Consider the following 57,434-nt stretch of genomic DNA (forward strand, 5'->3'; position numbering starts at 1 on the left):
GGGCACCGAGCCGTGCACCGACAACATCACCTGGAACAGCGGGTGGTGCGCGGTCGAGCGCACGGGGTTGAGGACCTCGACCAGCCGCTCGAAGGGGAGGTCGGCGTGCGCGAAATCGTCGAGGTCGCCCTCGCGCACCGCGGCGAGAACGTCGGCGAACCGGCGGTCGCCGGCCACCTCGCTGCGCAGCACCAGGGTGTTCGCGAACATGCCGACGAGGTGGTCGAGCTGCTGTTCGGTGCGCCCGGCGATCGGCGTGCCGAGGCAGACGTCGTCGGTCGCGGCCATCCGCGCGATCAGCACCGCGAGCGCGGCGTGCAGCACCATGAACACGCTCGCGTCGCTGCGCCGGGCCAGCGCCACCAGCCCCGCGTGCAGGTCCGGATCGATCTGTGCGGCGACGGCGGCCCCGCGCTGCGAGGCCACCGTCGGCCGCGGCCGGTCGGTGGGCAGCTCGGTGCATTCGGGTAGGCCCGTCAGGCGCGACGTCCAGTAGTCGCGCTGCTGTGCGGCAAGGGATTCCGGGTCGGCCTCGTCGCCGAGCACCTCCCGCTGCCACAGCCCGAAATCGGCGTACTGCACCGGCAGCGGCTCCCACCCCGGCGTTGTGCCCGCGCAGCGCGCGCGGTAGGCGGCCGCGAGGTCGTCGGCCAGCGGCGTGAGCGACCAGCCGTCGGCCGCGATGTGGTGCAGCACCAGCAGCAGGACGTGGTCGTCGTCCGCCGCGCGGAGCAGGTCGACGCGCAGCGGAACCTCGGTGGTCACATCGAAACCGCGCCCGGAGATCTCGGCCAGCCGCGCGTCGATCTCCGCGGCGGGCACGTCGGCGACGACGGGCGAGATATCGGCCGCGTCCGGATCCAGGACGATCTGATGCGGCCCGTCCCCGTCGGCGGGGAATATCGTGCGCAGCGCCTCGTGCCGCGCGACGAGATCGGCGACGGCCGCCGACAGCGCGGCGGTGTCCAGCGCACCGCGCAGGCGCAGCGCGACGGAGATGTTGTACGCGCCCGAGGACGAATCGAACCGGTTGAGGAACCACAGCCGCTGCTGGGCCGCCGACAGCGGCAAACGCTCCGGCCGGTCCCACGGGCGCAGCAGCGGACGGGTGCGAGCGCCGGAATGGCGAGTCATCCACGCCGCCAGGCCTTCTACGGTCGGCGCCTCGAAGACCGCCCGCACCGCGACCGTGGTCTCCGTCGCCGCGCTCAGCCGCGCCACCACCCGCGTCGCGGCCAGCGAATTGCCGCCCAGCGCGAAGAAGTCGTCGTCCAGACCCGCGCGCTCGATCCCGAGGACTTCCGTGAAGGCGGCCGCGACTGTCTCTTCGAGATCCGTGCGCGCGCAACGGTATTCACCGACCTCGAAGGTGGGCGCCGGGAGCGCCCGGCGGTCGACCTTCCCGTTCACCGTCAACGGCAGGGCGTCGAGCACCACGTACGCGGCCGGAACCATGTAGGAAGGCAGCATCCGGGTCAGGCGCGCGCTGACCGCAGCGGTGTCCACCGTCGCGCCGGGGGCGGGCACGACGTAGGCGACCAGCCGGTCGCCGGTATTCGCGTCGGCGTGCACGACCGCCACCGCCGCGGTGATGGAGTCCGTGCGCAGCAGCGCGCTCTCGACCTCGCCGAGTTCGATCCGGAAGCCGCGGATCTTCACCTGGAAGTCGGTGCGGCCCAGGTAATCCAGCTCCCCCGCCGCATTCCAGGCGACCAGGTCGCCGGTGCGGTAGAGCCGCTCCCCCGGCCCCGCCGCGAACGGGTCGGCGACGAACCGCTCGGCGGTGAGCGCCGCGCGCCCGAGGTAGCCGTCGGCCAGCTGGGCGCCCGCGAGATACAGCTCGCCCGCGACCCCGGCGGGCACCGGGCGCAGCCGGGCATCGAGCACGAACGCCCGGGTGTTCCACTCCGGCACCCCGATCGGCACCGTGGCCGTATCGGCCTCGGTGACGCGGTGCGCGGTCACCGAGACGGCCGCCTCGGTGGGCCCGTAGAGGTTCCACAACGCGGCGGCCGGGCTGCCCTCGCGGACCCGCGCGGCGGTGCGGGCCGGTAGCGCCTCGCCGATCGCCAGGATCGCGCGCAGCGACGCCGGCAACACTCCCTCGGCGGCGGTCAGCAGCGCGTCCAGCATCGACGGGACCAGGTGCAGCACCGAGACACGATGCTCCGCAACGGCTTTCAGTACTTCTGCCGGATCGCGATGGGCGTCCGGCGCGAGCACCACCAGGCGGGCTCCGGAGACGAGGGCCGACCAGAACTCCCACACCGACAGATCGAAGGTCGCCGCGGTCTTGAGCAGCACCGCATCGTCACCGCCGAGCGCGAAGGCGTCCTGCTTCCAGCGCACTTGGTTGACGATCGCGCGGTGCGGCACCGCGACGCCCTTGGGACGCCCGGTGGATCCGGACGTGAAGATCACGTACGCGGTGTGGTGCGGGCGCAGCGGCGTGGTCCGCTCCGCGTCGGCCACCGGCCCGCCGGGCAGGTGGTCCAGGTCCAGCCGGTCGATGCGAACCTGCGGGACCGTCGCGGCGGGGAACAGATCCCGACCGGTGGTCAGCACGCACAGCGGCGCGGCGGTGCGGAGGATGTAGTCGAGGCGGTCCTCGGGCTGATCGGGATCCAGCGGCACGTAGGCGCCGCCCGCCGCCGTCACGGCGTACATCCCGGCGATCAGGTCGACCGACCGCCGCATACCCAGCGCGACCCGCGTCCCGGGCCCGACGCCCTGCGAGATCAGATGGCGCGCAAGACGATTCACCTCGGCGGCGAAGGAACCGTAGGTCAGGGTCGCCTCGTCCGCCACGAGCGCCACCGCGTCCGGCGTGGCCGCGGCCTGGGCATCGAACAGCGAGGCGAGGGTGTCGGCCGCGTCGAGGGCCCGCGCCGTCGTATTCGGCACGCGCAGCAGGGCATCGCGTTCGGCCGCGTCCAGGATCTCCAGATCCCCGACCGCGCTGCCGGGGGCCGTGACGATCTCGCCGAGGATCCGCTGGAAGCGGGCGGCGAATCGCTCCACGGTGGGGTGGTCGAACAGATCCGTGGCGTAGATCAGGTGGCCGCGGATCCCGGCCGGTGCGCCGTCGTCGGCGTAGGTGTCGGTGAGGACCAGCTGGAGGTCGAATTGCGCGACCTCCGTATCGATCTCGGTGCCGGTCACGGTCAGGCCGGGCAGCTCGAGTTCGGACTGCGTCAGGTTGTGGAAGGAGAACCCGATCTGCACCAGCGGATGCCGCGCGGTCGACCGGGTCGGGTTCAGCGCCTCGACCAGCCGCTCGAACGGTAACTCCGCGTTGGCGAATGCCGCCAGATCGACCTCGCGCTGCTGTGCGAGCAGTTCGTCGAACGAGGCGCCGGAGTCGACCGCCACCCGGAAGACCAGCGTATTGACGAACATGCCGATCAGATCGTCCAGTTCGCGCTCGCCGCGCCCGGCCACCGGCGTGCCCACGGCGATGTCGTGCATGCCCGACAGCCGGGCCAGCAGGACCGCGAACGCGGTGTGCGCCACCATGAACAGCGTGCACTGGGAGGTACGTCCCAGATCGACCAGCCGACGGTGGATCCCGGCGTCCACGGCCAGATCGACGCGCCCGCCGCGGAAGGACTGCACGGCCGGGCGGTGCCGGTCGTAGGGCAGCGACAATTCCTCGGGCAGATCGGCGAGCTGGCGGGTCCAGTAGGCCAACTGCGCGCCCGCCCGGCTGTCGGCCGCGGACTCGTCGCCGAGCATGTCACGCTGCCACAGCGTGTAGTCGGCGTACTGCACCGGCAACGGCGTCCACCGCGGGGCGGCCCCCTCGCGGCGGGCGCCGTAGGCGGTCATCAGATCGGTGAACAGCGGGCTGAGCGACCAGCCGTCCGCGGCGATGTGGTGCAGCACCACGGCGAGGACGTGCTCGTCGGGCCCGGTGCGCAGCAGCTCGACGCGCAGCGCGGTCTCGGTGGTCAGATCGAACCCGCGGCGCGCGACGGCCGCCAGCCGCTCCTCGACCTCGTCGCCGGACACCTCGAGCACGGGCAGCCGCGGCACGGCCTCCCACGCGGGCACGATCACCTGCGCCGCGCCGTCCACGCCGCCCGGGAACACCGTGCGCAGCGATTCGTGCCGCTCGACCACGTCGGCCACCGCGTAGCGCAGGGCGGCCGCGTCCAGATCACCGTGCAGGCGCAGCGCGAAGGGAATGTTGTATGTGCTTGCGGCGGTGTCGAACTGGTTGACGAACCACAGGCGCTGCTGGGCGAGCGACAGCGGGATACGCGCCGGGCGGCGTCGCCCCGCCAGCGCGCTGCGGGCGCCGCCGCCGGTCAGGCGCTGCACGGAGACCGCGAGTTCGGCGACCGTGGCCTCCTCGAGCAGCAGCCGCACGGGCACCTTGGTGTTCAGCACCTCGCCCAGCCGGGAGGCCACCCGCGTCGCGGCGAGCGAATTGCCGCCGAGCGCGAAGAAGCTGTCGTCCAACCCGATCCGGCCGGCGTCGAGCACCTCGGCGAGTACGTCGGCCACCACGCGCTCGGTGGCCGTGTGCGGCGGCCGGTAGGGCCGGACCTCGGCGGCGGGCTCGGGTAGCGCGCGCCGGTCGAGTTTGCCGTTGACCGTCAGCGGGATGGCGTCGAGCACGACGAACGCCGACGGCACCATGTAGTCGGGCAGCAGCTGCCGCAACGCATCCCGGACCGCGGCCGTATCCGGCGGGGTGCCGGGGTGCCCGACGACGTACGCGACGATCCGCTGCGCGCCGGACGCGTCGCCGCGCACGATCGCCACCGCGTGCCGGACGGTGTCCTGGGCCAGCAGCGCCGATTCGATCTCGCCGAGTTCGATGCGGAAGCCCCGGACCTTCACCTGGTCGTCGATGCGGCCCAGGTACTCCACCTCGTGGTCGGCGCTCCACTGCCCGAGGTCGCCGGACCGGTACAGCCGGGTTCCGGGCGGACCGAACGGATTCGCGACGAACCGGGCCGACGTCAGCTCCGCGCGGCCGAGGTAGCCCCGCGCCTGCTGCGAACCCTCGACGTAGATCTCGCCGGGGACGCCGACCGGTACCGGCCGCAACGTGTTGTCCAGCAGCAGGATTCGCAGCCCCGGGAGCGCCTGCCCGATGCCGCGCGGACGCGTCCCGCCGAACGCCGCGGCGTCCAGGGCGCGATAGGTGACGTGCACCGTGGTCTCGGTGATGCCGTACATGTTGATCAGCCGCGGCGCGGTCTCGCCGTGGCGGTCGAACCAGTCCGCCAGCCGGCGCGGTTCGAGGGCCTCGCCGCCGAAGACGACGTACCGCAGATCCGGCAGCGCGGCCGCGGGCCCGGCGGCCCGGTCCACGGCGTCGAGCTGATAGAAGGCCGACGGCGTCTGGTTGACGACCGTCACCCGCTCGCGGCGCAGCAGCTCGAAGAACTGCTCCGGGGACCGCGAGGTCACGTAGTCGACCACGACCAGCGTGCCGCCGTACAGCAGCGGGCCCCACAGCTCCCACACCGAGAAGTCGAACGCGTACGAGTGGAACATGGTCCACACGTCGTCCGGGCCGAAGGCGAAGTGCGCCTCGGCATTCGCGAACAGCGTCGTCACATTGTGGTGCGGGATCTGCACGCCCTTGGGGCGGCCGGTCGATCCGGACGTGTAGATCACGTAGGCGACATTGCCGGGCGACAGCGGCGCGCGGCGATCGGCGTCGGTCACGGGCCCGGCGTCGAATCCGGACAGATCGGCCCGGTCCACATCCACTGCGGGCAGGTCCGCCGGACGCGCCAGCTCTCGTTCCGAGGTGGTCACGAGGCAGACCGGTCCCGCATCAGCCAGCATGAACTCGATCCGGTCCGCCGGGTAGTCCGGGTCCACAGGCAGGTAGCCACCACCCGCCTTGACCACGGCGAGCAGCGCTACCACGAGATCCACCGACCTCGGCAGCGCCACCGCGACCAGCGTCTCCGGGCCGACCCCGATCTCGATCAGCTTGCGTGCCAGCCGGTTTGCGCGCGAGTCCAGCTCGCCGTAGGTAAGGGAGTCGTCGCCGAACCGGACCGCGCGGCGCTGTGCGTGCGCCGCCGCGACGGCGTCGAAACGGTCGGGCAGCGTCCCGGCGACGATGCCGACTCCCGCAGCCCCGCCGAGCAGGCGGGCCTGTTCGGCAGCGCTCATCAGCGGCAGCCGCGACACCGGCGTGCCCGGGTCGGCCGACAGGAAGACGGCCAGGTAGTCCAGGAAGCGGCGGTGGTGGCCCTCCAGCTCCTCGGGGTCGTAGCGGTCCGGATTCCCGACGAAGTCGATGTGCAGGCCGTCGCCGTCGCTGCCGTTGTAGATGTTGATCGACAGGTCGTCCACCGGTCCCGTCGACACCAGCTGCATCGTCCCGATCGCCGTGCCGAAGCGAATCTGGTTGTGGTACAGCATGATGTTGACGACCGGGCCGAAGAAGCGCCGGCGGTTGCCCGCCGAACCCCGGTGCCGCTGGATGTCCTCGTGGCGGTAGCGCTGGTGCGCCAGCCCCTCCCGGATGCGGTCCGCGGTCGCGCGCACGAGGTCCGGCGCGGTCACCTCGGCGTCGACGGGGATGCGCAGCGGGACGACATTCGACACGTAGCCCGCCGCGGCGCGCAGCACCGGCGTGGTCCGCGCGGTCACCGGCAGGCTCACGACCACGTCGTCGTTGCCGGTGACGGCGGCGAGATAGCCCGCGAGGGCGGCGATGAACAGGGCGGGACGCGACGCGCCGGACTGCTCGCGCGCGGCGTCCAGCAGTGCGGCGGTGCGGGAGTCGAGGTGGGCGCCCGCGGTCCGGCGCCGGGGTCCGGGCGGGGCGAACCGTCTGCTGAGGCCGAATTCCTCGGGCATCGACTCGATCTGGCCGAGCCAGTACCGGCGGTCGGCGTCGAAGTCCGCGGACTCGCGGTACTCCTGTTCGCAGCGATAGACCTCGTAGAGTTCCTCGGCCGCGAGCGGGCTCGCGTCGCGGTCGTCGACCTGCGCGTTGTACCACTCCACGATGCGGCTCACGACCAGCATCGCGCCGTAGCCGTCGATGGCGATGTGGTGCATCTTCGCGTACCAGAGGTAGTGCGCGTCGGCGATGCGCAGCAGCGCGCTCTCGAACAGCGGGCCTCGCAGCGCGTCCATGGGCGTGGCCGCGTCGCGCTCCATCCACGTCATGGCGGCCGCCCGGGGGTCGCGCTCGGCGCGCAGATCCACCCTCTCGGTCCGGATGCGGATATCGGTCGCCACGGACTGCGACGGCTCGCCGTCGTCCTCGACGATGCGCAGGTGAACGCTTTGCAGGTCCGCGGCGCAGCGATCGATGGCCTCGTCGAGGACGTCGATGTCCAGATCACCCGGAATATCCACATATTGGGCGACCGACAGCGGCACCTCGGGCGCGATGTGCTGCGCCCGCCACATGCCGAGCTGAGCCTCCGAGAGAGGGAACGACCGCGTTGACACCGGAACAGGCCGACCTGAGGACTGCGGGGCCAACGAGGTCATGCGGATCTCCCATCGACGGTCTTTCTGCGAACTAAGGCATCACACACACAGCAACCGCCGCGACGGTCCCATTCGGAAGTTCGTTGCGCGCAGCGATCCGGTTGGGTCGAATCTGCATCGAATTCCGAACCGATCCGTACGCGGCGTACAGATCTGGCTATCTACCTGGAAAAACTCGTACCGAGACGCATCGAATCGGACCCGATTCGACCGAATCGCAAGCTGATTCCGCCACCCCTGACCCGACGAACCACGAACTCTAGACGATTCGACCACGCCTCGCCGGGCTTCGGGCGGGTACCGTAGACCCTTGTAGCAGCCAGCCAGCAACACCCCTGCGCCGACCGGGAACGGTATCTATTCCCGGCCGTCTCCGCCACCCGCCCCGGTGCATCGGGCACAGCTCGCCGCCCTCGGTGCGGGTACGCGACTTGTGCCCCAGACGATCTCGCCGTTCCGGCGTGCGGTCAGTCCGATGCGGTGCGGCCGAGTTCGACCAGCGCGGTGATATCGGCGGTGTCCCAGCCGTCGGCGGCGACGCGGACGTAGGCGTCGTGGGCGGCCTGCGTGACCGGGAGCGGGGCGCCCGGGGCGAGCCCGAGGAAGTGCCCGAGATCCTTGGCGCCGAGCCCCGGCGTGAACCAGCCGGCATGCCGCGGATCGAACAGCCCGTCGATGCGATTGCGCAGCCCGGCAGGCACCATCGCCGACTCGCGCAGCAGTGCGGTCAGCGTCGCCTCGTCGAGGCCCGCGGCGCGGGCGACGCGCACGGTTTCGGCCACGGCGGCGAGTCCGGTCATCAGCAGCTGATTGTTGAGCAGCTTGACGACGGCGGCGCGCGCCGGATCGTCCCCGGCGTCGAAGGGTCCCGCGAACAGTTCCCAGACCGGTGCGAGCGCGGACCGCGCGAATTCCGCACCGGCGATGACGAATACCGCCTCTCCGCTGGTGACGGCCTGAGGCGCACCGAGAATGGGCGCCGCCACCAGCCGGTCGCCGTAGAGCCGGTGCAGTGCGGACAGAGTCTGCGGCGAGACCGTCGACATGACGGCCACCACCGGCTCCGACCAGCTCGCGCGGGCCGCGCCGCCGGGGGCCGCGATATCGAGCACGCTGCGATCGTCGGCCGAGCAGACGAAGACGGCCTCCGTGCCGGGCGCGAGATCGTCGGGTGCGGCGAGTTCGGTGGCGCCGGCCGCGACCAGTTCCCCGGCCCGCCCCGGCGTGCGATTCCATACCTCGAGCGCATGTCCCCCGCTCAGCAGGCGCCCGGCGAGCGCCCGCCCCATATTGCCCATGCCGACCACCGTCACGCGCATCCGCCGCACTCCTTCACGTCTCGGGTATTCCGCTTCGTGAACACTCCCGCGAGTGTGCCACCACCCCGCGTCAGGCGTCCCGGCCCGAGCCGGGCGGTGCGGCCGGCGGACGTGCCGGTTCGGTTCGGCTGCGCAGGTGATAGCGGCGTTCGGCGTAGATCAGGTCGTCGCGCCACAGGCGTTTCGCGGCGCGGACGATGAGGGGGCGGAGGACCGGCGTGGCGCGCTGGGCGACGCGGAATCCGGGACGATCCGAAGCGGCGATCACCGCTTCGACGACGGTGGTGCGGGGACGACCGTCGGGGCCGGATCCGGCTGGCGTGGCGTGGGTTTCGACGATACTGCCGACACCCTCGCCCGAGACGATGCGCATGACGATCGTGCGCGGGTCGGGACAGGTGAACTCCGCCTCGACGGGGACGCCGAGGCGCTTGGCGACGCGGAAGGTCACCGCCACCAGGAACCGGTGGCCGTTGTCCGGCGACGGGGTCTCGGTGACCTCGAGCCGGGCGAACGAATACGGATGGAACCAGGAGCCGTGCCAGGGGTCCAGTCGGTTGGCGATGATGTCCGCGGGTTCGCAGACGCCGGTCAGGGCGGCCACGGCGTGGACGTGGGTATCGGCCGGGCGGGTGGCGAGAATCGGTGTGTCGGTCGGTGTCTCGCCGCCGACGGCATCGAGCCGCACCCAGGCCAGCACGCCGTCGTCGTAGCTCGGGAACGCCGTCCACAGGGGCGAGCAGCCGCCCTCGATGCGCAGGCCGTGCCAGCGGCACACCAGCGCGTCGCCGCTGATCCGCGCGGTGGCCAGGTCCGCGCCCAGGTGCGGGCACGCGCCGGGACCGGCGTGCAGCGTCCCGCGGGTGTCGCGCCACGCGACGATCTCCACGCCCGCGACGGTCGTTCCGAAGGGGCGGGCGGCCGTGATGTCGCGGGCGGCGCCGATGACGTACCAGTTCCCGGACGGGCGGCTCAGCGCCTCCGACAGCGCCGACCGGATCAGCCCGGGCCGGGCCTGCGCGTACGTCGGCCGCTGCTCGGACCAGGTCTCGGGCGAGAAAGGTTGCAGCGGCGCGGATTTCCACCAGCGCGCGGGGTTCCGGCTGAGCGTCACGGCTGGGCCCTCCGGTTCGCGAACGTGCGCAGTATCCAGGAACGCCCCTGGGTCGGCACCGTCTGCAACGCGTGCCCCGCCGCGCCCCACCGGCTCAGCAGCGCGTTGGCCGCCGTCCATCCGGTGGTGGCGGCGCGTTCCATGAGGGCGACCGGAAGGTCGATGCGGATGCCGTCACCGGCGAGCACCAGGTGCGGGTCCGGCGTGCGGACGCCGGGCCGACCCGCGAAATCGCCCGGGGCGAAGCGCGGGCAGTCTTGCCGCCACACCGTCGTCTCGCCGACGATCGTCGCCCGCCGTGTCTCGGGATAGAGGCGGTGCAGCCGGGCCAGCAGCGCGCCCCGCAGATCGGCGGGCGGCGTATCCGTCTGGGCGGCAACGGCATACGCGTGCAGTTCGAGGACGCTGCCGCCGTGGCGGCGCGCCCAGTCCGCGGCCTGCCGCTCGTACCGGTCGAGGACGCTGACGTTGTCCAGCGGGCTCAGTCCACCGGTCGCGACGAATGCGGGCCGGTCGGCGCGCACCGGCCGGTCCAGCCACAGCCGGTGCACCAGAAACGGTGGCGCGGTGCGCAATCCGGCGATCCGCGCACGCCACTCGGGGTCGCCGAGGTCCGGGGACCGTGCCACGATCTCGCGCAGGCCCCCGATGTCGGTCGCCAGGACGACCGCGTCGGAATCGAAGGCGGCGCCGGTGGTGTCGCGCAGGCGGAACCCGCCGTCGTGGCGGTCGACGCCGGACACGGTGACGCCGGTATGGATCTTGACGGTGCCGGGTAGCTGCCCGGCGGTCAGGTACTCCCGCAACGGCTCCCAGAGGCCGACGTCGAAATTGTCCTCGGCCACATCGAAGATCAGGCCCTCGCTCGACCCGAGGAAGTAGATGTGGAACATCGCGGCGAGTTCGGCCGCGGACATGTGGCGCGGGTGCGCGAAGAAGCTGCGGGAGAACACGTCGAAGGCCAGGTGCCGCGCCGCGTCCGGGAAACGCACCCGGTGCAGAAAGGTCTCGGCGTCGCAGTCGTCCAGCAGCGTGTAGATCTCGGGGACCGAGACCGCGACCAGCGGCGCCGCGGCCCGCGGGTCGAGGCGGGTCAGATCGCGCAGCCGGAAGGTCGGGCTGCGCATCGCGAAGGCGAGCGCGTTCCACGGCGGGGTGCGCGGCAGGCCGCGGAAGGTGTCGCGGCGACCGTCGGCGTCGATCAGCGGGTAGTCCTCCACCGGGCGCAGGCGGCGCAGGCCGGGATCGCTGCGGGACAACAGCTTTCGCAGGTTGTAGTACTGGCGGAAGAAGGCGTGGAAGCCCCGGTTCATCCCCACGCCGGTGCCGTCGCCGAGCCGTTCGCTCCAGCCGCCGACCCGCCCGCCGAGGTAGTTCTCCCGCTCGACGAGATCGACCGTGACGCCACGCTCGGCCAGTCCGGTCGCCGCGGCCAGCCCCGCGATACCCGCACCGACGACGGTCACGCGCGGCGGGTCGCCCGCCTCGGACAGGTCGTGCCTGCCGGGCGCGGCGGGGTGGCGGACCCGGCGCGGATCGGTGCCGATCGTCGCGTCGTCGGGGACCGTGGTGGTCATCGCTCACCTCTTTCGCGTTGTCGCGGATGCGGGTCGCGGCGAGCGCCGGCGCGACCACAGGGCGTGCAGCAGGCCGCGGCCGCCGACCACCGCCCGGCGCGGCGTCCCCACGCGGGCCCGCTGCGCGAAGATGTCGAAGTCGAGCGTCTCTATGCGGTCGAGGATCTCCGAGTACAGGGTCAGCGCGACGGCGACGCAGGGCCGCGACCGCGGGGCCAGCATGGCGATCCCCGCCCGAGCGTACCCATAGAGTTCGCGGGTGTCGGCATGCTGCGCGACCAGGGCGCGCCGCACCCGCGGGTCGGTGCGGCGGTGCGCCTGGCACCACAGCAGCAGATCGCGGTCGACATCGTGCGCGGCCAGTTCGTCGGCGGGCAGATACACCCGGTCGCGCAGCAGGTCCTCGTTCACATCGCGCAGGAAGTTCGTGAGCTGGAACGCCTTTCCGAGCGCGGCCGCGTACGGGGCGGCCTCCTCCGGCGGCGCGACCGTGCCCAGGACCGGCAGCACCTGCAACCCGATGACCTCGGCCGAACCGTAGACGTAGCGGTCGAGGGCCGCCCGGTCCGGATAGTCGGTCACGGTGAGATCCATGCGCATCGAGGTCAGGAACGCGTCGAAAAGCTCACGGGAGATCCCGTAGGACCGCACGGTGTCCAGGACCGCGGGCAGCACCGGATCGGCCTCGGCGTCACCGGCGCGGAACCGGTCGGCCAGCACGTCCAGCCGCGCGGCGCGCTCGCCGGCCGGCCGCGCGGGGTCGACCTCGTCGAGGATGTCGTCGGCGCGGCGTGCGAAGCCGTAGAGCGCGTGGATCGCCGGGCGCTGATCGGGGGCCAGCAGGCGGGTGGCGAGGAAGAAGGTCTTGCCGTGGCGGGCGTTGAGGGTCCGGCAGGCCCGGTACGACCCGAGCAGCCGCGGATCGGTGCTGCGGTCGAGCGCGAACATGGTGCGCGGCATGGTGTTCCGATCAGAGAGCGGGTTGGGTGGACCTGCGTGCGGCGAGGCGTCGCGCCGGTGCGGGCACGGGACCGGTGACGCGGTCCGCGGCCAGCCGGCCGGAGATGAGTACGGGCGGGATGCCGACGCCGGGCACGGTGCAGCCACCGGCCAGGACCACGTTGTCCAAGCCACGAATCATGTTGGCGGGCCGGAACGGACCGGTCTGGGCGAAGGTGTGCGCGAGGGCGAAGGGGCTGCCGGCCAGCATGCCGCGGCGGGCCCAGTCGGCGGGCGTGGTGATGCGCAGGACCTCGGTCCCGGATAGCGGCGCCGGAAGCCGGTCTCGCACGGTGGCCAGGATCTCCTCGGCGTAGGCGGGCCCGAATCCGTCCCAATTGATCGGCCCCCGAACGAGATTGGGCACCGGCGCGAGCATGTACAGCAGATCGCGCCCGGGCGGGGCGAGGGTCGCGTCGCCCGCGGTGGCCCGGGTGACCAGCAGCGACGGATCGGTCATGACGCGCCCGCCGGTGATGATGTCGCGGAACGCCTCCGCCCACGCCCGGCCGAACAGCAGCGAGTGGTGCGCGATCTCGGGCGCGGCGTCACAGCCGACGTGCACGACCACCGCCGAGGGCGCCGCGTCGGGCCGCAGCGGTCGCCGGGACCGGTGGCCCAGCAGCCGATAGGTGTCGGGCAGGTCGGTGGTGCACACGATCGCGTCGCACGGCACCCGGTCGCCCGCCTCGGTGCGGACCTCGTCGATCCGGGATCCGGTGCGGTCCAGCGCCGTCACGGTGGTGTCGTACCGGAAGCTCACGCCGGCGGCGGTGGCCGCGGCGGCGAGGGCGTCGGGCAGGGCGCGCATTCCGCCGCGCGGGAACCAGACCCCGCCGATGGTGTCCATGTACGCGATCACGGCGTAGGCGGCCACCGCGTGGGCGGGCGCCACACCGGCATACAGGGATTGGAAGGTGAAGACGCGGCGCAGCTCCGGATCGGTGATGTGGGACGCGACCGCGCGGTCCCAGCGGCGGAATCCGCCCAGGGCGGTGAGCCGGGCCAGCGCCGGGGTCAGCATCGACAGCGGCGAATCGAAGTTCGCGGCGATGAAATCGTCGAATTCGCACCGGTAGAGCCGGGTCAGCCAGGACCGCAGGCTGCGGTATCCGGCCGCCTGCCCGGGACCCGCGAAATCGGTGACGGCATCGGCCATCCGCTCGGCGTCGGTGTGGATCTCGAGCTGCCGCCCATCGGCGTAGTGGGCGCGGTAGGCGGGGTCGACGGGGTCGAGCGTGAGTCGGTCGGCGGTACTCTCGCCGACCGCCGCGAATACCTCGTCGACGAGGTCCGGCATGGTCAGCACGGTCGGGCCGGTGTCGAGGCGGTAGCCGCGCACGTCGGCGCGCCCGGTGCGGCCGCCGGGCGCCGGCTCGCGTTCGAGCACCGTCACCCGCCGCCCGCGACCGGCCAGGTGCAGGGCGGCCGACAGGCCCGCCAGCCCGGCGCCGATGACGACGATGTGGTCGCTGTGCCCGGTGGTCGTGCGCATGCTGCTCCTTCTACACCTGATTCGTCGCGCAGATCAGCCCCAGACCGTCGAGCAGGCGGCGAGCCCGCTCGGGCAGCGCGGCCGCGTCGATCGCCTGCCGGGCCTCGGTGAGGCGATCGCCGATCATGTCCTCCATGCGGTCGCGCGCGCCCGACGCGGTGATGAGTTCCCGCAGGCGCTCGATCGCGCCCACGCCGACAGCCGGCGCGGCCAGCAGCGCGTCCAGTTCGTGGCGCACACCGGGTTTCGCGAGTCGCCGGGCCGTGACGACGACCGTGGTGGCCTTGTGCTGGGCCAGATCCCCGTCGCCGGGCTTGCCGGTGGTCTCGTCGGCGCCGAAGACGCCCAGCAGGTCGTCGCGCAACTGGAACGCCTCGCCGACCACCCGCCCGTAGCGGCCGAGCGCGGACAGGACGCGCTCGTCGCAGCCGGCCATCGCCGCACCCATCTCGAGCGGGCGGCGCACGGTGTAGTTGCCGGACTTCGCGCGGGCGACGGCCAGCACGTCCTCGAAGCGGGGGTCGGTGCGGGCGTCGTTGAGCAGATCGGCGAACTGGCCGAGCGCGAGTTCGACGCGCATGGCGTCGTAGCGGGGCCACACCCGGTGCAGGGCGTCGGCCCCGATTCCGCTGTCGCGCAGCATCTTGTCGGCCCACACCAGGCAGATATCGGCGAGCAGGACCGCCGCGGATTCGCCGAATCGGGCGGCGTCGCCCGGCAGGTCCAAGGTCTTGTGCTGACCGGTGAAATCGCTGTGGCCCGCCGGGGCGCCGCGCCGGACCCCGGATTCGTCCATCACATCGTCCTGGATCAGCGCGAACGCGTGGACCAGCTCCAGGGCGGAGGAGGCCCGCAGCGCGGCCGGATCGGGGGCCGCGCCGCACAGCCAGCCCGCGTACATGAAGGTCGAGCGCAGGCATTTCCCGCCCATCACATACCGGTGCGCGATGCCGTCGAGCGCGATGCCGCGCACCACGCCGAGGCGGTTGCCGAGCAGGAACGTCTCGAGTTCGTCGAGCACGCGCTCCCGTGTCGCGGCCCGCCAGTCGGCGGCGGTGGCCGCGCCCTCCCCGTGAAGATCCCCGAGAACCGCTGCGGGACAGGATATTCGGACATGTTCATCGGCGGCGGTATTCACCTGGACTCCTCGAATCGGCAGGACAGCGACTTCGGCCGCGGGGTCGGTGCGTTCCCCTCCCTCGCCGAGTTACCCAAAGAATACAGCAAACGATGCAAGAATGATGCAGACCCCTCGGGGCCGAGCCGGAGAACGGAAGGGTGCGAAGATGGCGGATCGCAGCGATCGGCCGGACGATGCCGACGACCCTGCCCGGTTCCCGATCGCGGAGGTCGCCCGTCAGGTCGGCGTTCCCGTGGCGACTTTGCGCAGCTGGAACAACCGCTACGGCATCGGCCCGGCGGGCCACCGCAGCGGCCACCACCGCACCTACACCCATGCCGACGTGGAGGCGCTCATCCGGCTGGTGCGCCTCATCCGCGCGGGTGTGCCCACCCGCGGCGCGGTCGCGACGGTCTACGGCTCGGTGCTCGTCGAGCGGTCCGAGGCCCTGGTCGAGGCGGCGTTCGACCTCGACACGCCGACCGTGACAAGCCTGCTGGACGTCCATCTGCGCGCCCGCGGCGTCGTGGCGACCTGGGAACGGCTGTGCCGCCCGGCCCTGACCGGCGTCGCCGCGCGCCAGAGTGCGGGCGAATCGTGCATCGATGTCGAACACCTGCTGTCCTGGTGCGTCATGTCGGCCCTGCACCGGATCACGACGACCGGTCCCGGCACCGGGTCGATCGTGCTGGCCTGCACTCCCGGCGAGCACCACACCCTGCCCCTGGAGGCCGTCCGCGCGGCGCTCGCCGAGCGCGACGTCGCCGCCCGCATGCTGGGCGCCGACGTGCCCGCCGACGCGCTCCGGGCGGCCCTGACCAGGCACGCCACGACCGGCCGGGCCCTGCTCTGGGCACAGGACGAATCGACCGGGTCCACCTCCGCCGCACAGGCTGGCATAGACTGTGGCGCAAAGGTTTTCGTGGCCGGTCCCGGATGGCGGCACCTGGCGCCGCCGCGGGGCGCCGTCACCGTCGACAGCCTCGGCGCCGCGGTCACCGCACTGCTCGACCCCTGAACACGACTACCGAGAATGCATCGAATTTGCATCGCTACGGGGGTACAGTGACACGCACCGAAGCACCTGTCCCCGCGAAGGACCCGCGCGCACCCCGCACGGGTCCGGTTGACGACGTACCGAAACGGAAATGCGAACGCCTGCAATGACATTCCACTACCTCGTACGCGCGATTCGCGCCAACGACAAGCGTTCGGTGGTGTATGTGCCCGCCCTGGACGTGTGGACCGTGACAGACGACAACCCCGCCGACATCGCCGCGAAGGCCAAGTCGATGATCGCCGACACCGTGCTACGGAGGACTCGCTTCGAGATCACCATCGACACCTCGACCTCACCGCCGGGCACCGAGCCCGAGGCCGACGAGCTGTTCCGCCACACGGCCGGCATGCGGCGGTGGGAACCGCGGGACGGCGACGAGTAGCCCGGCGAGACGGCTATTCGATCGACTTGGCGACCAGCAGCAGCACCGCGACGATGCCGCCCGCCATCAGCAGCCCGTAGTGCCCCGCGGAACCGCCGTAGTCGACCACCGAGACGCCGACGATGAGCGCCATCACGAAAAACCACACACGCTTCATCGTCGGCTCCCTCGCACTCGCCCTCAACGGTATGAGCTGCGTCTTCCCTTGCGCCACAGGCAGATAGGCGAAGGGCAGCGCAGGGGCGACGGCCGGACGGAGAAGGTCAGGCGCGGTACCTCGCGATGGGCTCTCCGGTGCCCGTGGCGAGCAGTTGCGGCAGGCTCTTCGTGATGTAGAACGTCCAGCCGCGCGAGCAGGCGTCGAAGCATTCCGATCCGGCGGCGGTCAGGCCCTCGTGGACGAAACGCAGCGTGGTCCCGTCCGGTGTCGCGGCGATGTCGAAGACGACGTCGGTGCCCGTCCACTCGTCGTGGTCGGCGATGAAACTGAGGTACGCGTCGACGACGTGCCAGACGACCCGCCGCCCCGGATCCGCCTCGGTGACGAGGAACCGGCAGAAGCGAATTCCCTTGTCCGCCCGGACGGCCTCGCCCGGATACTCGCAGTCGTCGGTGAACACGAATTCGTCGTGCGGCGCGGCGGTGGCGCCGATGATGTTCGCGCTCCACCATCCGCGCACATCGGTGACGGCGGCGAAGACCTCCTCCGGGGTGTGGGCGACGGTGATCGTGGCGTTCAGGCTCTCGGTGTGCGACATCTGTCTCACCTCTCTGTTCGGTGGATTACGCCCCACCGACGAACGAGGTCCGCCGACATCGACACCGAGCCGGAAATTTCTTCGACAAGATCCGCGGAGGCGTAGCCGCGCAGGTCAGAGCGCCCGCAACCGGGCGGTGAGGTACCGGCGCTCGGCGTCGGTCGGCGCCAGGGCCAGCGCCTGCTCGTACGCGGCGGCGGCCTCGGTCGTCCGCCCGGCCCGGCGGAGCAGATCGGCGCGGGTCGCGGGCAGCAGGTGGTAGCCGTCGAGCCGGCCGGACGCGGCGAGGGCCTCGACGCGGGCGAGCCCGGCCGCGATGCCCTCGGACATCGCGATCGCCACCGCGTGGTTGAGGTCCACCACCGGCGACGGCGTCAGCCGGGCGAGTTCGGCGTACAGCGCCGCGATCTGCGGCCAGTCCGTCGAGGCCGCGTCGGGCGCGGTGGCATGGCACGCGGCGATCGCGGCCTGCACCTGATAGTGCCCGGCCCGCCGCACAGCCAGCGCGGCGTCGAGCGTCGCGACGCCCTCGGCGATCAGCGCCCGATCCCACCGGGAGCGGTCCTGATCCTCCAGCGGAACCAGCACGCCGTCCACCGTCCGGTGCGCGCGGCGGGCCTCCAGCAGCAGCATCAAGGCCAGCAGCCCGCGCGGTTCGGGTTCCGACGGCAGCAGGTGGACCAGGACCCGGGCGAGATGGATGCCCTCCCCCGCCAGCGCTCGCGGCCCGTCCTGTTCGTCGTAGCCCTCGTTGAAGATCAGATACAGCACGGCGAGAACGGCATTCAGCCGGCTCGGGAGCAGATCCGCGGGCGGCACCCGGTACGGGATGCCGGCCTCGACGATCTTGCGTTTCGCGCGCACCAGCCGCTGCGCCATCGTGGGCTCGGTGGTGAGGAACGCCTTGGCGATCTCGGCGGTGCTCAGGCCCGCCAGGGTCCGCAGCGTGAGCGCGACCCGCGCGGGGAAGGCCAGCGCGGGGTGGCAGCAGGTGAAGATCAGCCGCAGCCGTTCGTCGGGAATCTCCTGCGTCGCACCGTTTTCCGGATTCCGCGCCAGCACCGCCAGCTGGCGCAGCTTGGCGCGGCCCGTGGTGTCGCGGCGCAGCCGGTCGGTGGCGCGATGGCGGGCCGCGGTGGTGAGCCAGGCCCCGGGACGATCGGGAATGCCGTCGCGCTGCCAGGCGGCGAGCGCCGCGGCGAACGACTCCTGCGCGCAGTCCTCGGCCAGGTCCCAGTCGCCCGTCGACGCGATCAGCGTCGCGACGACCTGACCCCATTCCTCGCGGTACGCCGCCTCGACCGCGGCGCGCACCGCCTCCGGCGCGGTCATTCCCAGACGGGCCGGACTTCGACACATCCCCGCCGCGCGTACGGGTGTCCCGCCGCGATGGCGAGCGCCTCGTCCAGATCGGCGCAGTCGATGATGTCGATACCGCCGACGAAGTCCTTGGTCTCGGCGAACGGGCCGTCGGAGACCAGGGTTTCGCCGTCGCGGACCCGCACGGTCGTCGCATCCGCCACCGGCCGCAGCCGCGCGCCGCCGAGCCGCGTGGCCCGCCGCTCGGTATCCGCCTGCCACGCGCGGTATGCCGGGTCCGCCGCGATCTCCTCGTTGCTCGGCGAGCCGACCTCGTCATCGCAGATCAGCAGCACGTATTTCATTGCCCCACTATGCCCCGCCGTCCGGCACCGGCAAAACGGGCCGGGCGGCGGGGCATATGCCTCATCCTGAAGGTCCCGACGACCGCACTGGAGGCGATATGACCGACTACCGGATCCCGGCCCTCGCACCGGAACCCGTCGCGCCCCCGCAGACCGCGTATCTCGTCGCGAGCGGCGACCTGCGGCCCTCCGCGAATATCGCGGGCTGGCCGACCCAGCAGCTGCTGGAGAAGTCGCTGCACGACGCCTTCGCCGGACTCGGCTGGACGCTGGAGCGCGCACACGAGGTGGATCCGGTGAAGGGGCACGGCTTCATCGACAGCCAGCGCTACGGCATCGAGGTCTTCCGGTCGGTCCCCAAGGACGCGCCCGTCGTTGTCGCGGAGGCGGTCTGGCAGTACAGCCATCACGTGCTCGCCGGATTGCGCTCGCACCGGGGCCCGATCCTCACCGTCGCGAACTTCGACGGCACCTGGCCCGGACTCGTGGGGCTGCTCGGCCTCAATGCCGGGCTCACGAAGATGGGGCGCGCGTACTCGACCATCTGGTCCGCCGAGTTCACCGATCGCTTCTTCCTCGACGGGATCACGAGCTGGGTCGAGACCGGCACGATCACCCACGACGACTCGCACGTGCGCCCGCTGCCGCCGCTGCCGGCCGGGCCCGCCCGCGATCTCGGTGTGGCACTGGCCGATCAGCTGCTCGCGGAGAAGGCCGTGATCGGCGTCTTCGACGAGGGCTGCATGGGCATGTACAACGCGATCATCGACGACGAACTGCTCAATCCCCTCGGCATATACAAGGAGCGGCTGTCGCAGAGCGCGCTCTACGCCGAGATGCGGAAGGTGCCCGACGAGGAGGCGGCCGCAGCGCGGCGCTGGCTCGACGACGCGGGCCTGCGGTTCGAATTCGGCGCCGACGAGGCGACCGAGCTGACCGAGCGCCAGGTGCACGAGCAGATGAAGATGTACATCGCGGCGCTGCGCATCGCCGACGACTTCGGTTGTGCCGCAATCGGTATCCAGTACCAGCAGGGCCTCAAGGACCTCACCCCCGCCTCCGATCTGCCCGAGGGCCTGCTCAACAATGTCGTGCGCCCGCCGGTGACCAGCCGCGACGGCGGCCGCGAACTCTACGCCGGCGCGCCGCTGCCGCACTTCAACGAGGCCGACGAGGGCGTCGCGGTCGACGCGCTGGTCACCAACCGGATCTGGACGGCCATGGGCCTTGACCCGGCGACCACGCTGCACGATGTGCGCTGGGGCGAAACGTATCCCGTGGACGGGCGCGAGGAATTCGTGTGGGTCTACGAGATCTCCGGCTCGGTCCCCGCCTCACACCTCCCCGACGGGTACGCGAGCGCCACCAGCCTGCGCCAGGGCCCGGTCTTCTTCCCCGCCGGCGGCGGCACCCTCTCCGGCGTCTCCAAACCCGGCGAGATCGTGTGGTCCCGCCTCTACATCGCCGATTCCCGGCTGCACCTGGATATCGGCCGCGCTGCCGTGGTCGGGCTGCCCGCCGAGGAGACCGAGCGCCGCCGCGCCGCCACGAATCCCGAATGGCCCATCGCCCACGTCGTCCTGCGCGGCATCACCCGCGACCAGTTCATGGCCCGCCACAAGGCCAACCACGTCCAGATCGCCTACGGCCCGGACGCTGCCGCCGCCGACGAGGCCCTGCTGGCCAAGGCGGCGCTGTTCGACCGGCTGGGCGTCGAGGTGCACCTCTGCGGGGATACGGCGATCTGATCCCGCCACTGGCGCGATCGGGAGATGCGTGGTAGACATGTGTCAGAGATATTACGAAGTTCGTATTATCTCGGAGACATGAACGGGCAGCAGAACACCGGGCGGTGATCCGATGGCGCACGAACCGGACCAGGAACTCATCGATGCGTTCCGTGTCCTGCGGATCGAACTCCGCGTCGCCAACGACCGCATCGCCGCCGCCGCGGACATCAAACCCCGCGACCTCGACATCCTCGACGTGATCGACCGCGAAGGCTCGTGCACGCCCAGCCATCTGGCCGCTCGAACCGGACTGCGCGCCGCCACCCTCACCGGGGTGCTCGCCCGGCTCGAGAGTTGCCGATGGATCACGCGGTCCACCGACCCCCGGGACGCGCGCTCGTCCTGGGTCACCTCGACCGAGCGCTTCGAACAGGTGCGATCGCTGTATCAGCACGCGGGCGGGCCCGTTCAGCGGGTGTTCGACCAGATCGGCCCGGACAACCGCGACACGGTCATGTGGTTCCTCCGAGCGCTCGCCGCCGCGCTACACGAGGCCGGCAGCGATATCGCGGGCGAGTCGCAGCCGAACGGCATGGCGCCGGCGACCAACGGAACCTGATCCGGCCCCGACAGCAAAGGACAAGACGTTGCAGTTCGTGGAGACCATACCCACCGAGTTCACCTACTTCGCCTGGAATATCGACCTGCACACCGCGGGGCCCTTCGTCCGGCCGAGCGATCACCGCCGGTCGGCCCTGGAGAAGATCCGCCGGGTCGCCCGCGACCTGGATGCCCACAACGGCGTCCACCGGGTCAGGCTCTTCGAATCGACCTTCATCCCCCCGCTCCCCGACCGCCCCCGATTCGACGTCATCCTGCTGACCGATTCCGACGGGCCCGTGCGCGCGGAGTTCGACGTCGCGCGCAAACGCCACGACGTCCCCGATCCCGCTCTGGTCACCGCGGCGACCAATGCGGCCCGATTCGGTGACACGGACAACCTGGACGGTCCGATCCTACTGAATCACTTTGTGGGAGAGACGGATCCGCAGACCGCCATCTCCGCGTGGAAGACGATCAGCCAGTGGTACGCGTCGGTGCTCGACGTCACGAACTCCACCCTGCTCGAATTCGAGCCGGGCACGCCGTACCTGATCGTGAACTATGCCGTGGTTCCGGGGCCGGTGCCGCGCTTCATGGCGAATCAGCTGCTCCGGCCGAGCTTCTACCGCAACGTCAACCGGCGGCTCGGCAAGATCGGCGCCCGTGCTCGTCCGCTCTTCGCGAAACGAGTCGCCTACGCGGAGGGCGGCGCATAGCTGCCGCTGACGACGAGTCCGGCCCACGCTCCGGACCCGTGGTCTGTCCACGCGATCGAGGGATCTCGGTGCTACTCCCAGGGATTGACGATTCGGGCCCGGTATTCGAGCTCGCCCTCGAGTTTCTCCCACATCGACGAATAGCGCCGGGCGAATTCCGTCACGGTGCCGATCCAGTGCGGCGGAATGGCTTCGATCATGTCGGAGCCCTGTGTTTCCAGTACGGAGGTGGACAGTAACAAGCGCAGAAATGTCCGGCCGCGCTCGTTGTGCCGCATGGACGGATCGCGCTGCAACTTCACCAGCATGTCCGCGGGATCGACTGTCGCGCGAGGCTGGACCCTCGGCGCGGCCACGCAGAGTTCCACCGGCGCTTGGCGTTCGGTGACGGTCACGGTGTCGTTCTTCGTATTACCTCGCTTCCCCGGCACGGGCGAATCCCCTCGTTCCAGGCGCTTGCGCACATCCGCGACGGTCGCGGGAGATATTCCCGTGGCGCGCGCGATGTAGCGGAGCGAATGGCCCCTGTCGCTCGACAACAGTTCGGCGGCCTGAATCCTCGCCTCGCTGCTGTCCAGCGGCCGGAGTTTGCCGTCCCGGCCCACGCGAGCCGACGGTTCCGCCTGCTCGCTCGATTGCTTGCGTATTGTCGCTATCGTTCTGGCGGCCAGACCTGTCAGCTTACCGATCGCGCGGTCGGACAGGTGGGCATGCGAAGAGACGATCCGCTCGGCTGCCACCCGGCGCTCGGCCTGGGTCAACGGCAATCCGTGCTCGACATTCTCCTGTACGGCTCGCAGGAACAGATCGGCCTCGCTGCCGTCGAAGAACACCACGTCTATGGTCGTCCGACCTTTTCGTGATGCCGCGATCAGGCGATGCATTCCGTCGATCACCCGCATCGTCCGACGGTCCACCAGAATCGGCGGCATCGGCGTCTCGGATTCGACGAGCAAGGCGATATGCGATTTGTTCTCGCCGTTCAACCGTGGCGAGAAACTTCCGCGTAGCGAATCGATCGATACCTTGTGGATATCCGATCCGCGGGGTTCCATTGTATCGGAATGATTAAATTCTGGTGAAGATGCGGAGGCGTCTCCACGGCCGGAAGTACGATCTACACTATCGGAAAATCCGTTGCTGTCAGTGGAATCAAGCATGTTTCGCTCCGCTGGCATCGGCACTCCCCCTCGTACTAGCTACTAACATGCGCCGCCGGCTGTACACGGCCGATGCGACCGCCGACAGCTGGACCCGCGAGGCGGCTCGGGTCGGGTTATTGCCTACCCGCACCCGGAGTGTGCTGTCAATGACGGGGACAGTATCTTGTCTGCCGTTTTTATCGCCGGCACGGCGGCGTACCACATTAGTTCGGCAGCCATTTACGTGCCGTTCCCGCGCTCAACTGATCACACGGCACAGTTGAACGCCCGGCGGGACTTTCATTGACTCCGGGACCGCATCCCTGCACCATTCACGGAGGCAAGGGTGCGGAAGGAGAAAGTCTTTCATGACGGAAACTACCGAAGCAGATGTCATTGTCGTCGGCGCCGGGCCGTCCGGTCTCATGATGGCCGGAGATCTCGCGTGCATGGGGCACGACGTCGTCGTACTCGAGAAAAGGGTGAAATCTAATTCGAATCTGACGCGCGCGTTCTCGGTACACGCCCGGGCGCTGGACCAGCTCGCCGTGCGGGGGCTGGCGGCGGAGATCATCGAGGCGGGAATGCCGGTCGACGCCCTTCCGCTGGTCGGCGCGCTCGATATCGAATTCGGCAAGCTGGACACCACATTTCCCTTCATGCTGGTGGTTCCGCAATTCGTCGTGGAACGCGCCCTGGAGGCTCGCGCCGTGGCGGCCGGCGCACGATTCTTCCACGACCGCGAAGTCGTGGAACTGGACCAGGACCGAAACGGCGTCCGGGTGATGACCGTGCGCGGTTCGGACGGCCCGTCCGAACGACAGGAATGGTCGGCGCGATACGCCGTCGGCGCGGACGGAATCTACAGCAGGGTCCGCGAATCGCTCGGGATCGAGTTCCCGGGAGAATCGGTGCTCTCCTCGGTCATCATCGCCGATTCGAAGGTCGAGTTCCCGCCGGAGAAGGGATTGGCGATCGAGGCGAACGGGCACGGATTCTCCTTCGTCTGCCCCATCGAGGACGGCTATTACCGCGTCCTCGCCTGGAACAACGGCACCCCCGAATTCGTCAGCAAGGAGGTCGATTTCTCGCGGCTCGCCGAACTGTGCGACGTCGTATTCGACCGGCCCGTGGGGCTGCATTCGCCGCGGTGGATATCGCGTTTCCACAGCGACGAGCGCCAGGCGTCGAAGTATCGGGAGGAACGTGCTTTCCTGGTCGGCGACGCGGCGCATGTGCATTCGCCGGCCGGCGGCCTGGGCATGAATGTCGGACTCCAGGACGTGGCCAATTTGTCGTGGCGTCTGAGCCGCGCCCTGCGCACCGGGGACGCGCGCGTCCTCGACGATTACGAGCCCGAGATGCGCCCCATCGGAACGCGGGCGATGGCCGATTCCGGAAATCTGGTGCGGGGCGCGGTGCGGCTGAGTTCGGTGCCCGCCCCGGTGCGCTGGGCATTCCTGGCGGTGGCGAACAACTCCGGATCGTTCGGACGCCGGTACGCGCTGGGGATCGCCACGGCGCTGTCCGGGATACGCACGACGTGCGGAGCGACCGGGGAGGACGGCGTCGGGGAGTTCTGGAACGGGGCCGCGCTCGCCGGGGAGGTCCAAACCCACCTTCGCGCCGGGCAATTCGTCCTGGCGACCCCGTGGGCGACGGCGACCACGCGCGCGGCGGGCCGTTCGGGAGACCTGGGGGTGGTGGTGAGCCCCCTGTGCCGGGACAAGGCGCTGCTGGTCCGGCCGGACGGCTACATCGCCTGGCGGGGCTCGCCGGATTCGGCCGATCTGGTGCGGAAGGTGGCCGAATACGCACCGGCGCACGAGGTCCGGGCTGCCTGAGCGACCGGCGCTGCCGCGGGTGGATCACCCGCGGCAGCGTCGTTCCCGGCGGGCTCACGCCGAGTGCACAATCGCGACCGTGGCGACCGCCCGGGTGAGCACCTTGGCGCCGTCACAGGTAGCGGTCAGATCGACGCTGAGCCGTTCCCTCTCAACAGATTTGACGACAGCGCCGATATCGATATCCGCCCCGCCGTCGTGCGGTACGGGAACGGGCGCGGTGAACTTCGCCGCATACGATTCGATCCGGCCCGCGTCGCCGCACCAGTCGACGACCAGCTGGATCGCCGCGCCCATCGTCCACATGCCGTGGGCGATGACATCGGGGAGGTCGACGGCCTTCGCCGTGCGCTCGTCCCAGTGGATCGGATTGAAATCGCCGCTCGCGCCGCTGTATCGGACGAGGGTCGCGCGATCCACATGGATGCGCCGCTCCCCCAGCACCGTGCCCGGCCGGATGTCTTCGCTCATGTTCCGCTCCCCCGGATGACGACGACGCTCTCGGTCTCGGCGACGACCTCCCGGCCGACCGTCAGTTCGGTGACGAGGGTGACCATCGACCGGTTTCCCACGGCGGCGGCCCGCGCGAGGCGGGTGCGCGCGACGACCTCGTCGCCCGCGACGAGCGGGCGGTGATGCACCAGCTTCTCCGCGCCGTGGACCAGCCGGCTGTAGTCGATACCGGTGTCCTCGTCCGCCATCACGATCGCCCAGCCGCGCTGGGCGACGGCGACCGCGAACGTCGGCGGCGCGACCACATCGGCGTATCCCCGCGCGCGGGCGACCCCGACATCCGTATGGACCGCGTCGCTCGCGCCGACCGCGGCGGCGAATTCGGCGATCTTGGCGCGGGAGACGAGATACGGCTCGGCCGGCGGATACACCCGCCCCTCGGCCTCGGTGTTCACGCTCATATCAGTGCCCCATTCCCAGTCCGCCGTCGACGGGTATCACGGCCCCGCTGATGTAGGACGCGGCGTCGCTCGCGAGAAACAGGACCACACCGGCGATCTCGTCCGGCTGAGCGAAGCGCCCGGCCGGAGTGGCCGCGATGTACGCCTTCCGCCGGCTCTCGGGCAGGGCCCGTGTCATATCCGTATCGATGAATCCGGGCGCGACCACATTGGCCGTGACGTTCCGCTTGCCGAGTTCGCGGGTGATGCTGCGGGCCAGCCCGACGAGTCCGGCCTTGGACGAGGCGTAGTTGGCCTGTCCGGGCGATCCGTAGGACCCCATGACGCTCGAGACGAAGATCAGCCGGCCACGTCCGAGCTGGAGCAGACCCGTGCTCGCGCGGCGTGCGCAGCGGAACGCCCCGGCGAGATTGGTATCGACGACCGTCCGGAAATCGTCGTCGGTCATCCGCGCCAGGAGGCCGTCGCGGGTGACGCCCGCATTGGCGACGACCACCTCGATCGGCCCGCCGACCAGCTTCTCGGCGTCGTCGAACGCGGCGTCGACCGATTCCGTCGAGGTGACGTCGCACGTCACCGCGTATCCGTCCGCGGGGCCGCTGCCGTCGCGGCTCGCGACGACGACCCGGTCGCCCGCGTCGATGAACGCGCGGGCCACGGCCGAGCCGATCCCGCGATTACCGCCCGTGACGAGCACGGTGCGTGGGGCATTGGTCATGAGAGGTCTCCGTACGTCCGAGAGGAAACGGGGGGAATTCACCACATGAAACCTCCGGCGAGGGTCTATTGCAATCGAATCCCGGGGCACCGCGCGGCCGCTGTTCAATAGCGCAATATCGGCAGTTGAACGATGTCACCGGCAATTGTTGATGCGCTCGCCGCGCCCTTGTCGAACAGCGACCGCCGCCGCTAGCTTCGTCCTATCCGCAGAACGGCGCGTGCCGCCGGATTCCGTGTCATCTCCCAGTCCCCGAGGAAGCGATGAATGCCGAACCAAGCGTCGAAATAAACGGAGGCGTCCCCGCCGCCCAGGAAGTGCCCGTGGTCATCGTCGGTATCGGGCCGACCGGCCTCATGCTGGCGAGCGAGCTGCGGCTGTGGGGGGTGGACTGCCTGGTCATCGGCACGTCGGTGACGCCCGAGACCGAATCGCGCGCCCTGGGCTTCACCCCCAGCACGCAGGAGATCTTCGCCCATCGCGATATGCTCCGCGAATTCGGCGAGCTGGAGCGCCTGCCCGCCGTGCATTTCGCGGGAATTGTGATATCCGCCGAACACGTGGCGTCGCCGTACAAGCCGGTGATGCGATTTCCGCAATACCGGACCGAAGGTGTTCTGCGCGCTCGCGCGGCACGTCTGGGCGCAACCCTCGCACAGAGTTACACCGTCACGGATATCCGAGAATCCGGCGAGGGTCTGGAGACGATCGCCGACGGCCCGGACGGCACAATTCGCGTCCGCTCGCACTATGTCATCGGATGCGACGGCGCGCACAGCACCGTGCGCGGGATCGCCTCTCTCGGTTATTCCCTCACCCCGCCGAGTGTGCAAATGCTCCTGGCGGATGTCGAGCACGCCGGCCTCCCGAACAATCCCTTCGGCAAGCGGACCTCCGGCGGCATGGTCATGTCCGGGCCGCTGGACGACCGTGTCGATCGGCTGATCGTGTGCGACTTCCACGCCGAACCCCTCGAACGCGGGGTGCGGGTCGAAGAGAGCCACCTGAAGAGCGCCTACAAGAACGTCACCGGCGACGATCTGCCGCCGGGAAAGATCCGATGGGCCAGCTACTTCAACGACGCCTCCGGGATGGCCCCCTCATTCCGCAACGGCTCCCTCCTCCTGGCCGGCGACGCCGCCCACACCCATCTGCCCGCCGGCGGGCAGGGCATGAACGTCTCGATCCAGGACGCTGTGAACCTGGGCTGGAAACTCGCTGCGGCCGTTCGGGGTTGGGCGCCCGCCGGACTGCTGGACACCTACGACGCCGAGCGCCGCCAGGCGGCGCGGGAGCTGCTCGACGACACCCGCGCGCAGGGACAGCTGTTCCTCGGGAGCCAGGACGTGGACCCGCTGCGCGAGCTGCTGACCCGCCTCGCCGCGACCCGCGAGGCGGCGGAGATCCTGGCCGACGAGGTGACCGGAATGGCCCTGCGCTACGACTTCGCGCACGGCTCGCCGGAACCGGTCGGCCGCCTCCTCCCCACCGCGAATCTTCGCCTGCCGCACCAGGACACGCCGCCCCTCGGACTCTTGCGGCACGGCCGCGGAGCCTTCGTGACCCCCGGCGGCGATCCCGCGACCACCGAACTCCTGAGCCGGTGGCGCGACCGCGTGGAACTCACCACAACCGCGACACCGGACGACACGGAGTTCCTCGTCCGGCCGGACGGATATGTGGCGTGGACGTCGCACTCCGGCGAACCGCTCACCGACGCGATCGAGCGTTGGTTCGGCCCCGCAGTTCAGCACCAGTAACCCAGGAAGGACACCGAATGTTCACCACCCTGATCATCGCCAAGTTCCAGCGCCACGACCTGAATGCCATCTCCGAACTCTTCGGGGAGTTCGACAAGACGGATATGCCCGAACGGATGGGCACCCTGCGGCGGCAGCTGTTCAACTACCACGACCTCTACATCCACGCGCAGGACTTCGCCGAGGATCACGGTCCGGAGCAGGTGGAGAAGGCCCGGCAGGACCCGCGGTTCGTCCGGATCAGTGACGACCTGCGGCCGTTCTTCGATCCCTACGACCCGAGCTGGAGCAGCCCGAAGGACGCGATGGCGTCGTGCTTCTACCGGTGGCAGCGGTGACCGCTCGGCAGTGGGACGTCGTCATCGTCGGGGCCGGGCCGGTCGGCAGCCTGCTCGCCGGCGCCCTCGCCGGGCGGGGCCTGTCCGTCCTGGTGCTGGAGCGTGACCGCACGGTCCCGGATCAGACTCGCGCCAGCACGCTGAACTCTCGCTCGATGGAGATCCTGTCCGCGCTGGGCGTCCCCGGACTCGAGGGTCATCCGCATTCCATGGTCGGGCACTACGGCGGCATTCCGGTGCGGCTGGACGAGATCGACAGCCCCTGGGCGGGTCTCTGGTCGATCCCGCAACCGCGGCTCGTGCGCATGCTCCGCGACTGGGCGGTCGACGCGGGCGCGACGATGAAGACGGGCACGACCTTCACCGGCGCGGAAGCCGTTGCGGCGGCGATGAAGTCACGGACATCGAGCGGCGTGACCCACGAGAGCAGGGTCCTGGTCGGCGCGGACGGCGCCGGCAGCGCCGTCCGCGACGGCCTGGCCTTCTCGCCGCGCCACACCGCGGCCAACCGCTTCATGGTCCGCTGCGACGTCGAGGGAATCACTGTCGCCCGGCGCCGATTCGAACGGCACGGCGACGTGGTGGCCACGGCCGGCGCGATCTCCCCGCGCATCACCCGCCTCATGTTCTATTCCCCCGACTACGACGCCACCTCCGTCCCGACCTTCGACCAGGTCGCGCGGGATTGGTTCGACGCGACCGGCGAAGACGTGAGCGGCGGCGACTGTGTCTGGCTGGACACGTTCTCGAACGCCACCTCGACCGTCGGGAACTGGAAGGTCGGCAACGCCTACCTGATCGGCGACGCCGCCCACGATCAGCCGCCGGTCGGCGGGAATTCGCTCAACGCGGGCCTGCACGACGTCTACAACCTGGCGTGGAAACTCGCGGCCGTCCACGGCGGATCCGCCCCCGGCGAGCTGGCGGCCACCTACGAGGCCGAACGGGCCGAAGCGACCGCGACGATGCAGCGGGAGGTCCGGGAACAGGAGGCGATGATCTTCGGCGCCGACACCGAGCCCGGCCGGGTGCTGCGCGACCGCCTGGCCGAGTCCGCGGCCCTGCGGCAGGACATCGCGCGGTCGATCGCGGGCGTCGACACCGAATACACGGGCACCCGGACCGGCCGCCGGGTTTCCCCGTCCGGCCTGGCCCAGGCCCTCGGCCGCCCCCTCGCGGACTACGAGGAGGCCGCGCTCGGCCGGGAAGCCATTCTGGCAGTGGGCGACAGCGCCGACGACGTGGGCCTCGCCATCCGCCCCGACGGGCACCTCGCCTGGAGCCCCGACCTCTCGAGCGACCTCGCCGACAGCGCCGTCACGCGATGGTTCGGGAACTTCCTCAGCCCGGTTCTCCTGAAAGCGGGATAGTCATGTCCGACAGATTTCGCCGAGCCGTCATCACCGGCGTCGGTGTCGTCGCGCCGGGAGGCGTCGGCGCCAAGGTCTTCTGGGAGAAGATCACCTCCGGCAGCACCTCCACGCGACCCATCACGCTGTTCGATCCGGCGGTGTTCCGCTGCCGCATCGCCGCCGAGGTCGACTTCGACCCGGCCCGGGAGGGTCTCTCCTCCAAGGAGATTCGCCGCCTGGATCGTGCCGGTCAGTTCGCGATCGTCGCGGCGCGGGAGGCCATGGCCGACAGCGGGCTGGACGATCTCCCCGACCGGTCGCGCCTCGGCGTGAGCCTGGGCAGCGCGGTCGGAAACTCCACCCGGATGGAGGAGGAGTACGTAGCCATCAGCGACGGCGGGCGCGACTGGCTGGTCGACCACCGGTTCACGGTGCCGTACTCGTACTCCTACATCGCCGCGAGTTCCCTGGCGGCGGAGGTGGCCTGGGCCGCCCGCGCCGAAGGACCCGCCGTCGTCGTGTCGGCGGGCTGCACCTCGGGCCTGGACGCCGTCGGCCACGCGGTCCAGCTGATCGAGGACGGCACCGCCGATGTCATCGTCAGCGGCTCCACCGACGCGCCGATCACCCCGATCACCATGGCGTGTTTCGATGCCCTGAAGGCGACCACTCCGCGAAACGACGACCCCGCCGGCGGCTGCCGTCCGTTCCACCGCGACCGGGACGGCATCGTCCTCGGCGAGGGCTCGGCGATCCTGGTGGTCGAGGAGCTGGAGCACGCGCGCCGCCGCGGCGCGACCGTCCTCGCCGAGGTCGTCGGTTATGCCAACCGCGCCAACGCCTTTCATATGACGGGGCTGCGCCCGGACGGCCGGGAACTCGCCGAGGCGATCCGCGCCGCGATGGCGCAGGCGAGTGTCGGCCCGGGCGATATCGACTACGTCAACGCGCACGGCTCGGGCACCCGGCAGAACGACCTGCACGAGACCGCCGCCGTGAAATCGGCGCTGGGCGCGGCCGCCTACGACGTGCCGATGAGTTCGATCAAGTCGATGGTCGGCCATTCGCTCGGCGGCATCGGGGCGATCGAGATCGCGGCCTGCGTGCTGGCCATCCAGAACGACATCGTCCCGCCCACAGCGAATCTCACCGAACAGGATCCCGCCTGCGATCTGGACTACGTGCCGCTGGTCGCGCGGGAACAACGCACCGACACGGTGCTCACCGTCGGCAGCGGCTTCGGCGGATTCCAGGCCGCCATGCTGCTGGCCGCGCCCGAGCGGAGGACACCATGACGACGACCGTCGTGACCGGTCTCGGCGTCGCCGCGCCGAACGGCGTAGGGACAGAGGACTATTGGCAGGCGACCCTGGCCGGGCGCAACGGGATCGGGCCCATCGAGCTGTTCGACGCCCGCCCCTATCCGGTCACCCTCGCGGGCGAGGTCGACCTCGACGCCGCGGCGTACGTCCCCGGAAAGTTCCGCGCGCAAACCGATCACATGACGCAGCTGGCGATGGCGGCGACGGTCATGGCGCTCGAGGATTCCGGCGTGGCCCCTTCGGAACTGCCGGAATTCGATATGGGCATCACCGTCGCCAACTCCTCCGGCGGCATCATGTTCGGGCAGCGCGAATTGCAGCAGCTCTGGTCGCGGGGCCCGAGCCATGTGTCCGCCTATATGGCGGTGGCCTGGTTCTACGCCGCGACGGCCGGTCAGCTGTCGATCCGGCACGGCATGAAGGGGCCGACGATCGTGCTCGCCGCCGAGCAGGCCGGCGGCCTGGACGCGGTCGGGCACGCGCGACGCCAGGTGCGCCGCGGCACCCCGATCATGGTCACCGGCGGCAGCGATGCCTCGCTGTCCCCCGGCGGTCTCGCCTTCCAGATCGGCACCGGCCTGCTCAGCACCCGTTCCGATCCCGATCGGGCCTACCTGCCCTTCGACCGGGACGCGTGCGGGTATCTGCCGGGCAACGGCGGGGCGGTCCTCGTCCTGGAGGACGCCGACGCGGCACGGGCCCGGGGGCAGGCCGGCCACTACGGCGAAATCACCGGCTACGCCGCCACTTTCGACCGCCGTGACGACTCCGGCGAGCCCGGCGCGGAGGTCACGGCGTACGACCCGCCGCGCGGGTCGCGGGTGTCGCGATTGCGGCGCGCCATCGAACTGGCGCTGGCGGATGCGGAGATCGCGCCCGCCGACGTGGACGTCGTCTTCGCCGACGCCTCGGGACTGCGCACCGCGGACCTCGAGGAAGCCGCGGCCGTCACCGCCGTCTTCGGCGTGGGCGGGGTCCCCGTGACCGCGCCCAAGACGATGACGGGCCGGCTGTACGCGGCCGGCGGAGCGCTCGACCTCGTCACCGCGCTCCTCGCGATCCGGGACGGTGTCATCCCGCCCACCGTGAACGTGACCAGTCCCGCCCCCGGCATCGATCTGGATCTGGTGCTGGACGAGCCACGGCCACAACGGATCCGGAACGCACTCGTCCTGGCACGCGGATTGGGCGGATTCAACTCCGCCGTAGTCGTATCCGCACCGAAGTAAGTGATCACCCCGAAAAAAGGAGAGTTCGACATGACCGTACTGACCGCCGACAGCCTCAAGGAAGCCATGCGTCTCGTGGCCCACGACCCCGATCTGGCCGTGGACAGCATCGATACCGAGTTCGGCGACCTGGATTTCGATTCCCTCGCCGTCCTCGAGCTGGTGACCCGCGTCCAGAAGGAGTACGCGATCACCGTGCCGGACAGCGTGATGGAGGAGCTCTCGACGCCGCGGGATCTGCTGGACTACGTCACGAAGCAGCTCGAGGAGAGCACATCGTGACTCGGCACAGCCGGATCACCGGCATCGGTGTCTACCGACCGCAGCGGCTGGTGCCCAGCTCCGAGATCGCGGAACGTCTCGGCCTCAGTGAGGAGTGGATCGTCAAGCGGTCCGGGATCGAACGCCGCGGGTACGCCGGCCCGGACGAAACGCTGCTCATGATGGCGTCGGAGGCGGCGATCAACGCGCTGGAGCATGCCGACGTCACGCCCGAGCAGATCGGCTGCGTCGTGGTGGCGACCACGACGCACCTGTCCCAGATGCCATCGCTGGCCTCGCAGGTCGCCTTCACCGTGGGCGCGCACAACGCGGGCAGCTTCGACATCCTGGCCGCCTGCGCCGGATTCCCCTACGCGGTCGCGCTGGCCTCGGACATGGTGAAGGCGGGCACCGCCGACCACGTGCTGGTCATCGGCGCCGAGCGCATCACGGACATCCTCGACGAGGACGACCCCGCGACCGCGTTCCTGTTCGCCGACGGCGCGGGGGCGGCCGTGATCGGCGCGTGCGAGAGCCCGCGGATCGGTCCCGTCGTCTGGGGTACCGACGGGTCGCGGGCCGGCGCGGTCGGCATGACCGGGTACTGGGATCCCGCGCTGCGCACCGATCCGTCGCTGCCGTGGCCGCGACTCGGCATGAAGGGATGGCAGGTATACCGCTGGGCCATCTCGGAATTGGCGCGGGTGGCCCGCGAGGCGGTCGAGCGGGCCGGCATGAAACTCGCCGATATCGACGCGTTCGTCCCGCATCAGGCGAACCGGCTGATCACCGAGGAACTGGTCCGCCAACTGGAACTCGGCGAGGACACCGTTGTCGCCGAAGACATTACGAATACCGGGAATACGTCCGCGGCGTCCATTCCGCTCGCTCTCGAGCGGCTGCTCGCGGCGGGCGAGGTCACCAGCGGAATGAACGCATTGACGATGGGCTTCGGCTCCGGCCTCGTCTACGCCGGCCAGGTCGTCGAAATACCGTGAAGGAGTAGCACATGACAGTCGCCACGACTCGCGTCGCGCTGGTCACCGGGGCCACGAGCGGCATCGGGCTGGCCACGGCCCGCCTGCTCGGCAGCACCGGCCATCGCGTATTCCTCTGCGCGCGCCGCAGCCAGGAGGTCAAGGAGACGATCGAGACGCTGACCGAGGAGGGGTTGGACGTCGACGGGACGGCGGCCGACATCACCTCCGGTCCGGAGGTGGAAGCACTCGTCGCCGAGACGGTGCGGCGGTTCGGGCAGATCGACATTCTGGTGAACAACGCCGGCCGGGGCGGCGGGGGCATCACCGCGGATATCGCCGACGAACTGTGGAATTCGGTCGTCGAGACGAACCTGACCGGAACCTTTCGCGTCACCCGGGAGGTGCTGAAGGCGGGCGGTCTCGCCGGACGCCCCTGGGGCCGGATCATCAATATCGCCTCGACCGGCGGCAAACAGGGCGTCATCTACGCGGCACCGTACTCCGCGTCGAAACACGGCGTCGTCGGCTTCACGAAGGCCCTCGGCCTGGAACTGGCCGGGACCGGCGTCACCGTCAACGCCGTCTGCCCCGGCTATGTCGAGACGCCGATGGCCTCGCGGGTGCGCCGGAACTACGCGGCCGGCTGGCAGATCACCGAGGACGAGGTCCTGGAGCGCTTCCAGGCCAAGATCCCCCTCGGCCGGTACACCACACCGCAGGAAGTCGCGGGCCTGATCGGCTATCTCGTCACCGATACCGCGGACGCCATCACCGCGCAGGCGATCAATGTCTGTGGCGGACTGGGCAACTACTGAGAGGCGCCTTCGATGCAGATCCGCCGTACCGAACACGTCGTCACGGCGCCGGCCTCGGCCGACACCGTCTACGACCTGATCGCCAACGCCGAACTGTGGCCGGCCATCTTCACGCCGACCGTCCACGTCGAGATCATCTCCGCCGACGACGAACCCGAACAGCGCCTGAAGATCTGGGCATTCGCCGGCGGGCAGGTCCGGAGTTGGGTGTCGCACCGCACCCTGAACGAGCGGGAGCGCCGGGTCGGCTTCCGCCAGACCGAGCCCGCCGCGCCGGTCGCCTCGATGCGCGGCGAATGGGCGATCAGCCCGATCGACGAGACATCCTCGAAAGTCGTTTTCCAGCACTGGTTCTCGGCCGAGGGCGACAGCGCCGACATCCTCGGCAAGATCGAGGACGTCGTCAACGAGAACTCCCTCGCCGAACTCGAATCGCTGCGGCTCGCCGCCGAACGCAGCCATCTCGTCGTGGGATTCGAGGACACGGTCCGCATCGACGCCGGGCCGGACCGGATCTACGAGTTCCTGGCCGAGGCCGGGAAATGGCCGGCGCTCATCCCGCACGTGGGCCGCGTCGAGCTGACCGAGGACGCGGGGGTACAGACGATGGACATGGACACCGTCGACAGCGCGGGCGATTCCGCGGACAATGATGTCCACACCACGTCCTCGGTCCGAGTCCTGTTGCCGCCCAACAGGATCGTCTACAAGCAGACCACGCTGCCGCCGTTCCTGACCGCGCACGTCGGCTCCTGGGACGTGCGCGCGGACGGCACCGCGGTCGCGCGCCATACGGTCGTGCTCAGGGAGGAGTCCATCCTTCCGATGCTCGGTCCCGAGGCCACCGTCGAGCAGGCCGCCGGACTCGTGCGCCAGTCGATCGGCGGGAACAGCCGGGCGACGCTCCAGCGGGCCCGCGCGGTGATCGGGGCCGGCCGATGACGGGTCTGCTCGCGGGGAAGAACCTCCTCGTCACCGGGGTGCTCACGGAGTCGTCCATCGCCTACGGCGTCGCGAAGCACGCGCAGAAGGAGGGGGCGACGGTGCTGCTGTCCTCCTACGGCCGCGCCACGCGCATCACCCGCATCGTCGCGGAGTCGCTCCCCCACCCCGCCCCGGTGATCGAGCTGGATGTGACGAACGAGGCCGATCTCGCCGCCGTGCCCGACCGGGTTCGCGAGCACTGCCCGCACCTGGACGGCGTCCTGCACGCGGTGGCGTTCGCACCGCCGAGCGCCCTCGGCGGCGGATTCCTCGACACGCCCTGGGCGGACGCGGCGACGACCCTGCACGTCTCCGCCTACTCGCTGAAGGCGCTCGTGACGGCCTGCCTGCCGGTCCTGCGGTCACCCGCCGCCGTGGTCGGGCTGGATTTCGACGCCTCGATCGCGTGGCCGGGATACGACTGGATGGGCGTGGCGAAGGCGGCGCTCGAATCGACCTCCCGCTACCTGTGCCGCGATCTGGGACCGCGCGGTATCCGGGTCAACCTGGTGGCCGCGGGACCGCTGCGCACCAAGGCGGCGACGAGCATTCCCACCTTCACCGAATTCGACAGCGCGTGGGACGGCGGGGCTCCGCTCGGCTGGGACGTCGGCGATACGGACCCCGCCGCCCGCGCGTGCGTCGCACTGCTGTCGGACTGGTTTCCGAGCACCAGCGGCGAGATCGTGCACGTCGACGGCGGATTTCACGTGACCGGAGGCGTCGCGCGGTCCTGAGACCGCGCCCCCTCCGGACGCTGCGAGACGAACCGGACGAAGGTGTCCAGGACGGCGGCGCGGTCGGGCGCGCCGCGGCTGTGCCCCATCACGGGGGCTTGACCGACGCGCAGCACGCAGGTGCCGATCAACATGAAGGCGGCGGGTTCGACATCGAAGTCGGACCGGATGTCGCCGCGCGCCTGCAACAGGCGCAGGAAGTCCCCGATGACGCGCACGCCGTGGTGCGGTCCGAGGTCGTGCTCGGCGATGTACTCCTGGAGTTCGTCGCCGAGTTCCTTGTCCGCCTGCGCGGCGAAGAGCACGACCAGCGCCTGATCCAGAAACCGCTCGACGGCGGACAGCAGCATCTCGAGCGTCGCACGCAGATCACCCGCGCCCGCGCCCTCGCGCCGGAACTCCGCCAGCGGGGCCAGCGCGTCGGAGAATACGGCCTTGAGCAGGCCGGCGCGGTCCTTGAAGTGGTAGAAGATGCTGCCCTCGGACACGCCGGCGCGTTCGGCGATCCCCTTGGTGGTCATCTTGGCCACGCCTTTTTCCTGGATCAATCCGAACGTCGCCGCGAGGATCTGCTCGCGTCCGCCCGACGGTGGGCGGCCCCGGCGGGGCGCGGGTGGGTTGGACATCGTGTCGATCGTATCTCCCGGCGCGAGAACATTTTTTGAGTGTCGACTCAGTATCGCCTATTCTGAGCACGCGCTCAGGAATAGGAGTTAGTCATGGCTGTGCACACCGACGAGACCGGCTCGACACGCAAGTGGTGGACGCTAGGCGCGGTCTGCACCGGCGTCTTCATGCTGTTACTCGACATCACGATCGTGAACGTCGCGCTTCCGGACATCCGGCAGCAGTTCGACGCGACGCTGTCCGATCTGCAATGGGTGATCGACGCCTACGCGCTGACCCTGGCGGCCCTGCTGCTGACCGCGGGAACGGTCGCGGACCGGGTGGGCCGCCGCGCGGTGTTCGCGACCGGGCTGGTGATCTTCATCCTCTCGTCGCTGTGGTGTGGTTTCGCCGGCGACATCCTGATGCTGTCGCTGGCGCGAGCGTTGCAGGGCGTCGGCGGGGCCATCATGTTCGCGACCTCGCTGGCGCTGCTCGCGCAGGCCTTCGCGCCCCGCGAACGCGGTATCGCCTTCGGCGTATTCGGTGCGATCACGGGCGTGTCGGTCGCGGTCGGCCCGGTGCTGGGCGGCGCCCTGACCAGTGGACTGTCGTGGCGGTGGATCTTCTTCGTCAACCTGCCGATCGGCGTCATCGCGCTGGCCGCGACGCTGTTGCGGGTCGACGAATCGCGCGACCCGCAGCAGCACCGGATCGACTGGGCCGGCTGCGTCACCTTCAGCGCCGCGCTGGCCTGCCTGGTATTCGGGCTCATCCGCAGCCACGACGACGGCTGGAGTTCGGCCACCGTGATCGGGTCGCTGGTCGCCGCGGCGGTCCTGCTGATCGCCTTCCTGGTCGTCGAAAACGTCTCGCCCGCACCGATGTTCGACCTGAGCCTGCTGCGCGTGCCCACCTTCGACGGCGGACTCGTCGCCGCGTGGGGCATCTCCGCGTCGATCTTCTCGATGCTCACCTTCCTGGTGATCTACCTACAGGGCATCATGGGCTACTCCGCGCTCGAGGTCGGCGTGCGCTTCCTGCCCTTCACGCTGGCGATCTTCGTGACCGCGGGGATCGCCGGGCGGCTCAGCGACCGCGTGCCGGTGCGATGGCTGATCGGCCCGGGCTTCGTGCTGGTCGCGGCGGGGCTGTTCCTCATGCGCGGCAGCGACCCGGCCGGAACCTGGACGCATTTCCTCCCCGGCTTCCTCGTCGCGGGCATCGGCACCGGACTCATCAACGTCCCGCTCGCCTCGACCGCGGTCGGCGTCGTCGAACCGCGGCGCGCGGGCATGGCGTCGGGCATCAATTCCACGCTGCGGCAGGTCGGCATCGCGACGGGCGTGGCGGCGCTGGGCAGCATCCTGGCGAGCCGGGTGCAGGACAACGTGATCGACGCGCTGGCCTCGGGACCGCTCGCGGGCCAGGCCGAACGCTTCGCCGCGGCGGTGAGCAGCGGGCAGACCGCCGGCGCCCTCCAGCAGCTGCCGCCGCAGTCGCGCGGAGTCGCCGCCGGCGCGGCGGCGCACGGCTTCGCCTCGGCCCTGGATTCGATCCTGCTCCTCGCCTCGGGCACGGCGCTCGTCGTGGCGGTGGCCTCGTTCGCCCTCATCCGCAGCCGGGACTTCGTCGAGGAGGTGGAGGAGGAGCCGGAGGTGAGCCACTATCAAACGTCGTGACCTCCCTCGCCTACCGCGTCACCTGATCCGTCGCGGTCTTGCCCGGCATCCGAGTTCTCCTGTAGCCGTAGGTGATTCCTGTGACGAGAATGCCGAGCAGGACCGCGGACGTCCCCCAGGTGCCGAACCCCAGCCCGCCCTTGTCGTGGGGTTTGGACAGCAGATCGCCGACCGTGGCGCCCAGCGGCCGGGTCAGGACGAAGGCGATCCAGAACAGCAGCACCCCGGAGATGCTCGTGAGGTAGTGGGCCGCCAGCACGACGGCCATCACGGCGGCGATCAGCGCCGCGCTCCCCCAGTACCCGAGCCCGGAACTGTCGGACAGGTAGTCGCCCAGCGAGGTTCCCAGCGTGTTCGACAGCAGGATCGCCGTCCAATACAGCGTCTCCGCACGGAGATTCGTGATACCGGCGACATCGAGGGTCTGGCCGCTGAACCTCCAGATCACGAAGACCGCGGCCAGACCGGTGATCAGGATGGCGGCGCCGATCCCGTAGCCGAGGCCGCCCTCGGTGGAGGTGTCCGAGCCCGGCCCGCGGTTGAGCAGATCGGAGATCGTGGTGCCGGCGGTGCTGGTCGCGGCGATGACAGTCCAATAGAGGGCCGGGCGGAACGCGCGCGCCCGCAGCTGCGCGCCCAGGCTCACCACGAATACGGTCAGGAACAGCACGGACGCCGCCGCATAACCGAGACGCAAGGTCTGGGCGAGCAGGTCGCCGCCGGCCTCGCCGAGCGTGGTCGCGCCGATCTTCAACACCCAGAACAGGGCGGTGACCTGCGGCAGCTTGTAGTCCTTGTAGCCGGGGGGACGCGCTGTCGTCGTCATGCGCACGGTCGCCTTTCTCGGGAGCGGATCCGCCAGGAGTGTGGCCGACGCTCGCTGAGAGCACGCTGAGACCGGCCGCGTGCCAGGTCATGGCCGCGGGAGCGCGGCTCTGGGAGGATTCGGCGGTATCCGGTGTCCGTCCGTGACGCCGGCCGGCGAGGGAGGAGGCGTCCGGTGCCGCGGGTACTGGTGGTCGAGGACGAGCCGCGGCTGGCGGAGACCGTCCGGCGCGGGCTCGTATCCGAGGGTTTCGTGGTGCAGTTGGCCGCGACCGGCCCGGACGGATTGTGGCTGGCGGTCGAGGAGTCCTTCGACGTGATCGTGCTCGACATCATGCTGCCGGGCCTCAGCGGCTACGAGGTGCTGCGGCGGATCCGGGCCCGGGACGTGCGGACTCCGGTGCTGATGCTGACGGCGAAGGACGGCGATCACGAGGAGGCGGACGCCCTCGATCTGGGCGCGGACGACTATCTGACGAAACCGTTCTCGTTCGTCGTCCTGTTCGCCCGGCTGCGGGCGCTGCTCCGCCGGCGGGCGCCGCAGCAGCGGACCGTGCTGACCGTCGGTGACCTGGCCCTCGACCCCGTCGGCCGGTCCGTGCGGCGCGGCGAGGCCGACATCGAACTGACGCCACGGGAATTCGGGCTGCTGGAATTCCTGATGCGCCGCCGCGGCGCCGTCGTCACGAAAACCGAGATCCTGCGCAATGTCTGGGACGCGCACTACGACGGTCCGGAGAACGTCGTCGAGGTGTACGTCGGATACCTGCGGAAGAAGATCGACACCCCGTTCGGCTGTTCGACCATCAAGACCCATCGCGGCGTGGGCTACCAGCTGCCGGAGGACTGACCGTCCGGCAGCGGCAGGGCGACGGTGACCCGCGCGCCGCCGTGCGGGGAATCCTCGATGGTGACCGTACCGTGGTGGGCGGCAACGATTTCCGCGACGATCGCCAGCCCGAGTCCCGTGCCGCCGGTGCCGCGGGAGCGGTCGTCCTGCAGGCGCACGAACCGCTCGAAGACCCGATCGCGGTGCGCGGCAGGGATTCCGGGGCCGTCGTCGTCGACGATCAGCAGCGCTCGGCCGGCCGCGCGGGTGGTCGTCACCGCGACCGTCGAGCGCGCGTGGGTGGCGGCGTTGTCGGCGAGATTGCGGGCGACCCGCGTGAGCGAAGGCAGGTCACCGAGGATGCGGACCGGCTGAAGGTCGGCGGTCACGGTCACGGTGTCCCGCCCGCGCAGTGCCGATACCGCGGTCGCGGCGACGTCGTCGAGGTCGACGTCGGTGCGGCGCACGGTCAGTCCGTGTTCGTCGGCGGCGGCCAGGGTCAGCAGATCGTCGATGAGGTATCGCATGCGCTCGGCCTCGGGGACCAGTGTGGTGGCGACCAGGTCGCGGTCGAAGGCGCCGGGGTGGTCGCGGGCCAGTTCCAGGCCGCCCAGCAGTGTGGACAGCGGGCTGCGCAGTTCGTGGGAGGCGTCGGACAGGAAGCGGCGCTGCGCGATATGGCCCGCCTCGACGCGGTCGAGCATGTCGTTCATGGTGACCGCGAGCCGGGCGATCTCGTCGCGCGCCGGGGGCACCGGCACCCGGTCGGACAACCGCGTGGCCTCGATCCCGGCGACCCGGGCCCGGATCGCCTCCACCGACCTCAGCGAGCGGCCGACCAAACCGTAGGTCGCCGCCGCGGCGGCGACGATCACCACCGGACCGCCCACGGCCAGCCCTGCCGCCACCTTCTCGAGCGTGTCCTCGACCGGCTCGATATCCGTCACGACCACCACCGTGACCCGCCCGGCCGGGCTGTCGGCGGGGCGCGCGGACACCCGCAGATCGTGACCGATCGGGCGGCCCGTCACCGTGCCCGGGTCGAGGGGTACGCCGGCGGGCGCGTCGGCCGACGCGCGCACCACCGCGCCCCCGGCGTCGGCGATCTGGACGGCTTCGACATATCCGCCGGGAGCCAGCAGCGCCGGGTTCAGATCGGCCGGCGCCGTGGTGCGCAGTTGGGTCACCAGGTCGTCGAGCCGGGCGTCCGCGGCCGCGTCGATGGTGTTCGTCAGCGACCGGTGCAGCAGCCACAGCATGACCGCGGCGCCGAAGCCAAGCACCAGGGCGACGACCCCGGCCGCGGCCAGCGCGGATCGTACGCGCAGGCCCCACCGCGACGGTGTCCACAGCAGTGTCACCACGCCGGCTCCCTTCGGTTCGCCCCGCTGTGCGTCCATCATCGGCCACCGCGAGCGATCGGCCGGTGCCGGTCTCAGCGTCTTCTCAGCGGCGTCCTGCCACTGTGGCACGGTGACCAGCGATTCCACAGCAACGAGCCGGACCGTGCCGACCGTCCGGACGACTCCGATGGTGACCGCCGCCGCACTCCTGGTCGCTGCGACCCGGCGGGCGCCGGTCCGGGCGGCGACGATGGCGGCGCTCGCCGTCTGCGCGGTAGTGATCACCCTCAGCGTGCTCGGCCACACGGGCGTGACCGTCGTCGACCGGCCGGTGCTGGAGTGGGTGATCGCGCACCGCAACGGGACTCTGACCGAGTTCGCCCTGGCCTTCTCGGATTTCGGCGGCACCGCGGCGATGGCCGCGCTGGCCGCCGTCGCCTGTGCGGCCCTCGCGGGACAGCGGAGATGGCGGTCGATGCTGGCGGTCGTGGCGGCGTCCGCCGGCGCCGCGGTCGTGGTGACGGTGATCAAGCAGCTGGTCGGCCGGAACCGGCCGCCGGTGGCCGACCGTCTCGTTACCGAAACCAATCAGGCCTACCCCTCCGGCCACAGCCTCGGCTGCCTGGTCGTCGTCGGAATCGTCGTGGTGGTGGCCGTGCACCTCCGCTCCCCCGCGGCCCGCCGGACGGTGTACACGATCGCCGCGTTCTTCGTTGCCGCAGTAGGAGTTTCCCGTCTCTACCTCGGCGTGCACTGGCCCACCGACGTCCTCGGCGGCTGGTCGCTGGGTGGTCTGTGGCTCGCGATCTGCCTGGCCCGGTCGCCGGCTACTCCTTCGCGAGCGGACCGAACTCGGTGAGGAGCCTCTCCTCAGCGGACGCCCGCGGTACTGCCGGATTCGCTCGGAACTACACCCACGGCCTTGGCGGCCAATTCGTTTCGCACCGCCGCGGCCGGGGTCGCCCCGCGGAACACCCAGCGCAGGCCGACGAATCGCACGAGGGTGGCCACGAGGTTCGCCGCCACCAGCACGAGCAACTCGACCTGGATCGGGGCGTCCGGCGCCCACCGGTGCAGCGAGAACAGCGAACCACTGGTCAGCACCCAGGTGAGCCCGAAGATGAGCAGACCCTGGAAGTGGTGCGAGACAACCGAACTCGACCCGCGCACCCCGAAGGTGAAGGCCCGGTTGGCGGCGGTATTGCCGATCGCGGTCAGCAGCAGCGCCAGGAAGTTCGCCGCCTGCGGCCCGGCCACCGGCTGCAGCAGCAGGAACAGCACCATATAGGCGAGGGTCGAGATGACGCCGATGATGCCGAACCGCACCAGCTGCCCGACCATGCCCAGCGGAACGCCGTCCACCAGCGGTTCGCGCCCGACCGCCACACGCAACTCGTTGATCGGCAGCGAGCCCGTGGCCAGCCCGCGCCCGACGCGCCACACCCCGAGCAGGTCCTTGCGCGCGGTGTCGACGATATCGACCCGGCTGTCCGGATCATCGATCCAGTCGACCGGCACCTCGTGAATACGCAACCCGGCCCGCTCCGCGATCACCAGCAACTCGGTGTCGAAGAACCACTCCCCGTCCTGCACCAGCGGCAGCACCCGCCGCGCCACATCGGTGCGCATCGCCTTGAACCCGCACTGGGCATCGGAGAACCGCGCCTGCAACGACGCCTTCAGGATCAGGTTGTAGCAGCGCGAGATGAACTCCCGCTTCGGGCCGCGCACGACCCGCGACGACTTCGCCAGCCGGGTCCCGATCGCCAGATCCGAATGCCCCGACACCAGCGGCGCGACCAGCGGCAGCACCGCGTTGAGATCCGTCGACAGATCCACATCCATATAGGCGACGACCTGCGCGTCCGACGCCTCCCACACCGCCCGCAGCGCCCGGCCCCGACCCTTGCGATCCAGATGCACCACCTGAATCCCGTCCAGTTCGGCCGCGAGGAAACGGGCTACGTCGAGCGTCGCGTCGGTGGAGGCGTTGTCGGCGATGGTGATCCGCGCCGAGAACGGGAAGCCGGCGCTCAGGAAGGCGTGCAGCCGCCGCACGCACACCCCGAGGTCGCGCTCCTCGTTGTAGACGGGAATCACCACATCCAGTACGGGCGCGGACACCGCCGCACCGCCGCGGGCCCTAGCGGGAACAACGGTCGAAATCTCGGTCATGTCTACGAGATTCGGCCCACGAACTGCATCCACGCTGGAACGGAGCTGGGAAGAGGCTGGGAGTACCGGCCCTACGATCCGTGCCGTGCGGTCAGGTCGTAGACGGTCTCGCCGTCCACCGTGGTGGCGGAGAAGTTCTCCCGGACCCATCGAGAGATCTTGGCTCCCTCGGTCTTCTGGTTCCGGTCCGGTCCGCCGCCGTCGCCGCCGAGGAAGAAATGGATCTTCCCCTCGCCGACATAGCGCTGGAACTGCTCCAGCGTCGGAGACGGATCGCCGCCGCCGAACCCGCCTATCGACATCACCGGATATCCGGCCGCCAACTGAAGATCCGCGGACCCCATAGACCCGACCGCCGCCGCGGCCCAGGTGAATCGCTCCGCATCACTCCGCAGCAACCGCACCAGCGAATCTCCCGGCCGCCGCGGGGCCCCACCGGGCCCGTGCCGCCCCGCCCGATCCACGGCACCAGGACCGCCCTGCCCGTCACCCGGGACACCGGGAACACCTGATCCGTCATTCGGAACACCGGGAGCGCTACCCGGACCACCAGGGAATCCTGAGTTGCCATTCGGAACATCCGGATTGCCATCGGGAACGCCGGGATTGTCACCCGGGCCCGCCTGGCCCGGATTCGCCCCACCGGGCGGGCCGAAAGGCGGGCCACTGCCGGGCACCGACGGACCGGCCAGCACGATGCCGCCCGTGTGCGCGGTACCGATGGTCTGGACCGAGTAGGCGGCCGGGCCTGCGACAGACGCCGCGACGGCACCGACCGCGGCGGCGGCGAGCACGCGGCGCGGGGCCGGGAACAGCACACCGATGGCTCCGAGAATGCCCACGGCGAGAACGACCCACCGCAGCCACGGCACGAAATCCGGTGTCCGCGAGAGCAACAGCGCCGAGACAACCGCCGTGAGCACCGCCGTCGAGGCGAGCGCGCACCGCACCCAGAGCCGGTCGCGTTCCCGCCAGGCCAGCACCACACCGACACCGAGCGTTCCCGCCACCGCCGGCGCCAGCGCCACCGTGTAGTACTGGTGGAACAGGCCCTTCATGAAGCTGAACACCAGCCCGGTGATCAGCGCCCAGCCACCCCACAGGATCAGCGCCGCACGCTGCGGATCCACCCGAGAAGCCCTGCCGCGCAGCACGATCCCGACGACGAACAGCACCAGCGCGGCCGGGATCAGCCACCCGATCTGCCCGCCCACCGAGGCGGTGAACAACCGCCCGATCCCCGCGTCGGACCCGAAGCCCGGCATCCTGTGCCCACCACCGCCACTACCGGGCGGCGGACCCGGGAAACTACCCGACGAGCCCCCGCTCACCCGATCCAGGCCGTTGTACCCGAGCGTCAGCTCGATGATCGAATTGTGCTGGGAGCCACCGAAATACGGCCGCGAATCGGCGGGCCACAACTGCGCGATCAGCACCCACCAGCCCGCGCCCGCCACCAGCGCCACACCCGCGGCCACGAGTTGCACCAGCCGCTTACCGAGCTTCGGCGGCCCGGCGATCAGATAGGTGAGCGCCAGCGCCGGGACGACCAGCAGCACCTGCAACTGCTTCGCCAGGAACCCGAGCCCGACCAGCGCCCCGCACAGCACCAGCCACCGCCAGCGCCCGTCGGCCACCGCGCGGGTCATGGCCCAGACCGCGGCCAGCATCAGGAACACCAGCAGCGCGTCCGGATTGTCGAACCGGAACATCAGCGCCGCCACCGGCGTCACGGCCAGCGCCAGCCCGCCGATCAACCCGGCCCCGGGCCCGGCCACGCGCCGCACCGTCACCCACACCAGCGCCACCGACGCCACCCCCAGCAGCACCTGTGGGACCAGCATGCTCCACGAATTCATCCCGAACAGCCGCGCCGAGATCTCCATCGGCCACAGCGACGCCGGGGTCTTGTCCACCGTGATCGCGTTCGCCCAGTCCGAGGAACCGAAGAAGAACGCCTTCCACGACTTCGCGCCCGACTGCACCGCGGCCGCGTAGAACGAATTGGCCCAGCCGTTCACACTCAGATTCCACAGATACGCGACAGCGGTACCGACCAGCAGTAGCGCGAGCATCGTGTATTCGTGGGTCCCTGTCCGGCGGGTGTCGGCGTCACCCTGTTGCGTCACTGCATCGGTCACAGCGTCCGATCCTCGACGATCTTCCCGCCGTTTTCCTACAACCAGGCTGGGAGAATGGTGTGAGTCCGGTCAGCGATAGCCCGGCCCGCCACCGATCACGGCATGCCGAATCCCGACGCCAGATCCTCGAATGCCCGGTTCATGATGTCGGCGAGTTCCTCCTCCGGGTGTGCGAGCCAATACTCGTAGGCCGCGAGGGCGACCCCGAGGGCGACGTTCGCGATCGACTGCGGGATCAGTTCCGAGGCGGACGTCCCGAGCCGCGCCGCGGCGAAATCCGCGACGACGGCGCGCCAGTCGCGGAAGCGCAGCGTCGAATGCGCCTGGAGGGCAGGAACTTTGAGGATCAGCTCCATCCGCTTGCGGTGCCACGGCACCTGCGCGGGGTCGAAGCGGTTGAACTCCACCACCACGGCGCGGACCGCGTCCATGATCGGCTGACCGTCCGGGCACCGGGCGAAATGCGCCCGCATCACCTCGAGCTGGCCGCCGAAATCGCCCCACACGACGTCGTTCTTGGACTCGAAGTAGCGGAAGAAGGTGCGCTTGCTGATCCCCACCTCCGCCGCGATGCCCTCCACCGTGGTCGCCTCGAACCCGTCGCGCGCGAACAGGTCGAAGGCCGCCCGCTCCAGCTCGGCGGCGTTCGTCGAAGGCCGCCGACCAGGCCGGTTGGCGGGCGAACCGCCGTCGGGAGATCTTTTTTCCGCCATCACCCTTCCAATTTGTCACCCGGTGTCATTATGCTGGCGGTCACACTCATCCGATACGACTCCACAGGAGGAGCCATGAGCGACACGACCGCCCACCGAACAGTAGTCGGCGACAGCGACGCCCTCGTCGAGGAAGACCTGCTCGTCGAGGACGTCTCGATCGACGGCATGTGCGGTGTCTACTGACCCGGCGGCATTCGACCCGGCCCTGCCCTACCGTCTGGCGGGGTCGGTGTCGCTGCGGCCCGAACCCTTCGGAGCGCTGGTCTACGACTTCGAGACCCGGCGACTCTCCTTTCTGAAAACACCACTGCTGGTCACGGTGGTGCGCGAACTCGACCGGCACCCCGACGTGCTGAGCACCCTCGACGCGGCCGAGGTCCCGGCCGCCGACCGCGACCGCTATCTGCGTGCCCTCGCCGGACTGTGCGAATCGGGCATCCTCCGCTCCCGTACCGCCCGCTGACCGCGAACAGGACGACCCATGAAACTGGTGGAACACTTCGAATACGGCCTCGACTCACCGATCTGCCTGACGTGGGAGCTGACCTACGCCTGCAACCTGGCCTGCGAACACTGCCTGTCGTCGTCGGGCCGCCGCGACCCGCGCGAGCTGACCACGGCCGAATGCAAGGCCGTCATCGACGAGTTCCAGCGGATGCAGGTCTTCTACGTCAACATCGGCGGCGGTGAGCCCACCGTCCGCTCGGACTTCTGGGAGCTGGTGGACTACGCCGTAGACCATCGGGTCGGAGTCAAGTTCTCCACCAACGGCGTTCGCCTCACCCCCGAGCGGGCGCGGAAGCTGGCCGGGTCCGACTACATCGACGTGCAGATCTCCATCGACGGCGCGACCGCGGAGGTCAACGACGCGGTCCGCGGGCCCGGATCGTTCGCCACGGCCTATCGCGCGATGGAGAATCTCGCCGCCGCCGGATTCGAGAACTTCAAGATCTCGGTCGTCATGACCCGCCACAACGTGGGCCAGCTGGACGAATTCAAGGCCATCGCCGACCGTTTCGGCGCGCAGCTACGCATCACCCGCCTGCGCCCGTCCGGACGCGGCGCCGACGTCTGGAACGAGCTGCACCCCACCGCCGACCAGCAGTTGCAGCTGTACGACTGGCTGGTCGCGAACGGCGAGGGCGTGCTCACCGGTGACTCCTTCTTCCACCTCAACGCGCTGGGCTCCGATCCGCTGCCGGGGCTGAACCTGTGCGGCGCGGGCCGCGTGGTCTGCCTGATCGACCCGGTCGGCGACGTCTACGCCTGCCCGTTCGCCATCCACGACGAGTTCCTCGCCGGAAATGTCCGCGACACAGGCGGTTTCGAGAGCGTCTGGCGGACCTCGGAACTGTTCACCCGGCTGCGCGCCCCGCAGACCGGCGGCAGCTGCGCGTCGTGTTCGGCCTACGACTCCTGCCGCGGCGGCTGCATGGCCGCGAAATTCTTCACCGGCCTCCCGCTCGACGGCCCGGACCCCGAATGTGTGCGCGGCAACGCGGAATCCGCGCTCGCGACGGTCGGCGCACGGCCCGAGCCCGACAAGGACCACTCCCGCACGGGCGCCCGGCGGTCGGTCACCCTCGGCATGCCCTCGACCCGTCCCGTCGCGACCCCCGACCGGGCCTGCGACACCAGCCCGCTGGCCGGGCTCCGGTAAGCCGTTATCAGACAAGGACTTTCACGATGGCAAGCACGAAAGACTGGTTCGAGTCCGTTGCCGAGGCGCAGCGGCGGGCGAAGAAACGCGTCCCGAAATCGGTATATCTGGCGCTGCTGGCGGGTTCGGAGGCGGGCGTCACGCTCGACGACAATGCCGCGGCCTTCACCGAACTCGGCTTCCGCCCGCACATCGCCGACCTGCCCGCCACCCGCGACCTGTCCACCACCGTTCTGGGCCAGGAGATCTCGTTCCCGGTGATCTGTTCCCCGACCGGGGTGCAGGCCGTCGACCCGGAGGGCGAGGTGGGCGTGGCGCGGGGCGCGGCGCAGTCCGGCACCGCGATCGGCCTGTCCTCCTTCGGATCCAAGCCCGTCGAGGAGGTCGTCGCCGCCAACGACAAGACGTTCTTCCAGGTCTACTGGCTCGGCGACAAGGACGCCATGACCGCGCGCCTCGACCGCGCCCGCGCGGCCGGGGCCAAGGGCATCATCGTCACCCTGGACTGGGTGTTCGCCTCCGCCCGCGACTGGGGCAGCCCCGCCCTGCCCGAGCGGATCGACGTCAGGACCGCGATGAGTTTCGCGCCCCAGGTCCTGGCCCGGCCCGGCTGGCTGTGGCGGTTCGCCCGCTCCGGCCACCTGCCCGACCTGACCACCCCCAACCTGGTGCCGCGCGGTCAGCAGGGGCCGACGTTCTTCGGCGCGTACGGCGAGTGGATGGGCACCCCGCCGCCCACCTGGAACGACCTGGCCTGGCTGCGGCAGCAGTGGGACGGCCCGTTCCTGATCAAGGGCATCGGCCGCCCCGACGACGCGAAAAGGGCCGTCGACATCGGCGCCACCGCGATCTCGGTGTCCAATCACGGCGGCAACAATCTCGACTCCACCCCGGCCACGATTCGCCTGCTGCCCGGCATCGCCGACGCCGTGGGCGACCAGCTGGAGATCCTGCTCGACGGCGGCATCCGGCGCGGCGGCGATGTCGTCAAGGCGTTGGCGCTCGGCGCCCGCGCCGTGATGATCGGCCGTCCCTATCTCTGGGGTATGGCCGCCGCCGGCGGGCACGGCGTGCACAACGTGCTCGAGGTGCTGCGCCAGGGCATCGACTCCACGCTCTACGGCCTGGGCCACTCCTCGATCCACGAGGTGACTCGCGACGACATCGTGATACCGGACGGGTTCACCCGGGGCCTGTGATGATCGACGCGCCCGTCGCCGTCGTCACCGGCGCCGCCCGCGGCATCGGCGCCGCGACCGTGCACCGGCTCGCCGATGCGGGCTGGCGGGTCGTCGCCGTCGACGCCTGCGCCGACGACCCGCGGGTCCCCTACGCGCTCGCCACCCGGGAGCAGCTGCGCTCGGTTGCCCGGGCGCACAACGGTTTCGTGGACGACGTGGTCGCCGACGTCCGGGATCTCGACGCACTCATCGCCGTCGTACGGTCGGCCGAGGAGCGGTTCGGCCGGCTCGACGCCGCGGTCGCCGCCGCGGCGGTGATGACCGGTGGCGGCCGCCCGCTCTGGGAGACCGTTACCGCCGATTGGGCGCCGATGTTCGACGTGGGCGTGCACGGCGTCGCCAATCTGGCCCGCGCGGCCGTCCCGGCCATGCTCCGCCGCCCCGCACCGCGCACCGGGCGGTTCGTCGCGCTCGCCTCCGCCGCCGCGCACCACGGGATGTGGCGGCTGGCCGGGTACAACGCCGCCAAACACGCCGTCGCCGGCCTGGTCAAAGGGCTCGCCCACGATCTGCGCGGCACCGGGGTCACCGCCGTCGCGGTCTCCCCCGGTTCGACCCGCACCGACCTGCTCACCGAATCGGCCCGGCTCTACGACCTCGACACCGTCGACGACTTCGCCGATCATCAGCTGCTCGGGCGCATCCTGGAACCCGCCGAGATCGCCGCGACCGTCGCCTGGCTGTGCGCGCCCGAATCCGCCTGTGTCACAGGCAGTGTCATCCACGCCGACGGAGGATTCCTGCCATGAGGCTGCGGCTGGATTCCGGCGTCCGCCGCTTCGGTGACGGCCGCGTGCTGCTCGGCGGATCGCCGTCCCACGTGCTGCGGCTGGGCGCGGGCGGCGCCCGGCTGCTCGACAGCTGGCTGGACGGCACACCCGTCGACACCGCGTCCCGGGCCTTCGCGCGGCGGCTCCTGGACGCAGGGGTCGTGCATCCGATCCCGGCGGATACTGTCACGAAACTCACTGTGACGCTGGTAGTTCCGGTCCGGGACAATCCGGATGGACTCGCCCGGGTGCTCGCCGCGACCACCGGCATCACCGAGCGGACGGTCGTGGACGACGCCTCCGCCACGCCGCTCGCCGCGGCCACCGTCCGGCACCATAGGCAGCGCGGCCCGGCCGCCGCCCGCAATACCGGGTGGCGCAGCGCCACAACGCCTTTGGTCGCCTTCCTCGACTCCGACACGGTCCCGTCCGACGACTGGCTCGAGACCGTCCTGCCGCTGTTCCACGATCCCGCCGTCGCCGCCGTGGCCCCGCGGGTCCGGTCACTGACCGGCGGCCCGGTCGGGCGCTACGAGGCACGCCGGTCCGCCCTGGACATGGGGTCCGAACCGGCCGCCGTCCGGCCGGACGGCCGGGTGCGCTACGTCCCGGCCGCGGCCCTCGTCGTGCGGGTCGACGCGCTGCGGGCGATCGGCGGATTCGACGAGACGCTGCGGTTCGGCGAGGACGTCGACCTCGTCTGGCGGCTCCTCGACGCCGGGTATTCGGTGCGCTACCAACCGGATTCGACCGTCCACCACGAACCGCGCCGCACCGTCGCCGCCTTCGTCCGCCAGCGCTTCGACTACGGCACCTCCGCCGCGCCGCTCGCCCGGCGCCACCCCCGGCTGCTGCCCGCCGCCCACCTGACCGGGACCACCGCCGCACAGGTCGCGCTCGTCCTCACCGGACACTCTGTGGCAGCGGGACTTCCGAGTATGTTCTCCCTCGCTCGCACCGCGTGGACGCTGCACCGCCGCGACATACCGCTGACCGTCGCGACCACACAGGCCGCGTCGGGGCAACTCGCGCTCGTCCGGCACCTGGCCGACGCGCTGCGCCGCGTGTGGTGGCCGCTCGCGCTGTGCACCGGGCGGGGGCGGCGGCTGCTGCTCCTCGCGCTCCTCGCCGCGACTGTCGAAACATCCTCCCGCACAATCAATCCCGCACTGGCGATCGCCGACGACATCGCCTACGGCCTCGGGGTCTGGACCGGATGCGTGCGACACCGCACCCTCGTCCCCCTCGCACCCCGACTGCACCGGAGGCAGGCCCGCCGCTCATGACCGCACTGGCCGACCTCCGGTTCACCGACCTCACCGATCGCGCGCACCGCACCGTGCTCGCGATCCCGTTGGGCGCCACCGAACAACACGGCCCGCACCTGCCGCTGCACACCGACACCACCATCGCCGCCGAACTCTGCCGGCGGCTGGCCGCCGCGCGCCCCGACGTCCTCGCCGCACCGGCCGTCCCCTACGGCGCGAGCGGCGAGCACGCGGACTTCCCCGGCACCCTCTCCGTCGGCCGGGCGGCGCTGGAACTGCTCCTCGTCGAACTCGTCCGCTCCGCCGACCGTTTCGCCGGGGTCGTCCTCGTCAACGGCCACGGCGGCAACCTCCAGCCGCTCCACGCCGCCACCCGCACCCTGCACGCCGAAGGACGGAACGTCCTGGCCTGGTCCCCCACCGGCGCCCCCGGCGACAGCCACGCCGGCCACACCGAAACCTCCGTCATGCTCCGCCTGCGCCCCGACACCGTCGACATGCGGCACGCGGAGGCGGGAAACACCCAGCCCCTCGATCGGCTCATCGACGACCTGCGCGATCACGGCGTCGCGGCCGTCAGCCCCAACGGCGTCCTGGGAGACCCGTCCACCGCCGACCCCACCGACGGCGACCGCATCCTCGACCGTTGGGCGGAACTGCTGATCGAACGGACGGAGAGACACTTCGGCCTCAATCCATAGGCCCCCGCACACCCTCTCACCCGGAAATGCCTGCGGCATGGCGCAATTGGGCGAGGAAGTCGGTGCTGTCGTCGCTGGCGACGAGGTAGTGGGAGACCGCGAGGCGGACTAGCGTGCCCGCGACGACGACCGGATCATCCTGCGGCACAAGCGGTTCGAGGTAGGCGCGCATGATCGGGATGACACGCGCGATCTGGGAGAGCACGTGGTCGGGCTCGATGTCGACGAGCCGGCTCAGCGCGTACGACTTCTGGTGCTCGACCATGTATCTCAGCACGGCGTCCAGGCGCTCGGGCCCCGCGAGCCCCTCGATTGCGGCCCGCAATCCCTCCTCGATGTTGTGCTGCTCGTATTCGCCGAATGCCGCCATCAGCTCCTCCTTGGAGGAGAACAGCCGATAGAGCGTCGGCCGGGAGACCTTCGCCTGCTGGGCGACGTCGGAGAGGCTCAACTTGCCGTAGCCCTTGCGGCTGAGCACCTCGAAGGTCGCGCGCAGGATCCGCGTACGGGTGGCGTCGCTGCGTGCGCCGGTCGTCGAGTCCACTTTACAACCTTTACATAATCTGTAACTTCTGTCACGCTTGGCGGAGTCGAACAACAGAAGAGGCACCATGGCCGACACACTCGTCTCCGACGACGCCATCGACTTCGATCCGTTCTCCGCGGAGTTCCACGACGATCCCCACCGGATCTACCGGAGGCTGCGCGCGGACGCTCCCGTCTATCACAGTGCCCGCTACGGCTTCTGGGCACTGTCCCGCCACGCCGATGTCGCGCCGGCGATGAAGGACTTCGAGACATACTCCTCCGCCCGAGGCGTCACCCTGGAGCAGGTCCTCGCACCGGAATCGCCCGAGCGGATCCCGATGATCATCATGATGGACCCGCCGGAACACACGCGGATGCGCAAGCTGGTGAGCAAGGTGTTCACCCCGCGCGCCATCGCCGAGCTGGCGCCGATGATCGAGGCGACGATCCGCACGTTCATCGAACGCCTCGATCCCGAGCGGTTCGACGTGGTGGCCGACTTCTCGACGCTGTTCCCGCTCGAGGTCATCACCACCATGCTCGGTGTCCCGCAGGAAGATCGGCCGCGGCTGCGGGCCTGGCTGGCCGCGCCGCTGGAGCGGGAGCAGGGCCGGATCGGCCTCGGCGAGGAGGGGCGGCTCGCGGTCGAGGCGTCGACCGCGTTGTACGCCCGGCTCATCGCGGAGCGCCGGGCGGCCCCGCGCGACGATATGATCAGCCGGCTCGTCGAGGTCGAGGTCGATCGCGAGGACGGCAACGCCACCCGGCTCACCGACCGCGAAATCCTCGGCTTCACTTCACTTCTCGCGGGGGCGGGCGCGGAGACGGTCGCCAAACTGGTCGGCACCGCCGCGGTCCTCTTCGCCGACCACCCGGACCAGTGGCGGGCGCTGCGGGACGACCGCTCCCTGCTTCCCGGAGCGTTCGAGGAAATCCTGCGCTACGACGGCCCGGTCCAGTACGACGTGCGCCACACCCGCCGCGACGTGACGCTGCACGACCGCACGATCCCCGCGCAGAGCCCGGTACTGATGCTGCTGGCCTCGGCCACGCGTGATCCCGATGCCTTCCCGGACGCCGACCGCTTCGATATCACCCGACCCTTCGCCGGCCACAATCTCGGCTTCGGTCTCGGCATCCACCACTGCCTCGGCGCCGCCCTCGCCCGCCTGGAAGGCCGGATCGCACTCGACGCCATGCTCGATCTCATGCCCGAATACGACCTCGACCGCCCCGGCCTGCGCAGGTCCCGGGTCACCAGCGTCGCCGGCTGGACCAACGTCCCGGTGCGAGTCGGAGCCCGTTAGCTAGGTGATGTTCAGGGCCGGGGTCGCCGGGAACGTGACCGGCAGTGCCGTCAACGCCCGGTGGAACGGACCCGGCCGCCAGCTCGGCGCGCCCTCGCTGGTGTCGAGCCGGAGTTCGGGCAGCGCGTCGAGCAGCTGGTCGATGGCGTCCTGCGCGATCAGATAGGCCAGCGACTGCGCGGGGCAGGCGTGCGGGCCGATGCCCCACGCCAGGTGGGAGCGATTGCCGGTCAGGTCGCCGCCGCGGATGGACGGGTCGTTGTTGCAGGCCGCCATGCTGATGACGACCGGCTGATGCGCCGGTAGCCACGCGTCCTCGATGAGGATCGGCTGGCGGGGGTAGGTGATCAGGAGGTTCGCCAGCGGCGGGTCCTCGAACAACACCTCGTCCAGGGCGTCGCGGGAGGAGAGGTTCCCGCCCAGGACGCTGCCGCCGAAACGGTCGTCGGTGAGGATCAGCAGCAGGGCGTTGACGATCAGGTTCAACTCGAACTCGATGCCGGTGCCGTACACCTGCGACACATGGTGCGACACCTCCACATCGTCCAGCGCGGCCGAATGCTGTTGCAGCACAGAGGTGATGTCGTTGCCCGGCTCCGCCCGCTTCAGCATGACCAGATCCATCAGCGCCTGGCCCAGCATCTGGTTGCCCTTCTCGGCGTCGACGCCCTCGAGCAGGGCAGCCGTCCCGGCGGCGACCTGCTGCCCGATCTCCGGCGGGCAGCCGAGCATGACGTTGACGACCTCGAACGCCAGCGGATACACGTACTGGCTGATGAGTTCCGCGCGGCCCTCCTCGCAGAAACCGTTGATGAGGGGGGTGGCGATCTGCTCCACGATGTCGTGCATGGCGTAGAGGTCGACGGCCTGGATACTCGCGGTGATGGCCTGCCGGTACCGCCCGTATTCCGCGCCGGTGCTCCGGCTGGCCATCGGACGCCACTCCAGCAGCGGCAGGATCGGGCAATCGGACGGGACGGTCTCCTGCCAGACCCGCGGATCGGCGGGAAAGTGCTCGGGGTCGTTGAGGATTCGCACCGCCGCGCGGTAGCCGATCACCAGCGTCGCGGGTACGCCGGGCGCGAGTTCGACCGGCGCCAGCGAGCCGAACCGGCCGCGCATGTCCCGATAGGCCCGGTGTGGGTCGGCGGCGAACTCCGGCGTGTACAGCGGCACTCGCGGACCGTCGGAATCGATCGGTGAACCGTGGGCGACCGGGCACGACGGTGCGCCCACGGTGGACTGCGGCGTCCTCGACAACAAAAGCTCCAGACTCGTTCGTATTGCGCACTGCTGCGGGATCGCACCGTGCCGGATCGCCACTCCGGCAAGCGCGGTCGACATCGCTCGCCTCGGCAGGAGACCGGACGATGGTACAGCGGTTCGCGCGACACGGCGCGACATCGGCTAAACGCCAAGCGCCCCAAGCGAATCGTGGTCGTCGATGGCCGTGGTGATGCGTTTCAGCAACGTGAGGCACGTTTCGTTCGACTGCATCCTGGGCTGATAGGCCGCCCTGCCGATGGTGAAAGCCCATGCGGCATAGGCGAACATGGACTGCTGCCGGTACAGCAGCCAGGCGTCGTCGAACGACGGCGCCTTCCCGCCGGCCTGCCCCAGTTCCTCCAGATATGCCCGCAGCAGGTCGCGATCCCACGCTCGCCGGTCCTCGGGCTCGCATCCCGAGTTGACGGTGTAGGCGAAATCGTGCGCCCACCCGCCGCGCATCACCACCTGCCAGTCGACGTACCCCATGCGCCCCTCGGCGGTCCGGTAGGTCTGCCCGATGTGCGGGTCGCCGTGCAGCAGGGTCGGGGGCACGTCGTCGGTCGCGATCGTGATCGCCCGCTCGACGCCCGCCCACAGCCGGTCGGCCTGTCCGTGCAGGGCATCGGGTACGACCTCCTCGGCCCGGCGCAGGCCGACCTCGCAGCGCTTCCGCATATCGATCGCGGCTAGGTAGGCGTCGAGCATGTAGGCCGGGGTGTTGAGGACGTCGATCGCCGGACTCTCCCAGAAGGTCCCGTGCAGCCGCGCGAGATTGCGTACCAGGTCCTCGATCTGGTCGCGGCCGATCGGTGCGGTCGGCTCGCTGAACTCGGCCCCGCGGGTGGCGGCGATATCCTCCATGAGCGCGATCGACCGCCACGAGGCCGGATCGGAGGCGCCCCAATAGCCGATCGGGGCCTCCATCTCCACGCTCGGCCGGAAGTTCTTGAAGAAGCGGGTCTCGCCGTCGATCATCTTCCCGCCGCCGAGCAGGATGCGCTGGCTGAACGCCGTGGTGGTCTTCGCGAACAGCTCCCGCGGCAGCCCCGCCTCGAGGCCCGCGTCGTTGTATTCGACCCGGAGCGCCACCCGGGTGGAGGTGCCGCGGCTGCCGTTCGACGTCTCGAACGAAAGCACCTCGGCCGCAGGAACATCGCGGCACAGCACCGCCGTCAGCCACTCGGGGGTGACGGACTCCCCGGAGACGGGAACATCGTCGAGGGACCGCGCCTTCGGCCGGGTGATCAACTCGCCCGCCATGTGGGCGCCGACCGTGACCGATCGCCCGAGCAGCCAGAGCTTGTGGTTCATGCGCTTGCCTCGATTCCGGAGTACGACAACACTGGCGCGCCGTCACGACCGACCGGCAGACGCCCGCAGACCGTACACCAGATACCGTGCTACGCCGACGGTTTCGTGAGGTCGTAGACCGTCGCGCCACCGACGTCGGTGGCGGCGAAGTGGGACTCGACCCAGGCCACTATCTCGGCGCTGGGGCCGGACCGCCCACGGCCGGGCCCCCGGTCCTCGCCGCCGAGGAAGTAGTGGATATCCCCGTCGGCGACGTACTTCCGGAAGCGGTCGAGGGTCGGATAGGCGTCACCACCGGTGAACCCGCCGATCGCCATCAGCGACTTGCCGGTCGCCAACTCGAGGCCGCTGACCTCATGGGATCCGATCGCGGCCGCCGCCCACCGGTTGTCGGCCTGCTTCAGCAACTGTTGCAGGGCAGGGTTGTCCGCCGAGCTTCCCGGCCCACCGCGCCGGGCTGCGTCATCGCCGGAATCCGCTGCGGGCAAAGGCATCTTGATGCCAGGCGCACCCATACCGCCCGGCCGGGGCCCGCCCCACCCTCCACTATCGGTCTTCGGGCCCGATGTGGGCATGCCGCCGGTGTGCGAATCCGTCACGGCCACATTGTCGATCGCGAAGGCGGACGGCCCCGCGAGACCGGTCAC

General features: G+C 70.4%; 52 protein-coding genes (1 of these 52 running past the window's edge). 27 read left to right on the plus strand and 25 right to left on the minus strand.

Annotated features, from left to right (window positions below; genetic code table 11):
• From ON41_RS35840 to ON41_RS35870, 7 genes are all read right to left on the minus strand, one after another.
• Positions 1-7,440: non-ribosomal peptide synthetase (locus tag ON41_RS35840; protein WP_169336544.1), on the minus strand; the 7,440-nt coding region annotated here is incomplete at its 3' end.
• Between the two features lie 509 nt (positions 7,441-7,949).
• Positions 7,950-8,801 (minus strand): NAD(P)-dependent oxidoreductase, encoded by an 852-nt coding sequence (locus ON41_RS35845; RefSeq protein WP_040753280.1) that lies wholly within the window; start codon positions 8,799-8,801, stop codon positions 7,950-7,952.
• A 70-nt stretch (positions 8,802-8,871) separates the two neighbouring features.
• Entirely contained in the window at positions 8,872-9,915 is a 1,044-nt protein-coding gene (locus ON41_RS35850) for a Rieske (2Fe-2S) protein (protein ID WP_051163259.1), read from the minus strand.
• Positions 9,912-11,492, minus strand: a complete 1,581-nt coding sequence (locus ON41_RS35855; RefSeq protein WP_051163260.1) for an FAD-dependent oxidoreductase — start codon at positions 11,490-11,492, stop codon at positions 9,912-9,914. Before ON41_RS35855 ends, ON41_RS35850 begins: the two co-directional genes overlap by 4 nt.
• A 3-nt stretch (positions 11,493-11,495) precedes the next feature.
• On the minus strand, positions 11,496-12,452 hold the full coding sequence (locus ON41_RS35860) for a phytoene/squalene synthase family protein (RefSeq protein ID WP_085995911.1): 957 nt from the start codon (positions 12,450-12,452) through the stop codon (positions 11,496-11,498).
• Positions 12,453-12,462: 10 nt separating this feature from the next.
• Complete coding sequence (gene crtI, locus ON41_RS35865; RefSeq protein ID WP_040753282.1) at positions 12,463-13,986, minus strand: phytoene desaturase family protein; 1,524 nt, start codon at positions 13,984-13,986, stop codon at positions 12,463-12,465.
• Between the two features lie 10 nt (positions 13,987-13,996).
• Entirely contained in the window at positions 13,997-15,124 is a 1,128-nt protein-coding gene (locus tag ON41_RS35870; protein WP_051163262.1) for a polyprenyl synthetase family protein, read from the minus strand.
• A 148-nt stretch (positions 15,125-15,272) separates the two neighbouring features.
• Between ON41_RS35870 and ON41_RS35875 the strand changes: the two genes are divergently transcribed.
• Both ON41_RS35875 and ON41_RS35880 read left to right on the plus strand, forming a co-directional pair.
• Positions 15,273-16,124, plus strand: coding sequence for a MerR family transcriptional regulator (locus tag ON41_RS35875; protein ID WP_040753284.1), 852 nt, complete (start codon positions 15,273-15,275; stop codon positions 16,122-16,124).
• A 130-nt stretch (positions 16,125-16,254) separates the two neighbouring features.
• Entirely contained in the window at positions 16,255-16,548 is a 294-nt protein-coding gene (locus tag ON41_RS35880) for a hypothetical protein (protein WP_157185748.1), read from the plus strand.
• A 13-nt stretch (positions 16,549-16,561) separates the two neighbouring features.
• Here the strand turns inward: ON41_RS35880 and ON41_RS42070 are convergent, their stop codons facing one another.
• The 4 genes from ON41_RS42070 to ON41_RS35895 all read right to left on the minus strand — a co-directional run bounded on the left by ON41_RS42070 (position 16,562) and on the right by ON41_RS35895 (position 18,970).
• Complete coding sequence (locus ON41_RS42070; protein WP_157185749.1) at positions 16,562-16,705, minus strand: hypothetical protein; 144 nt, start codon at positions 16,703-16,705, stop codon at positions 16,562-16,564.
• Positions 16,706-16,811: 106 nt separating this feature from the next.
• Positions 16,812-17,306 (minus strand): SRPBCC family protein, encoded by a 495-nt coding sequence (locus ON41_RS35885; protein WP_040753288.1) that lies wholly within the window; start codon positions 17,304-17,306, stop codon positions 16,812-16,814.
• A gap of 114 nt (positions 17,307-17,420) precedes the next feature.
• The gene (locus ON41_RS35890; RefSeq protein WP_040753289.1) at positions 17,421-18,638 is read right to left on the minus strand and encodes an RNA polymerase sigma factor; all 1,218 of its coding nucleotides are present in this window, start codon (positions 18,636-18,638) and stop codon (positions 17,421-17,423) included.
• Entirely contained in the window at positions 18,635-18,970 is a 336-nt protein-coding gene (locus tag ON41_RS35895) for a YciI family protein (protein ID WP_040753290.1), read from the minus strand. The genes ON41_RS35890 and ON41_RS35895 overlap by 4 nt, the downstream gene beginning before the upstream one ends.
• Before the next feature lie 98 nt (positions 18,971-19,068).
• Between ON41_RS35895 and ON41_RS35900 the strand changes: the two genes are divergently transcribed.
• From ON41_RS35900 to ON41_RS35910, 3 genes are all read left to right on the plus strand, one after another.
• Positions 19,069-20,718 carry a fucose isomerase gene (locus tag ON41_RS35900; protein WP_040753292.1) on the plus strand — a complete coding sequence of 550 codons (1,650 nt, stop codon included), beginning with the start codon at positions 19,069-19,071 and terminating at the stop codon, positions 20,716-20,718.
• A gap of 112 nt (positions 20,719-20,830) precedes the next feature.
• Complete coding sequence (locus tag ON41_RS35905; RefSeq protein WP_051163265.1) at positions 20,831-21,319, plus strand: MarR family winged helix-turn-helix transcriptional regulator; 489 nt, start codon at positions 20,831-20,833, stop codon at positions 21,317-21,319.
• Positions 21,320-21,356: 37 nt separating this feature from the next.
• Positions 21,357-22,019, plus strand: coding sequence for a hypothetical protein (locus ON41_RS35910; protein ID WP_157185750.1), 663 nt, complete (start codon positions 21,357-21,359; stop codon positions 22,017-22,019).
• Between the two features lie 71 nt (positions 22,020-22,090).
• Here ON41_RS35910 and ON41_RS35915 read toward each other — a convergent pair whose 3' ends face one another.
• A complete protein-coding gene (locus ON41_RS35915; protein WP_218003607.1) occupies positions 22,091-23,179 on the minus strand; it encodes a ParB/RepB/Spo0J family partition protein in 1,089 nt (362 codons plus the stop codon).
• 350 nt (positions 23,180-23,529) lie between these two features.
• On the opposite strand from ON41_RS35915, the gene ON41_RS35920 reads away from it, so the two are divergent.
• The gene (locus ON41_RS35920; RefSeq protein WP_040753294.1) at positions 23,530-25,005 is read left to right on the plus strand and encodes an FAD-dependent monooxygenase; all 1,476 of its coding nucleotides are present in this window, start codon (positions 23,530-23,532) and stop codon (positions 25,003-25,005) included.
• Positions 25,006-25,059: 54 nt separating this feature from the next.
• Here the strand turns inward: ON41_RS35920 and ON41_RS35925 are convergent, their stop codons facing one another.
• The 3 genes from ON41_RS35925 to fabG are packed head-to-tail and all read right to left on the minus strand — an operon-like array spanning position 25,060 to position 26,637.
• A complete protein-coding gene (locus ON41_RS35925; protein WP_040753296.1) occupies positions 25,060-25,476 on the minus strand; it encodes a MaoC/PaaZ C-terminal domain-containing protein in 417 nt (138 codons plus the stop codon).
• Positions 25,473-25,919 (minus strand): FAS1-like dehydratase domain-containing protein, encoded by a 447-nt coding sequence (locus ON41_RS35930; RefSeq protein ID WP_040753298.1) that lies wholly within the window; start codon positions 25,917-25,919, stop codon positions 25,473-25,475. Before ON41_RS35930 ends, ON41_RS35925 begins: the two co-directional genes overlap by 4 nt.
• Position 25,920: 1 nt before the next feature.
• Complete coding sequence (gene fabG, locus ON41_RS35935; RefSeq protein ID WP_040753299.1) at positions 25,921-26,637, minus strand: 3-oxoacyl-ACP reductase FabG; 717 nt, start codon at positions 26,635-26,637, stop codon at positions 25,921-25,923.
• Positions 26,638-26,900: 263 nt separating this feature from the next.
• Here fabG and ON41_RS35940 point away from each other — a divergent pair, with 263 nt between their 5' ends.
• Genes ON41_RS35940 through fabI form a run of 10 tightly spaced genes read left to right on the plus strand, consistent with a single transcriptional unit; the run spans position 26,901 to position 36,415 of the window.
• Positions 26,901-28,397: an FAD-dependent monooxygenase gene (locus ON41_RS35940; RefSeq protein WP_063710009.1), complete on the plus strand. Its 1,497-nt coding sequence runs from the start codon at positions 26,901-26,903 to the stop codon at positions 28,395-28,397.
• Between the two features lie 17 nt (positions 28,398-28,414).
• Positions 28,415-28,735, plus strand: a complete 321-nt coding sequence (locus ON41_RS35945; protein ID WP_040753303.1) for a TcmI family type II polyketide cyclase — start codon at positions 28,415-28,417, stop codon at positions 28,733-28,735.
• Positions 28,732-30,105 (plus strand): FAD-dependent oxidoreductase, encoded by a 1,374-nt coding sequence (locus ON41_RS35950; protein WP_051163271.1) that lies wholly within the window; start codon positions 28,732-28,734, stop codon positions 30,103-30,105. Before ON41_RS35945 ends, ON41_RS35950 begins: the two co-directional genes overlap by 4 nt.
• Before the next feature lie 2 nt (positions 30,106-30,107).
• A complete protein-coding gene (locus ON41_RS35955; RefSeq protein WP_040753305.1) occupies positions 30,108-31,382 on the plus strand; it encodes a beta-ketoacyl-[acyl-carrier-protein] synthase family protein in 1,275 nt (424 codons plus the stop codon).
• Positions 31,379-32,638, plus strand: a complete 1,260-nt coding sequence (locus ON41_RS35960; RefSeq protein WP_040753306.1) for a ketosynthase chain-length factor — start codon at positions 31,379-31,381, stop codon at positions 32,636-32,638. Before ON41_RS35955 ends, ON41_RS35960 begins: the two co-directional genes overlap by 4 nt.
• Positions 32,639-32,668: 30 nt before the next feature.
• Positions 32,669-32,920 carry an acyl carrier protein gene (locus tag ON41_RS35965; RefSeq protein ID WP_040753729.1) on the plus strand — a complete coding sequence of 84 codons (252 nt, stop codon included), beginning with the start codon at positions 32,669-32,671 and terminating at the stop codon, positions 32,918-32,920.
• The gene (locus ON41_RS35970; RefSeq protein ID WP_246829669.1) at positions 32,917-33,897 is read left to right on the plus strand and encodes a 3-oxoacyl-ACP synthase III family protein; all 981 of its coding nucleotides are present in this window, start codon (positions 32,917-32,919) and stop codon (positions 33,895-33,897) included. Before ON41_RS35965 ends, ON41_RS35970 begins: the two co-directional genes overlap by 4 nt.
• Before the next feature lie 11 nt (positions 33,898-33,908).
• Positions 33,909-34,694, plus strand: coding sequence for an SDR family NAD(P)-dependent oxidoreductase (locus tag ON41_RS35975; protein WP_040753309.1), 786 nt, complete (start codon positions 33,909-33,911; stop codon positions 34,692-34,694).
• A 12-nt stretch (positions 34,695-34,706) separates the two neighbouring features.
• Entirely contained in the window at positions 34,707-35,636 is a 930-nt protein-coding gene (locus tag ON41_RS35980) for an aromatase/cyclase (RefSeq protein ID WP_040753311.1), read from the plus strand.
• On the plus strand, positions 35,633-36,415 hold the full coding sequence (gene fabI, locus ON41_RS35985; RefSeq protein WP_040753314.1) for an enoyl-ACP reductase FabI: 783 nt from the start codon (positions 35,633-35,635) through the stop codon (positions 36,413-36,415). The genes ON41_RS35980 and fabI overlap by 4 nt, the downstream gene beginning before the upstream one ends.
• On the opposite strand, the gene ON41_RS35990 is transcribed toward fabI, so the two are convergent.
• Complete coding sequence (locus ON41_RS35990) at positions 36,385-37,041, minus strand: TetR/AcrR family transcriptional regulator (RefSeq protein WP_051163275.1); 657 nt, start codon at positions 37,039-37,041, stop codon at positions 36,385-36,387. The two genes, fabI and ON41_RS35990, sit on opposite strands and share 31 nt — an antisense overlap.
• A gap of 93 nt (positions 37,042-37,134) precedes the next feature.
• Here ON41_RS35990 and ON41_RS35995 point away from each other — a divergent pair, with 93 nt between their 5' ends.
• Complete coding sequence (locus ON41_RS35995; RefSeq protein ID WP_051163277.1) at positions 37,135-38,703, plus strand: MFS transporter; 1,569 nt, start codon at positions 37,135-37,137, stop codon at positions 38,701-38,703.
• 10 nt (positions 38,704-38,713) lie between these two features.
• On the opposite strand, the gene ON41_RS36000 is transcribed toward ON41_RS35995, so the two are convergent.
• On the minus strand, positions 38,714-39,529 hold the full coding sequence (locus ON41_RS36000) for a COG4705 family protein (protein WP_051163279.1): 816 nt from the start codon (positions 39,527-39,529) through the stop codon (positions 38,714-38,716).
• A gap of 174 nt (positions 39,530-39,703) precedes the next feature.
• Between ON41_RS36000 and ON41_RS36005 the strand changes: the two genes are divergently transcribed.
• Entirely contained in the window at positions 39,704-40,378 is a 675-nt protein-coding gene (locus ON41_RS36005; protein ID WP_040753315.1) for a response regulator transcription factor, read from the plus strand.
• Here the strand turns inward: ON41_RS36005 and ON41_RS36010 are convergent.
• A complete protein-coding gene (locus tag ON41_RS36010; protein ID WP_051163371.1) occupies positions 40,357-41,760 on the minus strand; it encodes a sensor histidine kinase in 1,404 nt (467 codons plus the stop codon). The two genes, ON41_RS36005 and ON41_RS36010, sit on opposite strands and share 22 nt — an antisense overlap.
• A gap of 70 nt (positions 41,761-41,830) precedes the next feature.
• Between ON41_RS36010 and ON41_RS36015 the strand changes: the two genes are divergently transcribed.
• Complete coding sequence (locus ON41_RS36015; RefSeq protein WP_157185751.1) at positions 41,831-42,559, plus strand: phosphatase PAP2 family protein; 729 nt, start codon at positions 41,831-41,833, stop codon at positions 42,557-42,559.
• A gap of 11 nt (positions 42,560-42,570) precedes the next feature.
• Here ON41_RS36015 and ON41_RS36020 read toward each other — a convergent pair whose 3' ends face one another.
• The 3 genes from ON41_RS36020 to mftR form a co-directional block, all read right to left on the minus strand.
• The gene (locus tag ON41_RS36020) at positions 42,571-43,875 is read right to left on the minus strand and encodes a bifunctional glycosyltransferase family 2/GtrA family protein (protein WP_051163283.1); all 1,305 of its coding nucleotides are present in this window, start codon (positions 43,873-43,875) and stop codon (positions 42,571-42,573) included.
• Positions 43,876-43,946: 71 nt separating this feature from the next.
• Positions 43,947-45,950, minus strand: coding sequence for an ArnT family glycosyltransferase (locus tag ON41_RS36025; RefSeq protein ID WP_040753753.1), 2,004 nt, complete (start codon positions 45,948-45,950; stop codon positions 43,947-43,949).
• A gap of 161 nt (positions 45,951-46,111) precedes the next feature.
• Positions 46,112-46,729, minus strand: coding sequence for a mycofactocin system transcriptional regulator MftR (gene mftR, locus ON41_RS36030; RefSeq protein ID WP_040753320.1), 618 nt, complete (start codon positions 46,727-46,729; stop codon positions 46,112-46,114).
• Between the two features lie 75 nt (positions 46,730-46,804).
• On the opposite strand from mftR, the gene mftA reads away from it, so the two are divergent.
• From mftA to mftE, 7 genes are read left to right on the plus strand one after another with little or no spacing between them, the layout of a single operon-like run.
• On the plus strand, positions 46,805-46,915 hold the full coding sequence (mftA, locus tag ON41_RS39850; RefSeq protein WP_063710010.1) for a mycofactocin precursor MftA: 111 nt from the start codon (positions 46,805-46,807) through the stop codon (positions 46,913-46,915).
• The gene (gene mftB, locus ON41_RS36035; RefSeq protein WP_040753321.1) at positions 46,905-47,195 is read left to right on the plus strand and encodes a mycofactocin biosynthesis chaperone MftB; all 291 of its coding nucleotides are present in this window, start codon (positions 46,905-46,907) and stop codon (positions 47,193-47,195) included. Before mftA ends, mftB begins: the two co-directional genes overlap by 11 nt.
• 18 nt (positions 47,196-47,213) lie before the next feature.
• A complete protein-coding gene (gene mftC / locus ON41_RS36040) occupies positions 47,214-48,392 on the plus strand; it encodes a mycofactocin radical SAM maturase (RefSeq protein WP_040753323.1) in 1,179 nt (392 codons plus the stop codon).
• 26 nt (positions 48,393-48,418) lie between these two features.
• Positions 48,419-49,591, plus strand: coding sequence for a pre-mycofactocin synthase MftD (gene mftD, locus ON41_RS36045; RefSeq protein ID WP_040753325.1), 1,173 nt, complete (start codon positions 48,419-48,421; stop codon positions 49,589-49,591).
• Positions 49,591-50,382, plus strand: coding sequence for a mycofactocin-coupled SDR family oxidoreductase (locus ON41_RS36050; RefSeq protein WP_040753326.1), 792 nt, complete (start codon positions 49,591-49,593; stop codon positions 50,380-50,382). The genes mftD and ON41_RS36050 overlap by 1 nt, the downstream gene beginning before the upstream one ends.
• Positions 50,379-51,689: a mycofactocin biosynthesis glycosyltransferase MftF gene (gene mftF, locus ON41_RS36055; protein WP_040753328.1), complete on the plus strand. Its 1,311-nt coding sequence runs from the start codon at positions 50,379-50,381 to the stop codon at positions 51,687-51,689. Before ON41_RS36050 ends, mftF begins: the two co-directional genes overlap by 4 nt.
• A complete protein-coding gene (gene mftE, locus ON41_RS36060; protein WP_040753329.1) occupies positions 51,686-52,372 on the plus strand; it encodes a mycofactocin biosynthesis peptidyl-dipeptidase MftE in 687 nt (228 codons plus the stop codon). The genes mftF and mftE overlap by 4 nt, the downstream gene beginning before the upstream one ends.
• A 16-nt stretch (positions 52,373-52,388) precedes the next feature.
• Here mftE and ON41_RS36065 read toward each other — a convergent pair whose 3' ends face one another.
• Positions 52,389-52,916: a TetR/AcrR family transcriptional regulator gene (locus ON41_RS36065; protein WP_040753331.1), complete on the minus strand. Its 528-nt coding sequence runs from the start codon at positions 52,914-52,916 to the stop codon at positions 52,389-52,391.
• A 67-nt stretch (positions 52,917-52,983) separates the two neighbouring features.
• On the opposite strand from ON41_RS36065, the gene ON41_RS36070 reads away from it, so the two are divergent.
• A complete protein-coding gene (locus tag ON41_RS36070; protein WP_040753333.1) occupies positions 52,984-54,207 on the plus strand; it encodes a cytochrome P450 in 1,224 nt (407 codons plus the stop codon).
• Here ON41_RS36070 and ON41_RS36075 read toward each other — a convergent pair whose 3' ends face one another.
• From ON41_RS36075 to ON41_RS36085, 3 genes are all read right to left on the minus strand, one after another.
• The gene (locus ON41_RS36075; protein ID WP_373281381.1) at positions 54,208-55,383 is read right to left on the minus strand and encodes a cytochrome P450 family protein; all 1,176 of its coding nucleotides are present in this window, start codon (positions 55,381-55,383) and stop codon (positions 54,208-54,210) included. It abuts the gene before it with no gap.
• A gap of 231 nt (positions 55,384-55,614) precedes the next feature.
• Positions 55,615-56,787, minus strand: coding sequence for an aminoglycoside phosphotransferase family protein (locus tag ON41_RS36080; protein WP_040753337.1), 1,173 nt, complete (start codon positions 56,785-56,787; stop codon positions 55,615-55,617).
• Positions 56,788-56,876: 89 nt separating this feature from the next.
• Positions 56,877-57,434: the 3' portion of a glycosyltransferase family 39 protein gene (locus ON41_RS36085; protein ID WP_040753340.1), read on the minus strand. 1,401 nt of this gene lie beyond the right edge of the window; the window shows 558 of its 1,959 coding nt (coding positions 1,402-1,959); its start codon lies beyond the right edge, outside the window; it ends in the stop codon at positions 56,877-56,879.

The organism is Nocardia transvalensis NBRC 15921 (assembly GCF_000308875.1).
Classification (GTDB): domain Bacteria; phylum Actinomycetota; class Actinomycetes; order Mycobacteriales; family Mycobacteriaceae; genus Nocardia; species Nocardia transvalensis.

Excerpts from the sequence above, each read along its gene's own strand:
- ON41_RS35845 (WP_040753280.1), bottom strand. The coding sequence starts at position 8,801 with ATGCGCGTGACGGTGGTCGGCATGGGCAATATGGGGCGGGCGCTCGCC.
- ON41_RS35855 (WP_051163260.1), bottom strand. The coding sequence starts at position 11,492 with ATGACCACCACGGTCCCCGACGACGCGACGATCGGCACCGATCCGCGC.
- ON41_RS35860 (WP_085995911.1), bottom strand. The coding sequence starts at position 12,452 with ATGCCGCGCACCATGTTCGCGCTCGACCGCAGCACCGATCCGCGGCTG.
- crtI (WP_040753282.1), bottom strand. The coding sequence starts at position 13,986 with ATGCGCACGACCACCGGGCACAGCGACCACATCGTCGTCATCGGCGCC.
- ON41_RS35875 (WP_040753284.1), top strand. The coding sequence starts at position 15,273 with ATGGCGGATCGCAGCGATCGGCCGGACGATGCCGACGACCCTGCCCGG.
- ON41_RS35880 (WP_157185748.1), top strand. The coding sequence starts at position 16,255 with ATGCGAACGCCTGCAATGACATTCCACTACCTCGTACGCGCGATTCGC.
- ON41_RS42070 (WP_157185749.1), bottom strand. The coding sequence starts at position 16,705 with ATGAAGCGTGTGTGGTTTTTCGTGATGGCGCTCATCGTCGGCGTCTCG.
- ON41_RS35885 (WP_040753288.1), bottom strand. The coding sequence starts at position 17,306 with ATGTCGCACACCGAGAGCCTGAACGCCACGATCACCGTCGCCCACACC.
- ON41_RS35890 (WP_040753289.1), bottom strand. The coding sequence starts at position 18,638 with ATGACCGCGCCGGAGGCGGTGCGCGCCGCGGTCGAGGCGGCGTACCGC.
- ON41_RS35895 (WP_040753290.1), bottom strand. The coding sequence starts at position 18,970 with ATGAAATACGTGCTGCTGATCTGCGATGACGAGGTCGGCTCGCCGAGC.
- ON41_RS35900 (WP_040753292.1), top strand. The coding sequence starts at position 19,069 with ATGACCGACTACCGGATCCCGGCCCTCGCACCGGAACCCGTCGCGCCC.
- ON41_RS35905 (WP_051163265.1), top strand. The coding sequence starts at position 20,831 with ATGGCGCACGAACCGGACCAGGAACTCATCGATGCGTTCCGTGTCCTG.
- ON41_RS35915 (WP_218003607.1), bottom strand. The coding sequence starts at position 23,179 with ATGCTTGATTCCACTGACAGCAACGGATTTTCCGATAGTGTAGATCGT.
- ON41_RS35920 (WP_040753294.1), top strand. The coding sequence starts at position 23,530 with ATGACGGAAACTACCGAAGCAGATGTCATTGTCGTCGGCGCCGGGCCG.
- ON41_RS35925 (WP_040753296.1), bottom strand. The coding sequence starts at position 25,476 with ATGAGCGAAGACATCCGGCCGGGCACGGTGCTGGGGGAGCGGCGCATC.
- ON41_RS35930 (WP_040753298.1), bottom strand. The coding sequence starts at position 25,919 with ATGAGCGTGAACACCGAGGCCGAGGGGCGGGTGTATCCGCCGGCCGAG.
- fabG (WP_040753299.1), bottom strand. The coding sequence starts at position 26,637 with ATGACCAATGCCCCACGCACCGTGCTCGTCACGGGCGGTAATCGCGGG.
- ON41_RS35940 (WP_063710009.1), top strand. The coding sequence starts at position 26,901 with ATGAATGCCGAACCAAGCGTCGAAATAAACGGAGGCGTCCCCGCCGCC.
- ON41_RS35945 (WP_040753303.1), top strand. The coding sequence starts at position 28,415 with ATGTTCACCACCCTGATCATCGCCAAGTTCCAGCGCCACGACCTGAAT.
- ON41_RS35955 (WP_040753305.1), top strand. The coding sequence starts at position 30,108 with ATGTCCGACAGATTTCGCCGAGCCGTCATCACCGGCGTCGGTGTCGTC.
- ON41_RS35960 (WP_040753306.1), top strand. The coding sequence starts at position 31,379 with ATGACGACGACCGTCGTGACCGGTCTCGGCGTCGCCGCGCCGAACGGC.
- ON41_RS35965 (WP_040753729.1), top strand. The coding sequence starts at position 32,669 with ATGACCGTACTGACCGCCGACAGCCTCAAGGAAGCCATGCGTCTCGTG.
- ON41_RS35975 (WP_040753309.1), top strand. The coding sequence starts at position 33,909 with ATGACAGTCGCCACGACTCGCGTCGCGCTGGTCACCGGGGCCACGAGC.
- ON41_RS35980 (WP_040753311.1), top strand. The coding sequence starts at position 34,707 with ATGCAGATCCGCCGTACCGAACACGTCGTCACGGCGCCGGCCTCGGCC.
- fabI (WP_040753314.1), top strand. The coding sequence starts at position 35,633 with ATGACGGGTCTGCTCGCGGGGAAGAACCTCCTCGTCACCGGGGTGCTC.
- ON41_RS35990 (WP_051163275.1), bottom strand. The coding sequence starts at position 37,041 with ATGTCCAACCCACCCGCGCCCCGCCGGGGCCGCCCACCGTCGGGCGGA.
- ON41_RS35995 (WP_051163277.1), top strand. The coding sequence starts at position 37,135 with ATGGCTGTGCACACCGACGAGACCGGCTCGACACGCAAGTGGTGGACG.
- ON41_RS36000 (WP_051163279.1), bottom strand. The coding sequence starts at position 39,529 with ATGACGACGACAGCGCGTCCCCCCGGCTACAAGGACTACAAGCTGCCG.
- ON41_RS36010 (WP_051163371.1), bottom strand. The coding sequence starts at position 41,760 with ATGATGGACGCACAGCGGGGCGAACCGAAGGGAGCCGGCGTGGTGACA.
- ON41_RS36020 (WP_051163283.1), bottom strand. The coding sequence starts at position 43,875 with ATGACCGAGATTTCGACCGTTGTTCCCGCTAGGGCCCGCGGCGGTGCG.
- ON41_RS36025 (WP_040753753.1), bottom strand. The coding sequence starts at position 45,950 with ATGCTCGCGCTACTGCTGGTCGGTACCGCTGTCGCGTATCTGTGGAAT.
- mftR (WP_040753320.1), bottom strand. The coding sequence starts at position 46,729 with ATGGCGGAAAAAAGATCTCCCGACGGCGGTTCGCCCGCCAACCGGCCT.
- mftA (WP_063710010.1), top strand. The coding sequence starts at position 46,805 with ATGAGCGACACGACCGCCCACCGAACAGTAGTCGGCGACAGCGACGCC.
- mftC (WP_040753323.1), top strand. The coding sequence starts at position 47,214 with ATGAAACTGGTGGAACACTTCGAATACGGCCTCGACTCACCGATCTGC.
- mftD (WP_040753325.1), top strand. The coding sequence starts at position 48,419 with ATGGCAAGCACGAAAGACTGGTTCGAGTCCGTTGCCGAGGCGCAGCGG.
- ON41_RS36050 (WP_040753326.1), top strand. The coding sequence starts at position 49,591 with ATGATCGACGCGCCCGTCGCCGTCGTCACCGGCGCCGCCCGCGGCATC.
- mftF (WP_040753328.1), top strand. The coding sequence starts at position 50,379 with ATGAGGCTGCGGCTGGATTCCGGCGTCCGCCGCTTCGGTGACGGCCGC.
- mftE (WP_040753329.1), top strand. The coding sequence starts at position 51,686 with ATGACCGCACTGGCCGACCTCCGGTTCACCGACCTCACCGATCGCGCG.
- ON41_RS36070 (WP_040753333.1), top strand. The coding sequence starts at position 52,984 with ATGGCCGACACACTCGTCTCCGACGACGCCATCGACTTCGATCCGTTC.
- ON41_RS36080 (WP_040753337.1), bottom strand. The coding sequence starts at position 56,787 with ATGAACCACAAGCTCTGGCTGCTCGGGCGATCGGTCACGGTCGGCGCC.